This window comes from Actinomadura monticuli, assembly GCF_041463655.1.
Lineage (GTDB): Bacteria > Actinomycetota > Actinomycetes > Streptosporangiales > Streptosporangiaceae > Spirillospora > Spirillospora monticuli.
This window is the reverse complement of record NZ_JAXCEI010000017.1, coordinates 1-57,190: the sequence shown is the minus strand read 5'-3', so window position 1 is coordinate 57,190 and position 57,190 is coordinate 1. Positions and strand designations below refer to the sequence as shown.

53 protein-coding genes and 2 pseudogenes (1 of these 55 cut by a window edge) are annotated in these 57,190 nt (G+C 72.2%); 34 read left to right on the top strand and 21 right to left on the bottom strand.

Going from position 1 to position 57,190, the window contains the following annotated elements; translation table 11 throughout:
- On the top strand, window positions 1–983 hold the 3' portion of the coding sequence (locus tag SM611_RS30350; RefSeq protein ID WP_371953735.1) for a YihY/virulence factor BrkB family protein. The gene continues 22 nt to the left of window position 1, outside the view; the window shows 983 of its 1,005 coding nt (coding positions 23–1,005); its start codon lies off the left edge, out of view; its stop codon occupies window positions 981–983.
- A gap of 1 nt (window position 984) precedes the next feature.
- On the opposite strand, the gene SM611_RS30345 is transcribed toward SM611_RS30350, so the two are convergent.
- A complete protein-coding gene (locus SM611_RS30345) occupies window positions 985–2,208 on the bottom strand; it encodes a D-alanyl-D-alanine carboxypeptidase family protein (RefSeq protein WP_371953734.1) in 1,224 nt (407 codons plus the stop codon).
- A 483-nt stretch (window positions 2,209–2,691) separates the two neighbouring features.
- Here SM611_RS30345 and SM611_RS30340 point away from each other — a divergent pair, with 483 nt between their 5' ends.
- The 9 genes from SM611_RS30340 to SM611_RS30300 all read left to right on the top strand — a co-directional run bounded on the left by SM611_RS30340 (window position 2,692) and on the right by SM611_RS30300 (window position 13,437).
- Complete coding sequence (locus SM611_RS30340) at window positions 2,692–3,858, top strand: glutamate--cysteine ligase (protein WP_371953733.1); 1,167 nt, start codon at window positions 2,692–2,694, stop codon at window positions 3,856–3,858.
- A gap of 172 nt (window positions 3,859–4,030) precedes the next feature.
- Entirely contained in the window at window positions 4,031–5,428 is a 1,398-nt protein-coding gene (locus tag SM611_RS30335; protein ID WP_371953805.1) for an amidohydrolase, read from the top strand.
- A gap of 249 nt (window positions 5,429–5,677) precedes the next feature.
- Window positions 5,678–6,739 carry a BMP family lipoprotein gene (locus SM611_RS30330; protein ID WP_371953732.1) on the top strand — a complete coding sequence of 354 codons (1,062 nt, stop codon included), beginning with the start codon at window positions 5,678–5,680 and terminating at the stop codon, window positions 6,737–6,739.
- Between the two features lie 158 nt (window positions 6,740–6,897).
- The gene (locus SM611_RS30325) at window positions 6,898–8,436 is read left to right on the top strand and encodes an ABC transporter ATP-binding protein (protein ID WP_371953731.1); all 1,539 of its coding nucleotides are present in this window, start codon (window positions 6,898–6,900) and stop codon (window positions 8,434–8,436) included.
- Entirely contained in the window at window positions 8,433–9,749 is a 1,317-nt protein-coding gene (locus SM611_RS30320; RefSeq protein ID WP_371953730.1) for an ABC transporter permease, read from the top strand. Before SM611_RS30325 ends, SM611_RS30320 begins: the two co-directional genes overlap by 4 nt.
- Window positions 9,746–11,101, top strand: coding sequence for an ABC transporter permease (locus tag SM611_RS30315; RefSeq protein WP_371953729.1), 1,356 nt, complete (start codon window positions 9,746–9,748; stop codon window positions 11,099–11,101). Before SM611_RS30320 ends, SM611_RS30315 begins: the two co-directional genes overlap by 4 nt.
- Before the next feature lie 4 nt (window positions 11,102–11,105).
- On the top strand, window positions 11,106–11,510 hold the full coding sequence (locus SM611_RS30310; RefSeq protein WP_371953728.1) for a cytidine deaminase: 405 nt from the start codon (window positions 11,106–11,108) through the stop codon (window positions 11,508–11,510).
- Between the two features lie 3 nt (window positions 11,511–11,513).
- A complete protein-coding gene (locus SM611_RS30305) occupies window positions 11,514–12,788 on the top strand; it encodes a thymidine phosphorylase (protein WP_371953727.1) in 1,275 nt (424 codons plus the stop codon).
- A 115-nt stretch (window positions 12,789–12,903) separates the two neighbouring features.
- Window positions 12,904–13,437, top strand: coding sequence for a DUF6817 domain-containing protein (locus SM611_RS30300; RefSeq protein ID WP_371953726.1), 534 nt, complete (start codon window positions 12,904–12,906; stop codon window positions 13,435–13,437).
- Window positions 13,438–13,485: 48 nt separating this feature from the next.
- Here the strand turns inward: SM611_RS30300 and SM611_RS30295 are convergent, their stop codons facing one another.
- The 4 genes and pseudogenes from SM611_RS30295 to SM611_RS30280 form a co-directional block, all read right to left on the bottom strand.
- The gene (locus SM611_RS30295) at window positions 13,486–13,653 is read right to left on the bottom strand and encodes a hypothetical protein (RefSeq protein ID WP_371953725.1); all 168 of its coding nucleotides are present in this window, start codon (window positions 13,651–13,653) and stop codon (window positions 13,486–13,488) included.
- A 60-nt stretch (window positions 13,654–13,713) separates the two neighbouring features.
- Window positions 13,714–14,859: an RNA polymerase sigma factor gene (locus SM611_RS30290; RefSeq protein ID WP_371953804.1), complete on the bottom strand. Its 1,146-nt coding sequence runs from the start codon at window positions 14,857–14,859 to the stop codon at window positions 13,714–13,716.
- 8 nt (window positions 14,860–14,867) lie between these two features.
- Window positions 14,868–15,275, bottom strand: a complete 408-nt coding sequence (locus tag SM611_RS30285) for a YciI family protein (protein WP_371953724.1) — start codon at window positions 15,273–15,275, stop codon at window positions 14,868–14,870.
- A gap of 185 nt (window positions 15,276–15,460) precedes the next feature.
- Window positions 15,461–15,832 (bottom strand): annotated as a pseudogene (locus SM611_RS30280) (SRPBCC domain-containing protein); the annotation flags it as partial.
- Between the two features lie 80 nt (window positions 15,833–15,912).
- On the opposite strand from SM611_RS30280, the gene SM611_RS30275 reads away from it, so the two are divergent.
- Entirely contained in the window at window positions 15,913–16,362 is a 450-nt protein-coding gene (locus SM611_RS30275) for a TIGR03618 family F420-dependent PPOX class oxidoreductase (protein WP_371953723.1), read from the top strand.
- An 85-nt stretch (window positions 16,363–16,447) separates the two neighbouring features.
- On the opposite strand, the pseudogene SM611_RS30270 reads toward SM611_RS30275, so the two are convergent.
- Window positions 16,448–16,672: pseudogene (locus SM611_RS30270) on the bottom strand (hypothetical protein); the annotation flags it as partial.
- Between the two features lie 661 nt (window positions 16,673–17,333).
- Here SM611_RS30270 and SM611_RS30265 point away from each other — a divergent pair.
- Complete coding sequence (locus SM611_RS30265; RefSeq protein WP_371953722.1) at window positions 17,334–18,836, top strand: acyl-CoA dehydrogenase family protein; 1,503 nt, start codon at window positions 17,334–17,336, stop codon at window positions 18,834–18,836.
- Between the two features lie 39 nt (window positions 18,837–18,875).
- On the opposite strand, the gene SM611_RS30260 is transcribed toward SM611_RS30265, so the two are convergent.
- The 6 genes from SM611_RS30260 to SM611_RS30235 all read right to left on the bottom strand — a co-directional run bounded on the left by SM611_RS30260 (window position 18,876) and on the right by SM611_RS30235 (window position 23,154).
- On the bottom strand, window positions 18,876–19,457 hold the full coding sequence (locus SM611_RS30260; RefSeq protein WP_371953721.1) for a GAF domain-containing protein: 582 nt from the start codon (window positions 19,455–19,457) through the stop codon (window positions 18,876–18,878).
- Window positions 19,458–19,501: 44 nt separating this feature from the next.
- Entirely contained in the window at window positions 19,502–20,083 is a 582-nt protein-coding gene (locus tag SM611_RS30255) for a GTP-binding protein (protein WP_371953720.1), read from the bottom strand.
- Entirely contained in the window at window positions 20,064–20,429 is a 366-nt protein-coding gene (locus SM611_RS30250; RefSeq protein WP_371953719.1) for a DUF742 domain-containing protein, read from the bottom strand. The genes SM611_RS30255 and SM611_RS30250 overlap by 20 nt, the downstream gene beginning before the upstream one ends.
- Complete coding sequence (locus SM611_RS30245; RefSeq protein WP_371953718.1) at window positions 20,426–20,860, bottom strand: roadblock/LC7 domain-containing protein; 435 nt, start codon at window positions 20,858–20,860, stop codon at window positions 20,426–20,428. The genes SM611_RS30250 and SM611_RS30245 overlap by 4 nt, the downstream gene beginning before the upstream one ends.
- Window positions 20,861–20,890: 30 nt before the next feature.
- Window positions 20,891–22,453, bottom strand: a complete 1,563-nt coding sequence (locus SM611_RS30240; protein ID WP_371953717.1) for a sensor histidine kinase — start codon at window positions 22,451–22,453, stop codon at window positions 20,891–20,893.
- A gap of 176 nt (window positions 22,454–22,629) precedes the next feature.
- The gene (locus SM611_RS30235; protein ID WP_371953803.1) at window positions 22,630–23,154 is read right to left on the bottom strand and encodes an MOSC domain-containing protein; all 525 of its coding nucleotides are present in this window, start codon (window positions 23,152–23,154) and stop codon (window positions 22,630–22,632) included.
- A 277-nt stretch (window positions 23,155–23,431) separates the two neighbouring features.
- Here SM611_RS30235 and SM611_RS30230 point away from each other — a divergent pair, with 277 nt between their 5' ends.
- The 7 genes from SM611_RS30230 to SM611_RS30200 all read left to right on the top strand — a co-directional run bounded on the left by SM611_RS30230 (window position 23,432) and on the right by SM611_RS30200 (window position 29,295).
- Window positions 23,432–24,007, top strand: coding sequence for a hypothetical protein (locus SM611_RS30230; protein ID WP_371953716.1), 576 nt, complete (start codon window positions 23,432–23,434; stop codon window positions 24,005–24,007).
- Window positions 24,008–24,146: 139 nt separating this feature from the next.
- Window positions 24,147–24,761, top strand: a complete 615-nt coding sequence (locus SM611_RS30225) for a class F sortase (RefSeq protein WP_371953715.1) — start codon at window positions 24,147–24,149, stop codon at window positions 24,759–24,761.
- 12 nt (window positions 24,762–24,773) lie between these two features.
- The gene (locus tag SM611_RS30220; RefSeq protein WP_371953714.1) at window positions 24,774–26,078 is read left to right on the top strand and encodes an MFS transporter; all 1,305 of its coding nucleotides are present in this window, start codon (window positions 24,774–24,776) and stop codon (window positions 26,076–26,078) included.
- A 56-nt stretch (window positions 26,079–26,134) separates the two neighbouring features.
- A complete protein-coding gene (locus tag SM611_RS30215; RefSeq protein ID WP_371953713.1) occupies window positions 26,135–26,491 on the top strand; it encodes a cupin domain-containing protein in 357 nt (118 codons plus the stop codon).
- Between the two features lie 166 nt (window positions 26,492–26,657).
- Entirely contained in the window at window positions 26,658–27,479 is an 822-nt protein-coding gene (locus SM611_RS30210; protein ID WP_371953712.1) for an SAM-dependent methyltransferase, read from the top strand.
- A gap of 72 nt (window positions 27,480–27,551) precedes the next feature.
- A complete protein-coding gene (locus tag SM611_RS30205; RefSeq protein ID WP_371953711.1) occupies window positions 27,552–28,643 on the top strand; it encodes an adenosine deaminase in 1,092 nt (363 codons plus the stop codon).
- A 7-nt stretch (window positions 28,644–28,650) separates the two neighbouring features.
- On the top strand, window positions 28,651–29,295 hold the full coding sequence (locus tag SM611_RS30200; protein ID WP_371953710.1) for a PH domain-containing protein: 645 nt from the start codon (window positions 28,651–28,653) through the stop codon (window positions 29,293–29,295).
- Here the strand turns inward: SM611_RS30200 and SM611_RS30195 are convergent.
- The 3 genes from SM611_RS30195 to SM611_RS30185 form a co-directional block, all read right to left on the bottom strand.
- Complete coding sequence (locus SM611_RS30195; RefSeq protein WP_371953709.1) at window positions 29,288–30,955, bottom strand: phospho-sugar mutase; 1,668 nt, start codon at window positions 30,953–30,955, stop codon at window positions 29,288–29,290. The genes SM611_RS30200 and SM611_RS30195 overlap by 8 nt on opposite strands.
- Complete coding sequence (locus SM611_RS30190; protein ID WP_371953708.1) at window positions 30,952–31,752, bottom strand: purine-nucleoside phosphorylase; 801 nt, start codon at window positions 31,750–31,752, stop codon at window positions 30,952–30,954. The genes SM611_RS30195 and SM611_RS30190 overlap by 4 nt, the downstream gene beginning before the upstream one ends.
- An 82-nt stretch (window positions 31,753–31,834) precedes the next feature.
- Window positions 31,835–32,287 carry a gamma-glutamylcyclotransferase family protein gene (locus tag SM611_RS30185; RefSeq protein WP_371953707.1) on the bottom strand — a complete coding sequence of 151 codons (453 nt, stop codon included), beginning with the start codon at window positions 32,285–32,287 and terminating at the stop codon, window positions 31,835–31,837.
- Between the two features lie 169 nt (window positions 32,288–32,456).
- Between SM611_RS30185 and SM611_RS30180 the strand changes: the two genes are divergently transcribed.
- Complete coding sequence (locus SM611_RS30180; protein WP_371953706.1) at window positions 32,457–33,842, top strand: NAD(P)H-quinone dehydrogenase; 1,386 nt, start codon at window positions 32,457–32,459, stop codon at window positions 33,840–33,842.
- Window positions 33,843–33,878: 36 nt separating this feature from the next.
- Here the strand turns inward: SM611_RS30180 and SM611_RS30175 are convergent, their stop codons facing one another.
- Both SM611_RS30175 and SM611_RS30170 read right to left on the bottom strand, forming a co-directional pair.
- Window positions 33,879–35,162: an ArsB/NhaD family transporter gene (locus tag SM611_RS30175; protein WP_371953705.1), complete on the bottom strand. Its 1,284-nt coding sequence runs from the start codon at window positions 35,160–35,162 to the stop codon at window positions 33,879–33,881.
- A gap of 40 nt (window positions 35,163–35,202) precedes the next feature.
- Window positions 35,203–35,661 (bottom strand): CBS domain-containing protein, encoded by a 459-nt coding sequence (locus tag SM611_RS30170; RefSeq protein ID WP_371953704.1) that lies wholly within the window; start codon window positions 35,659–35,661, stop codon window positions 35,203–35,205.
- Between the two features lie 304 nt (window positions 35,662–35,965).
- Between SM611_RS30170 and SM611_RS30165 the strand changes: the two genes are divergently transcribed.
- Window positions 35,966–36,625: a response regulator gene (locus tag SM611_RS30165; RefSeq protein ID WP_371953703.1), complete on the top strand. Its 660-nt coding sequence runs from the start codon at window positions 35,966–35,968 to the stop codon at window positions 36,623–36,625.
- Window positions 36,626–36,799: 174 nt separating this feature from the next.
- Complete coding sequence (locus tag SM611_RS30160; protein ID WP_371953702.1) at window positions 36,800–38,335, top strand: high affinity choline transporter 1; 1,536 nt, start codon at window positions 36,800–36,802, stop codon at window positions 38,333–38,335.
- A 19-nt stretch (window positions 38,336–38,354) separates the two neighbouring features.
- Here SM611_RS30160 and SM611_RS30155 read toward each other — a convergent pair whose 3' ends face one another.
- Window positions 38,355–38,963, bottom strand: coding sequence for a TetR/AcrR family transcriptional regulator (locus tag SM611_RS30155; protein WP_371953701.1), 609 nt, complete (start codon window positions 38,961–38,963; stop codon window positions 38,355–38,357).
- A 116-nt stretch (window positions 38,964–39,079) separates the two neighbouring features.
- Here SM611_RS30155 and SM611_RS30150 point away from each other — a divergent pair, with 116 nt between their 5' ends.
- Genes SM611_RS30150 through atzF form a run of 4 tightly spaced genes read left to right on the top strand, consistent with a single transcriptional unit; the run spans window position 39,080 to window position 46,125 of the window.
- On the top strand, window positions 39,080–39,916 hold the full coding sequence (locus SM611_RS30150) for an urea amidolyase associated protein UAAP1 (RefSeq protein WP_371953700.1): 837 nt from the start codon (window positions 39,080–39,082) through the stop codon (window positions 39,914–39,916).
- Window positions 39,913–40,695, top strand: coding sequence for an urea amidolyase associated protein UAAP2 (locus tag SM611_RS30145; protein WP_371953699.1), 783 nt, complete (start codon window positions 39,913–39,915; stop codon window positions 40,693–40,695). Before SM611_RS30150 ends, SM611_RS30145 begins: the two co-directional genes overlap by 4 nt.
- Entirely contained in the window at window positions 40,688–44,323 is a 3,636-nt protein-coding gene (gene uca, locus SM611_RS30140) for an urea carboxylase (protein ID WP_371953698.1), read from the top strand. Before SM611_RS30145 ends, uca begins: the two co-directional genes overlap by 8 nt.
- On the top strand, window positions 44,320–46,125 hold the full coding sequence (atzF, locus tag SM611_RS30135) for an allophanate hydrolase (RefSeq protein ID WP_371953697.1): 1,806 nt from the start codon (window positions 44,320–44,322) through the stop codon (window positions 46,123–46,125). Before uca ends, atzF begins: the two co-directional genes overlap by 4 nt.
- Before the next feature lie 6 nt (window positions 46,126–46,131).
- Here atzF and SM611_RS30130 read toward each other — a convergent pair whose 3' ends face one another.
- The 3 genes from SM611_RS30130 to SM611_RS30120 all read right to left on the bottom strand — a co-directional run bounded on the left by SM611_RS30130 (window position 46,132) and on the right by SM611_RS30120 (window position 50,649).
- Entirely contained in the window at window positions 46,132–47,124 is a 993-nt protein-coding gene (locus SM611_RS30130; protein ID WP_371953696.1) for a HAMP domain-containing sensor histidine kinase, read from the bottom strand.
- Between the two features lie 181 nt (window positions 47,125–47,305).
- Window positions 47,306–48,757: a hypothetical protein gene (locus SM611_RS30125; protein ID WP_371953695.1), complete on the bottom strand. Its 1,452-nt coding sequence runs from the start codon at window positions 48,755–48,757 to the stop codon at window positions 47,306–47,308.
- Window positions 48,758–48,885: 128 nt separating this feature from the next.
- Window positions 48,886–50,649: an acetyl/propionyl/methylcrotonyl-CoA carboxylase subunit alpha gene (locus SM611_RS30120; RefSeq protein ID WP_371953694.1), complete on the bottom strand. Its 1,764-nt coding sequence runs from the start codon at window positions 50,647–50,649 to the stop codon at window positions 48,886–48,888.
- Window positions 50,650–50,853: 204 nt separating this feature from the next.
- Here SM611_RS30120 and SM611_RS30115 point away from each other — a divergent pair, with 204 nt between their 5' ends.
- From SM611_RS30115 to SM611_RS30080, 8 genes are all read left to right on the top strand, one after another.
- A complete protein-coding gene (locus SM611_RS30115) occupies window positions 50,854–51,897 on the top strand; it encodes an SPFH domain-containing protein (protein WP_371953693.1) in 1,044 nt (347 codons plus the stop codon).
- A gap of 15 nt (window positions 51,898–51,912) precedes the next feature.
- Entirely contained in the window at window positions 51,913–52,242 is a 330-nt protein-coding gene (locus tag SM611_RS30110; RefSeq protein ID WP_371953692.1) for a hypothetical protein, read from the top strand.
- A 139-nt stretch (window positions 52,243–52,381) separates the two neighbouring features.
- Complete coding sequence (locus SM611_RS30105; RefSeq protein WP_371953691.1) at window positions 52,382–52,924, top strand: hypothetical protein; 543 nt, start codon at window positions 52,382–52,384, stop codon at window positions 52,922–52,924.
- A 234-nt stretch (window positions 52,925–53,158) separates the two neighbouring features.
- Entirely contained in the window at window positions 53,159–53,428 is a 270-nt protein-coding gene (locus tag SM611_RS30100; protein WP_067629811.1) for a WXG100 family type VII secretion target, read from the top strand.
- Between the two features lie 104 nt (window positions 53,429–53,532).
- Window positions 53,533–53,781 carry a hypothetical protein gene (locus SM611_RS30095; protein ID WP_371953690.1) on the top strand — a complete coding sequence of 83 codons (249 nt, stop codon included), beginning with the start codon at window positions 53,533–53,535 and terminating at the stop codon, window positions 53,779–53,781.
- 1 nt (window position 53,782) lies between these two features.
- Window positions 53,783–55,948, top strand: a complete 2,166-nt coding sequence (locus tag SM611_RS30090) for a hypothetical protein (protein ID WP_371953689.1) — start codon at window positions 53,783–53,785, stop codon at window positions 55,946–55,948.
- 257 nt (window positions 55,949–56,205) lie between these two features.
- Window positions 56,206–56,523, top strand: a complete 318-nt coding sequence (locus tag SM611_RS30085) for a hypothetical protein (RefSeq protein WP_371953688.1) — start codon at window positions 56,206–56,208, stop codon at window positions 56,521–56,523.
- 62 nt (window positions 56,524–56,585) lie between these two features.
- Window positions 56,586–57,017 carry a hypothetical protein gene (locus SM611_RS30080; RefSeq protein ID WP_371953687.1) on the top strand — a complete coding sequence of 144 codons (432 nt, stop codon included), beginning with the start codon at window positions 56,586–56,588 and terminating at the stop codon, window positions 57,015–57,017.
- The last annotated feature ends 173 nt before the right edge of the window (window positions 57,018–57,190 follow it).

The window sequence follows — 57,190 nt, the reverse complement described above, 5'->3', positions numbered from 1 at the left end:
CGCAGGGGCGGATCGAGTCCCTGTTCGGGACGGGGAAGGGCCTGCTGCGCGGGGCGCGGGAGCGGTGGCGGTGGTTCGACCACCAGGTGCGCGCGTTCGAGCGGTACCAGGACCGGCGCGGGGACCGGCTCGCCGCCGCCCTCACCTGCTACGCGTTCCTGTCGTTCTTTCCGTTGCTGGCGCTCGCGTACTCGCTGCTCGGCTACCTCGTGGGCGTCAGCGCGCAGGCCCGCGACTACTTCGTCCGGGCGATCAGCTCGCAGCTCCCCGGGCTCGCCGGGCAGCTCCAGGTGGAGCAGATCGCCCAGTCGAAGACGGCCGTCGGAGTGCTCGGCCTGCTCGCGCTGCTGGTCACGGGGCTCGGCTGGGTGCAGGTGCTGCGCGAGTCGCTGCGGAGCATCTGGGGCAACGAGCCGGGCGGCGGCGGGAACTTCTTCCTGAAGAAAGTGTGGGACGCCGGCGTGCTCGCGTTCCTCGGCGTGATCCTCATCTGCGGGATGGGGGTCACGACGGTCACGACGTCCGCCACGAACACCGTGCTGAGCTGGCTTGGTCTGCAGGACGTCGCCGGTGCCGGGACGGTGCTGCGGCTGCTGTCGGTGGCGTGCGCGATCCTGTTCGACACGGTGGTGTTCCTGGTGCTGTTCAGCCGGCTGTCGGGCACCCGGGCGCCGTGGCGGCGGATCATCCGGGGCGCGCTGTTCGGCGCGGTCGGCTTCGAGGTCCTCAAGCAGGTCGCGGCGATCCTGCTGGGCCGCACGACGGCGAACCCCGTCTACGGCACGTTCGCCGTGCTGGTCGGGCTGATGGTGTGGATCAACATCGCGTCCCGGTTCGCGCTGTTCAGCGCCGCGTGGACGGCCACCCGCCGCGTCGTCCTCACGGCCGACGCCGACAATCCGGAGAACTGCGCCGATCAGGCCGAGGTGGAGGCGCTCCGGGAGCGCGCCGAGGAGCCCTCCTCGGCGCATCAGGCGCGCTGACTCACCGGTCGCGCGGGAGGGAGCGGGCCGCCTCCAGGCGGCGCCGGCGCCGCAGCACCACGAACAGCACGGCCATCGCCAGCAGCGCGCCGGCCGCGCCGCCGCCGAAGAGCAGCAGGCGGCGGGACGAGTCGTCCGAGGCGAGCGGGGCGTCGGGCAGCACGCCGCCGGAGTCGCCGTCCTTCTTGGCCTGCTTCACGTCGCCGGGCGGGACGAGCACGCCGACCGGACGCACCTTGCCGCGGGCCGCGAACCCCCAGTCCAGCAGCTTGGCGGCGTACGGGGACGGCGGCCGGTCGGCCCGCATCAGCGAGATCACGATCGTGTGCCCGCCGCGCCGCGCCTCGGCGACGAACGTCTGCTGGGCGGCGATCGTGTAGCCGTTCTTGCCGCCGAGCATGCCCTGGTAGGCCTGCCGCTCGCCCGCCAGCATGTGGTTGTGCGTGTGGATCGGGTAGCCGCCGACCTTGAGGCCCTTCTTGCGCTGCTTCTTGGTGGGCGGCGCGGGGAACTTGAAGTCGATGGCCTGCATGTACGCGCGGTACTGCGGGTTCCTCATGCCCTCGCGCAGGATCAGCGCCAGGTCGTACGCGGAGGTGTGCTGGGTCCGGACGTTCAGGCCGAGGTCGCGGTCCAGGCCGTTCGGGGACCCGGCGAGGGTGTCGTGCGCGTTGATCCGCTTGGCCTCGGCGTTCATGTCGGCGAGCGTCTTCTGCACGCCGCCGTCGGCCTCGGCGAGGGTGAACGCCGCGTCGTTGGCCGACATCATGAGCATCGCGTGGAACAGCTCGGAGACCTTGTACTTCATCTTCGGCGTCAGCCCGACCTTGGTGCCCTCGACGTCGCACGCCTTCTGGGACGGGCGGACGAGCCGGTTCGGGTCGAGCTTCGGGATGAGCGTCAGCGCGGTCAGCGTCTTGATCGTGCTGGCCGGGAGGTAGCGGCCGTGCGGGTCCTTGGCGGCGAGGACCTCGCCGGTGTCGGCGTCCGCGATCATGTACGAGGCCGCCCTGATCCTGGGCGGCGCCGGGACGCCGGGCGCCCTGTTCACGACGATGCCCCGGCCGGCGAGCTGCGGCCCGCCGACGGTCTCGGCGGGGGGCGCCGCCGTGGCCGGCGCCGCCACGAGGACGGGTGCCGCGGCTACCGCGGTCACCGTGACCGGAATGGTGATCACCGTCAGGGCGCGGCGGACGCCGGCCGGCCCTCGTCGCTCGGCTCGCAAGCTCTCGACGCTCCTCTTTCCCGTGGGAGCCCGATCGCTCCCGGCGCGCAGGCGCCCAACGCCCATGACTCCCCCGAAGACTAGGCGACGTATCCGGCGAAGGGGTACCCGGCCATGAAGGCGGCAAGCACGGGACGGAGGCGACGCAGGGTGCAGACGTGATATGACGGTACGTAAGGGACACCAAGGATTGGTTACAGTCCGTCATGGACGGTATTTTGGGACGGGCTGACTAGTTCGATCTAGTGGTGCCACCGGCAAGATCGATGACCGAAAAGTAGGACCTACGGAGGTCCGCCCCCCGCCCGCATGAGTCAATTGATCCGCAAAGGGCATGGACAACCGGCAGGGTGGCGGGCACGAGCGCCATCATGGAGCGAACACGTGACCTGGACCGGCGTTTGTCCAGGCTTAGGGACCCGCTGGCTGAATTGCGCCACGTGCCACGCAACGACCTGCAAGGATTGTGGACGGAGGTTGGCCGTGGCCATTGACTTCAACGCATCGAACGGCGCGACGCTCGGCGTCGAGTGGGAGATCCAGCTCATCGATGCGGAGACCAGGCACCTGCGGCAGGACGCACGCGAGGTGCTCGCCGCGCTGCCCGCGCTCAGCCTGGACGGCGACAACCCGCGCGTCCGGCACGAGCTCATGGAGTCGATGGTCGAGGTCGTGACCGGAATCTGCGACACCGTGGGAGAGGCCAAGGCCGACCTCTCCGGCACGCTCACCGCGCTGCGCGGCGCCGCCGCCGAACGCGGCATCACCCTGGCCTGCACGGGCACCCACCCGATCAGCGACTGGCGCGACGCGGTGACGGCCCCCATGGGCCGCTACGCCCAGCTCGTCGAGGAGATGCAGTGGCTGGCGCGGCGCATCCAGACCTTCGGCGTTCACGTGCACGTCGGCATCTCCGACGGCGCCAAGGCGATCCCGATCGTCAACGCGCTCTCGTCCTACCTTCCGCACTTCCTGGCGCTCACCGCGTCCAGCCCGTTCTGGAGCGCCGGGGACACCGGGCTCGCGTCCTGCAGGGCGATCGTCTTCGGCCAGATGCCGACGGCCGGACCTCCCCACCTGTTGGACGACTGGGCGGCCTTCGAGGATTACATGGACACGCTGATGCGTTCGGGAACCATAAGGAGCATCAAGGACGTCTGGTGGGACATCCGCCCGCATCCCGACTTCGGGACGATCGAGATCAGGATGTTCGACGGCATCCCCACCATGCGTGAGGTGGGCATGGCCGCGGCGCTGTGCCAGAGCCTGGTCACGCTGTTCGAACAGCAGCTCGACCGCGGCTACACGCTTCCGAGGCCGGCCGCCTGGGTGGTGCGCGACAACAAGTGGCGCGCGACGAGGTACGGGCTCGACGCGATCGTCATCACCGACGACAGCGGCAGCACCGCGCCGCTCCGCGACGACCTGTACGAGCTGGTCAGGGAGCTGGAGCCGGTGGCCGACCGGCTCGGCTGCGCCGAGGAGCTGAAGGTCGCCGGCGAGGTGCTGGAGCACGGGGCCCCGTACGAGCGGCAGCGGGCGATCCGCGCCGGGGGCGGGACGCTGGAGCACATCGTCGACGCGGCGATCACCGAGCTCGCGGAGGACCGGTTCGTCACACTGGGGGAGGTCGTCCATGCCGGAACCTGAGAGGCCGCAGCGGCCTGGGGACGGTCCCGGGGGCCGGTCCGGTGGCGCGCACCGGGCCGTGAACCCGAAGACGCCGAAGAGCGAACAGGTCACAGAGGCGAAGAACGTTCCCGAGAACGAGAACACCACCGGGCGGGCGCCGTTCGGCTCCGCCGTCGCGCAGGGGGCGCAGATGACACATCCGGGACCCGGGGTGATGCCCGGGCTTGAACCACTCACCGCCGCGGATCCGGTGGACGGGGCCGCGGCATCCGGCGCGACCGCGTCCCCGGGCGCGGTGCCCGCGGGGAGGACGCCCGGGGCGGGCCACCCGGCCGTCCCCGCCGTCCTCGGCGGCGCCGTCCTGCAGCCGCAGCTCGACGCGTTCCTGGCCGCCCACGAGGACGAGCTGATCGCGTTCCGCCGCGACCTGCACGCGCACCCCGAGCTGGGCTACGCCGAGCACCGGACGACCGCGAAGATCGCCGAGCGGCTGCGCGCCGCGGGCCTCGACCCGATGATCCTGCCGAAGGGCACCGGCCTGTTCTGCGACATCGGCCCCGCCGACGGCACCACGGTCGCGCTGCGCGCCGACATCGACGCCCTCCCGCTGCAGGACGAGAAGGATGGCGTCCCGTACCGGTCGACGGTCCCGGGCGTCGCGCACGCGTGCGGCCACGACGTCCACACCGCGATGGTGCTGGGCGCGGGCCTGTTCCTGGCGCAGCAGGCCGAGGCCGGGCTGCTGCCGGGCCGGGTCCGGCTGCTGTTCCAGCCCGCCGAGGAGACCCCCGGCGGGGCGCTGGACGTGATGGCCGCCGGCGGCATCGCGGGCGTCGACCGCGCGTTCGCGCTGCACTGCGACCCCCGCATCGAGGTCGGCGAGCTCGGCCTGCGCACCGGCCCGATCACCGCGGCCTGCGACAAGGTGTACGTGAAGGTCACCGGCCCCGGCGGGCACACCGCCCGGCCGCACCTGACCGCCGACCTCGTCTACGCGCTGGCCAAGATCGTCACCGAGCTGCCGTCCGCGCTGTCCCGGCGCGTCGACCCGCGCTCCAGCCTGTCGCTGGTGTGGGGGCGCGTCTCGGCCGGGTCCGTCGCCAACGCCATCCCGGACGACGGGATCGCCGAGGGCACCGTCCGCTGCCTGGACGACGAGGCGTGGCACCGCGCCCCGGAGATGATGAAGGCGCTGCTCCAGTCGGTCGCCGCCGCCTACGACGTGGAGGCGTCCCTGGAGTACGTCCGGGGCGTCCCGCCGACCGTGAACGAGGCGGCCAGCGTGCAGATGTTCCGTGACGCCGCCGCCCAGGTCATGGACGAGGAGGGCGTCGTCCCGACCCCGCAGAGCCTCGGCGGCGAGGACTTCGGCTGGTACCTGGAGTCGATCCCCGGCGCGCTGGCCAGGCTCGGCGTCCGCACCCCCGGCTCGCCCGGCGAGTACGACCTGCACCGCGGCGACTTCGACGTCGACGAGCGGTGCATCGCGGTCGGCCTGCGGGTGCTGAGCGCGACCGCGCTGACCGCGCTGTGGGAGGGCGGCCGTCCCGGCGACACCGAGTCCATCGAGGGCGCCGCGCTCGCCTAGCCTCCTTCGCGATCACCCAGCGTGATCTTTCGTTCCCCACCGGTGCCTCCGCGCCGTGGCCTGCCCGCGGACCCGTCCGCGCCGCCGATCCGCCGCTGACCTGTGGCGATATGCGTACGCATTGGTAACGGACGTATTGCGAATCGGTGCAGGCGGGAAGTTTGCCCTCATTCGCGGGGTAGCGTCCGATCGATTTCGGTGACCGGACCGGTCGCCGGACCGTGGGTGGGGAACGGAAGGAGCGCTACCTTGCGCCGTGGATTGAAGACTTCGCTCGTCGCCATGACGGGTGCGGCGCTGCTGCTCAGCGCTTCCGCATGCGGTGGCAAGAAGGCGGACAGCGACGACGGCGCCGGCGAGGGCGGCAAGAAGACCCTCAAGATCGGCCTGGCCTTCGACATCGGCGGCCGCGGTGACCAGTCCTTCAACGACTCGGCCGCAGCGGGCCTGGACAAGGCGAAGAAGGACCTGAACGTCCAGACCGAGGAGATCTCGGCCAAGCCCGACGAGCCCGACTCCGACAAGGAGTCGCGCCTGCGGCTGCTCGCCAACAAGGGCTACAACCCGATCATCGGTGTCGGCTTCGCCTACACCACCTCGATCGTCAAGGTCGCCAAGGACTTCCCGAACACCAAGTTCCTCGTCGTGGACGCCGACCAGTGCAAGGTCGAAGGCGCGAACGTCGGCGGCGCCTGCTTCGCCGAGGAGCAGGGCTCCTTCCTGGTGGGCGCGGCCGCGGCGCTGAAGTCGAAGTCCGGCACGATCGGCTTCATCGGCGGCGTCAACGTGCCGCTGATCCACAAGTTCCAGGCCGGCTACGAGGCGGGCGCCAAGGAGGCCAAGCCGGGCATCAAGATCCTCCCGGCGAAGTACCTGACGCAGCCGCCGAACTTCAACGGCTTCAAGGACACGAGCCTCGGCAACGAGGCCGCCAAGGGCCAGCTCGACCAGGGCGCGGACGTCATCTACCACGCCGCGGGCGGCGCCGGCATCGGCGTCATCAAGACCGTCGGCGCGGCCGGCAAGTGGGCCATCGGCGTCGACTCCGACCAGTACAACCAGCCCGCGGTCGCCGGGGTGAAGCAGTACATCCTCACCTCCATGGTGAAGCACGTGGACGTGTCGGTGTTCGACTTCGTCGAGAGCGTCGCCAAGGGCTCGTTCCAGGCGGGCACCAAGCAGTACAACCTGGAGAACGACGGCGTCGGCTACGCCGCGTCCGGCGGCAACGTCGACGACATCAAGACCAAGCTGGACGAGCTGAAGGCCAAGATCGTCAGCGGCGAGATCAAGGTCCCGACCAAGCCGTGACCCGGTCGGTCCGGGAACGCGGGGACGCCCCCGCACGGTGACGTGGGGCCGGCCCGCCGGCCCGGACGCCGCACCGGGGGACACCCATCCGGGTGGTCCCCGGTGCGGCGGCGCGTCCCCGCTTACACAGCACGTTCGAGGCAGGAGGAGGGGCACTCGTGCCTGACCAGGTGCCGGCCGTGCGGCTGACATCGATCACCAAGCGGTTCCCCGGAGTGGTGGCCAACCGCGACATCAACCTTGTCATCGAGCGCGGCGAGGTGCACGCGCTCTGCGGCGAGAACGGCGCCGGCAAGTCCACCCTGATGAAGATCCTCTACGGGATGCAGAAACCCGACGAGGGCAGCATCGAGGTCGGCGGCGAGCAGGTCTCCTTCCGGACCCCGGCCGACGCGATCGCCCGCGGCATCGGCATGGTCCACCAGCACTTCAAGCTGGCCGACAACCTGACCGTGCTGGAGAACGTGGTCCTCGGCGCCGAGCCCCGCGCCAAGGGCCGCCGCCGCGGCCGCATCGACTTCGCCGCCGCCCGCGCCAAGATCAAGGAGATGTCGGGGGCGTACGGGCTGCACGTGGACCCGGACACGCTGGTGGAGAACCTCGGCGTCGGCGAGCGGCAGCGCGTGGAGATCCTCAAGGTGCTCTACCGGGGCGCCCGCGTGCTGATCCTGGACGAGCCGACCGCCGTGCTCGTCCCGCACGAGGTCGACGAACTGTTCGGCAACCTGCGGGAGCTGCGCGCCGAGGGCCTCACCGTCCTGTTCATCTCGCACAAGCTGGACGAGGTGCTGACCGTCGCCGACACCATCTCGGTGATCCGGCGCGGCACCACCGTCGCGACCCGGCTCGATCCGCGGGAGGTCACGTCCCGGCGGCTGGCGGAGCTGATGGTCGGGTCCGAGCTGCCGACGCCGGAGCTGCGCGAGTCGACCGTCACCGAGGACGTCCAGCTGGAGATCAGCGGGCTGACGGTGCTCACCGGCGACGGCCGTCCCATGGTGGACGACGTGTCGCTGCGCATCCGCCGCGGCGAGATCGTCGGTCTGGCCGGGGTCGAGGGCAACGGGCAGAGCGAGCTCGTCGAGGCGATCATGGGCATCCGCAAGGCCGACGCCGGGACGATCGTCTACGGCGGCGACGACATCACCTCGTGGGCGACCCGGCGGCGCCGCGAGGCCGGCATCGCCTACATCCCCGAGGACCGGCAACGGCACGGCCTCGTCCTGGAGGGGACGCTCTGGGAGAACCGGATGCTGGGCCACCAGACCCAGAAGCCGAACGTCCGCGGCCCGTGGACCGACCGGCGCGGCGCCCGCCGCGACACGACCCGGATCGTCCGCGAGTACGACGTCCGGACGCCGGGCATCGAGGTGCCGGCCGCCGCGCTGTCGGGCGGCAACCAGCAGAAGCTCATCGTCGGGCGGGAGATGTCCGGCGACCCGAGCCTGCTGATCGCCGCGCACCCGACCCGCGGCATCGACGTCGGCGCCCAGGCCGCCATCTGGGAGCACCTGCGGCAGGCCCGCGCGGACGGGCTGGCCGTGCTGTTGATCAGCGCCGATCTTGAGGAACTCATCGGAATGTCCGACACCCTGCACGTGATCCTGCGGGGGCGGCTGGTCGCGGAGGTCGATCCGCGGACCGTCACCCCCGAGGAGCTCGGCTCCGCCATGACCGGTGCGGACGGCACCTCATGACCGATCCGAAGGACCCTGAGCAGCCGGAGCAGCCGAAGGAGCCGGAGCTGCCCGCGGAGCCGGAGGGCGCCGCGAAGGCCCCCGCCGGCCCCGGCGCACCCGGCGGCGAGGCGCCCGGCCCGGTGCCGCCGGAGACGGTGCCGCCGGAGACGGTGCCGGCGTGGAAGGCGATCCTGCGCGGGATGGGCCCGACCGGGCTCGGGCTGAAGATCGGCGCGCCGGTGCTGGCGCTGCTGATCTCGCTCGGCATCACGATGATCCTGCTGCGGATCACCGGCGCCGACCCGTTCAGCTCCATCCAGAGCATGGTCGACTACGGCACCACCGATCAGTCGCTCGTCGACATCGTCAACCGCGCGACCCGGTACTACCTGTCGGCGGTCGCGGTGGCGATCGGGTTCCGGATGGCGCTGCTGAACATCGGCGTGGACGGCCAGTACCGCCTCGCGGCGTTCCTGGCCGCGGTGCTGGGCGGCGCGGTCACGCTGCCCGCGCCGTTCGGCCAGCTCCTCGTCATCGTCGCGGCGATGGTCGTCGGCGGGCTGTGGGCCGCGATCGCGGGCGTGCTGAAGGTGACCCGCGGGGTCAGCGAGGTGCTGTCCACGATCATGCTGAACGCGATCGCGACCGGCCTGGTCGCGTACCTGCTGAACGACAAGCGGCTCGCCGAGTTCCGGCCGGGCAGCAACAACGTCGCCACCGCGAAGATCCCGGACGATGGACGGGTCGGCTCGCTCAACGGATTCCTGTCCACGATCGGGATCAATCCGCCCAACGACGTGTACGGGCTGCTGCCGCTCGCGATCCTCGTCGGGGTCGTGTTCTGGGTCGTGATCAACTACACGCGGTTCGGCTTCGACCTGAAGGTGTCGGGGCTGTCGCCGTCCGCCGCGCAGGCCAGCGGCGTCAACGCCCGCCGCATGATCGTCTACACCATGATCGCGTCCGGGGTGGTGGCCGGCCTGATCGGCATGCCGGAGCTGCTCGGCGCCTCGTACGAGTACTCGCTGAACTTCCCGCCGGGACTCGGCTTCACCGGCATCACGGTCGCGCTGCTCGGCCGCAACCATCCGGCCGGCATCGCGCTCGCCGCGCTGCTCTTCGCGTTCCTCGACCAGACCTCCGACATCCTCCAGGAGGTCGAGGTGCCGAAGGAGATCGTCGGAGTCATGCAGGGCGTGGTCGTCCTGACCGTCGTCATCGTGTACGAGCTCGTCCGGCGCTGGGAGATCCGCCTCCAGCAGCGGGCCGTCGCCGCCGAGCTGGCCACCGGCAACGACCTGGCCCGCGAGGCCGCTGGGAGCGCCTCATGAGCGCCGTGACCGAGACGGTCTCCGTCAAGAAGGCCGGGGCCGGCAAGCTCCGGCTGCGCTGGCCGCACTACCTGCTGATCGCCTCCGGGCTGCTGGTGCTGCTGTCGCTGGTCCGGGTGATCGACGACGCCGACCCGGTGACGTCCAGCGGGACGGTCAGCGCCGCGCTGCGCCTCGCCGTGCCGATCTTCCTGGCGGGCCTCGGCGGGCTCTGGTCCGAGCGGTCCGGTGTGATCAACATCGGCCTTGAGGGCATGATGATCCTCGGCACCTGGACGGGCGCCTGGGCCGGCTACCAGTGGGGCCCGTGGATCGGCGTCCTCGCCGGGATCATCGGCGGCGCGCTCGGCGGGCTGCTGCACGCCATCGCGACCGTGTCGTTCGGCGTCGACCACATCGTGTCCGGTGTCGCGATCAACATCCTGGGGCTGGGCCTGACGCAGTTCCTCGCCGGGCTGATCTTCGACACCGGGGAGGCGAAGGCGCTGGGCGGCGGTCCCCGGCAGTCGCCGCCGGTCGATCCGATCGCCACGTTGACGCTGCCGGTGCTGTCCGGCGGCACGATAGGCGGCTGGGAGAGCCCCGACTGGCTCGGCTCGCTGGAGGGCCGCCACTGGTTCCTGCTGTCGGACATCGCGGGCATCCTCCGCGGGCTGACGAGCGACATGTCGCTGCTGACGCTGGTGGCGCTGCTGCTCGTCCCGCTGAGCTTCCTGATCCTGTGGCGGACGCCGTTCGGGCTCCGGATCCGCTCCTGCGGCGAGGACCCGTACGCCGCCGAGTCGCTCGGCGTGCAGGTGTACCGGATGAAGTACGCCGCGGTGATCATCTCGGGCGCCTTCTCCGGCCTCGCCGGCGCGTTCCTGGTGACGGTCGCCGCGCCGCTCTACCAGGACGGCCAGACCAACGGCCGCGGCTTCATCGGTCTCGCCGCCATGATCTTCGGCAACTGGCGTCCGGGCGGGCTCGCCGCGGGCTCGCTGCTGTTCGGCTACACCGACGCGATGAACGTGCGCGGCGGCGGGCAGGCCGTCCACGCGCTGCTGCTGTTCGTCGCGATCCTGCTGATCGGCGTCGCGGTGTGGCAGGGGATCCGCGCGAACCGGCTGCGCTCCCAGGTGGTCACCGACCTCGGCCGCCGCGAGGTGCGCAACGCCTACCTCGGCGCCGTGCTGTCGCTCGTCTCGGCCGCCGGGCTGCTCGTCTGGTTCCAGCTGAGCGAGATCGTCCCCGGCGAGCTGGTCTCCTTCACACCGCACCTGACGACGCTGCTCGTCCTGGCCCTGGCCAGCCAGCGGCTCCGCATGCCCGCCGCCAACGGGCTCCGGTACCGCCGCGGTGAGGCACGATAACTACATGGAGATCGACTGGCCCGTCCTGCGCGACGCCGCGCGGGAGGCGATGACGCGCGCGTACTGCCCGTACTCCGGCTTCCCGGTCGGCGCCGCCGCGCTGGTGGACGACGGCCGGATCATCGCCGGATGCAACGTCGAGAACGCCTCGTACGGGCTCGGGCTCTGCGCGGAGTGCTCGCTCGTGTCGGCGCTGCACGGTCCCGGCAGGTCGTCGCGGCCGCGCCTGGTCGCCGTGTCGGTCGTCGACAAGCACGGCGACCCGGTGATGCCGTGCGGTCGCTGCCGCCAGCTCCTCTGGGAGCACGGCGGCGCGCCGATGCTGCTGGAGACCGTCCGCGGCATCCTCCCCATGTCCGACGTCCTGCCGGACGCCTTCGGCCCCGACGATCTGATCGAGAGAGCGTGATCCGTGGACGCCATTGACGTCATCCGTGCCAAGCGCGACGGCGGCGTGCTGAGCCATGAGCAGATCGACTGGGCGGTCGACGCCTACACGCGCGGTGCGATCGCCGAGGAGCAGATGTCGGCGCTGGCGATGGCGATCCTGCTGAACGGGATGACGCGTCCGGAGGTGGCGCGCTGGACGGAGGCGATGATCCGCTCCGGCGAGCGGATGGACTGGTCGTCCCTGGACCGTCCGACCACCGACAAGCACTCCACGGGCGGCGTCGGCGACAAGATCACCCTGCCGCTGGCGCCGCTGGTGGCGGCGTGCGGCGCGGCCGTCCCGCAGCTGTCGGGACGCGGCCTCGGCCACACCGGCGGGACGCTCGACAAGCTGGAGTCGATCCCCGGCTGGAAGGCGTCGCTGTCGAACGCCGAGATGCTGGACGTCCTGCGTTCGGCGGGCGCGGTGATCTGCGCGGCGGGCAGCGGCCTGGCGCCCGCCGACCGCAAGCTCTACGCGCTGCGCGACGTGACCGGGACGGTGGAGTCGATCCCGCTGATCGCGTCCTCCATCATGTCGAAGAAGATCGCCGAGGGGACGGGGGCGCTCGTCCTGGACGTCAAGGTCGGCTCGGGCGCGTTCATGAAGACCGCGGAGAACGCCCGCGAGCTGGCCGAGACGATGGTCGCGATCGGCGCCGACCACGGGCTGCGCACGGTCGCGCTGCTGACCGCCATGGACCGTCCGCTGGGCAACGCGGTCGGCAACGCCGTCGAGGTCGCCGAGTCGGTCGAGGTGCTGGCGGGCGGCGGCCCGTCCGACGTGGTCGAGTTGACGCTGACGCTGGCCCGCGAGATGCTCGCCGCCGCCGGGCTGTCGGGGAAGGACCCGGCCGACGCGCTCAAGGACGGCTCCGCGATGGACGTCTGGCGCCGCATGATCACCGCCCAGGGCGGCGACCCGGACGCGGCCCTGCCGTCCGCGCGCGAGACGCACGTGGTCACGGCCCCGTCCTCGGGCGTGCTGACGCGGCTGGACGCCTACGGGGTCGGCGTCGCGGCCTGGCGCCTCGGAGCGGGCCGCGCCCGCAAGGAGGACCCGGTGTCGTTCGGCGCGGGCGTGACCTGCCACGCCAAGCCGGGGGACACCGTCCGCGAGGGCGAGCCCCTGCTGACGCTGCACGCCGACGACGAGGCCCGCTTCGCCCGCGCCCTGGAGTCGCTGGACGGCGCCTACGCGATCGAGGAGGGCGGGACCCCGTCCCTCCACCCCTTGATCATCGACCGGATCGCCTGACGGATCTGTCGCTACTCCAAGCCGTTCCTGGGAGACCTGCAAGGAATTCCAAGAATTGACTTGCCGTCCCTCCGGGCTGAATGCTCAAAAGGGGCAGGCGAGGAGGTGCCGAGGGATGGCGACCGATGCGGAAGCGGCCGAGTTTCTCCTCGACCGGGGTGCGGACCGGGTGGAGCATCCGGGCGGCACTCTGCTCTCCCATTCGCGGCGCGTCCACGCGATGCTCGGCGCGTGGGGCGCGCGGCCCGACCTGCGTTTCGCGGGCCTGTGCCACGCCTTCTACGGCACCGACGGTTTCGGCACGGCCCTCGGCGATCCCGGGCGGCGCGGCGAGCTGGCCGAGGTCGTCGGGACGGAGGCCGAACGGCTGGTCTACATGTACGCGAGCTGCGATCGTCGACGGTCATATCCGCATCTGGCCTCCCCGGACGGACCTTTCACCGACCGCTTCACCGGGACGGTGCTGTGCCCGCCGCGGGCGGATCGCCGGGATTTCGCCGAACTCACCGTCGCCAACGAACTCGACGTGCTGACGGCGTCCGCCGAACTCCGCGCCGCGCACGGCGACGCCCTGGGCGAACTGTTCACCACATGGCGGCCGCTGCTCAGCACGTCCGCGGGCCGCGCCGTCCAGGACTTCCGCGCGTAGCCGGGCCGTCCGCGCCTTCCTGCGCGCCAGCGCTCCGCGCCCCGGAGGCTAGATCGGGTAGCGGGTCGCCTCGTCGATCTCCGAGCGGAGCGGTTCCGCGATCACCTGCGGCTTGGGGGGTACCTCCTGGCTCGCCACCGTGTCCGCCACCGAGATGTGCGGCGGGAGGGTGCGCCACCGGTCAGCCGAGTTCTCGTCCTGCCCATCGTCAGTCATACGTCCATCATGCGGTCTCGCGGGGCATTTGGGCAGTCCCGGCTTTTCAAGCGGATGCCTTCATCCGGGCCGCCGGGTGTTGAGACGGGCGGCCTGCCGGGTGAGGTGGTCGCGTTCGGCGAGGTTGGTGGCCTTGCGGGCGGCCTCGGCGTACAGGCGCGCGGCGGTCGCCAGATCGCCGTCCCGTTCGTGGAGGTAGGCCGCCGCCGCGGTGTAGCGGGGCAGCGAGTCGTCCACGGCGGCGAGGGCCTTCAGGCCGGCGCGCGGTCCGTCGGCCTCGCCCACCGCCACCGCGCGGTTGAGCCGGACGACCGGGCTGCCGGTCAGCCGCGCCAGCTCGTCGTACCACTCGACGATCTGCACCCAGTCGGTCTCCCCGGCGGTGGGGGCGTCGGCGTGCAGGGCGGCGATGGCGGCCTGGGCCTGGAACTCGCCGAGCCGGTCGCGGGCCAGGGCGGCCTGCAGGACGGCGACGCCCTCGGCGATCAACGAGGTGTCCCAGCGCGAGCGGTCCTGGTCGGCGAGGGGGATCAGGGCGCCCTCGGGGGTGGTGCGCGCGGCGCGGCGGGCGTGGTGCAGCAGCATCAGCGCCAGCAGCCCCGCCACCTCGGGATGGTCGATCGCGGCGGCCAGCACGCGGGTGAGGCGGATCGCCTCGGCGGCCAGGTCGACGTCGCCGCCGTATCCCTCGTTGAAGACCAGGTAGAGGGTGCGCAGCACGGTGGCCACGTCGCCGGGCCGGTCCAGGCGGGCGCCCGAGACGGTGCGCTTGGCGCGGCTGATGCGCTGCGCCATGGTCGCCTCGGGCACCAGGTAGGCGCGGGCGATCTGGCGGGTGGTCAGCCCGCCCACCGCGCGCAGCGTCAGCGCCACCGCCGACGACGGCGTCAGCGACGGGTGCGCGCACAGGAAGTACAGCTGGAGCGTGTCGTCCGCCGCGGACGCGGGTTCGGGCGGCGGCTCCCGGTCGGCGAGGTCCTCGCGGCGGCGGCGGGCGGCGTCGGCCCGGGTGGCGTCCAGGAACCGGCGCCAGGCCCGGGTGATCAGCCAGCCCTTGGGGTCGCGCGGCGGGTCGCCGGGCCAGACGCGGATCGCCTCCAGCAGGGCGTCCTGGACGGCGTCCTCGGCCGCCGCGAAGTCGGCTCCGCGGCGGACGAGGACGGCCAGCACGTTCGGCGTGAGGCTCCGCAGCAGGGCCTCGTCCATCGGTGCGGTCATTCGGTGATGGTGGGCGGCTCGGTCAGGAACGGCCGCAGCTCCAGCCATTCGTGGATCGGCCTGCCGCCCGCGCCCGGGGCGGCCGACAGCTCCCCGGCCAGCTCGACGGCGCGCTCGTAGGTGTCGACGTCGATCACCATCCAGCCGGCGATCAGGTCCTTGGTCTCGGCGAACGGGCCGTCGGTGACCGGCGGGCGGCCCTCGCCGTCGTAGCGGACGAACGTCCCCTCCGGCGCGAGCGCCTGCCCGTCCACGAACTCCCCGCTCTCCTGGAGCCGCGCCGCGAAGTCGTGCATGTACTGCACGTGCGCGGTGAGCTCCTCGGGCGTCCACTGTTCCATCGGCACGTCGTTGACGGCCGCCGGAGCGCCCCGGTAGTGCTTGAGCAGCAGGTACTTGGCCATCGTTCGCTCCTCGGTGCTGATGCGGCCCCTCGTCGGGCCGCGCTCACCCCGGGGACGAAGCTACCGACCGCATCTCGACATCCGCCGCCGAACTTTTTCCAGCGGTTCACGGATCGGGCCTACCCGGCTTCCGAACCCGGCATGTCTTCTCCCCGTTCGGTCGTGCGGTGTCCGGTCGTGCGGTGTCAGGCGGGCGCGCCGGCCATCTCCCACGGCGCCTGCGGCAGGACCTCGCCGGTCTCCAGCAGCGACTTGAGGTTCGCCAGGACGGCCGGCCAGCCGCGCGAGATGCCGTTGCGCATGTCCTGGTCGGGGAGGTTCTCGTGCGTCACGGTGAGACGGACGATGTCCTCGTGCGGCTCGACGAGGAAGGTGACGACGGACGGCTCCCTCGGCGTGCCGGGGCTGTCCTCGAAGGTGACGACCAGGCGCGTCGGGGGCTCGGCCTCGACCACCTGGCCGACGACGTCGACGGCGCCCGAGCCGTCGACGCGCCGGTGCTCCCAGGACGAGCCGGGCCGCCAGTCCGAGACGTTGGCGTGCCCCCAGTAGCGCGCGGTGAGGTCGGGACGATGGGCGGACGCGCCCGGAACGCCGGCGGAGGCGTCCGGGGAACTCGGACAGAAAGGCCGAACCGATGGCCAACGATCTTGCCGACTTCGCCGAGCTGGTGCGCCTCGACCACGGGTTGTGCGTGGTCAGCACGGTGCGCGGCGATGGGAGCGTCCAGTCGTCGGTGGTCAACGCGGGGGTTCTCGAGCATCCGTTCCGGGACGGTCGGGTCGTCGGGCTCGTCGCCAGGGGCGGGGCGCGGAAGCTGCACAATCTGCGGGCCGACCCGCGGGTCACGATCGTCGCGCGGGCGGGCTGGCGGTGGGCGGCCGTCGAGGGCGACGCCGAGATCATCGGACCCGACGACCCGCACCCGGAGGCCGACGGTGAAGCGCTGCGGGTGCTGCTGCGGGACGTCTTCCGCGCCGCCGGCGGCACCCACGACGACTGGGACGCCTACGACCGGGTGATGGCCGACGAGCGCCGCGCCGGGTCGTTGATCTGCGGCGTGTTGTTGTTTTCGAGCGCTCGATAACAACAACACGCCGCAGATCAACGAGGAGGTGGCGGCGGGCGGCCTGTTCGGCCGTTTCGGGGGAGTGCGCGCAGATCGCGTCGATGATGTCCAGGTGCTCGGCCAGGGAGACGTTCGGGCGGCCGGGGACCAGTGCCAGCTGGAACTGGAACCGCGGACGTTCTGCGCGCGCAGCCGCTGGAGCACCCCGGCGGCGGTCTTCTGGCCGCTGATCTCGACGATCCGGCCGTGCAGCGACTTGTTCAGCGCGGAGTACTCCAGCACGTGGCCCGCCGCGACCGCCGCGCGCCGCGGACGGTGGCCGGGCCACCGTCCGCGGCGCGTTCTCGTGCGCGCGGCATTCGCGGATCACCGGACACTTATCGACGATCGGCACTCTGTGTCAGGCATCATGTGATGGGGTCCGCTCTATCGTCGCAGGTAGAGGGTTGTAACTGATCGGGAGCGCGGCACGCGGCCCGGCGATGTTTTTCACTTGACGCGAAAATACTTCTGTGCCGCCATTGGCCGCGGCGGATGGAGTCGCCATCCGGTGCGTCATCTCAAGGCATGGCCGAAGACCGGTGTTTCGGTCGGCACTTTCTGGCTGAGCTGCATATTCTTCAACGTGGCATAACAGCCCGATCTCCGGCGCACGCGGGAGTTTCCGCAGGTACGGGAGCGTCTTCCGGGGACCTCTCCGGTCCCGGGGGCAGCAGGGCGGACATTATGCTCATCACTCCCGAACTGCCCATTTCACCCACCGAACGCCGCGGCACCATCAGCAACAGACCGGCGTGTCCTGGCTGATTACGGTCAGCCAGAGATGCCTTGCGTCTCGTGTTCGCACGTTTCAGTATGTCGTGAGAGTCTCACGCGAGCGATGGGAGAGGAGGTCCGCGAGGTCGGCTTCACGGTCGATCGGGCATCAGCGTTCTTTTCACCAGACGACTTCCCCCTGCACTGCCAGCCGACCCGTAAGAGCGGACACCATGACGAATGCTCTCCAGTCTCTACCGACGGACGAATTCATCGCCGGTATCGAGGCCATCGCCCCCCGATTCGACACCGCGACCTACCCGCAGCAGAACCTCCCCGCGGACGACTGGACGCTGCTGACCCGGGCCGGCGTCCTCCTCCCGACGCTGCCGGCGGAGTTCGGCGGGCGGGACAGCCACGTCGAGATGTGCCGTGTCGTGGAGGCCGTCTCCGAGTGGAACCTGCCGCTGGGCATGTACGTCACCGTCATCACGGGCGTGGCCTTACGCCCCATCGCGCTCTGGGCCGGAGAGGCGGCCAAGCGGGAGGTGCTGCCGCAGTACGCGGGCGGCGACCCCATGATCGCCGGTTTCGCCTCCACCGAACCCGGCTGCGGCTCGGCCATGTCCGGCATGACCACCACGTTCCAGGAGGTCGAGGACGGGTACCGGATCCGCGGCCGCAAGCACTGGCAGGCGTTCAGCTCCAGCGCGCACTGGTGGCTGGTCAGCGCGAAGAACGACGAGCACGGCCGCGAGTACGGCTACTTCATCGTCAAGCGCAGCGAGGGCTTCCGCACCCTGCGGCCCTACGAGCCGCTGGGCCTGAAGGTGATCGACTACGGGCTGAACGAGATCGACGTGGTCGTCCCCCGGCACCGGCGGATCCGGGCGGAGGGACGGAACCTGCGCCCCATGGTCGAGATGCTCATGGCGTCGCGGGCGATGATGGCGGCGATGGGCTGCGGCTTCCTGCGCCGCATCAGCCGCGAGGCGCACGCCTACGCCGACGCGCGCACGATCGGGCCCGGCCCGCAGTCGGCGATCCGGTTCGTCCGCTACCGGCTGGCGGCGATCGACACGTCCTACACGATCTGCGCGGCGCTCAACGACTACCTGCGGACGCGGCTGGACATGAAGGCCGACATGATCGGCGCGTTCCCCGCCGTCCAGGCCATCAAGACGGTCGCCACCGAGCGGATGCTCAGCGCGGCGCACCACTACCAGCAGCTCGCCGGCGGCGAGGGGTACCGCTGCGGGTCGCCGACCAACATCTCCGCCCAGGCGTTCCTGGACGCGCGGGTCTACACGATCTTCGACGGCACCAACGACCTGCTCAGCCAGCAGCTCACCGAGTACTGCCTCGCCCGGACCGACGGCCTGCCGCTCAGCAAGTTCCTGGCCGAGTGGCCGCTCACCGCGTCCGCGATCACCTCGCAGGGCCTGGACCTCGGCTTCCTCGACCGGGACCTCCGGCAGGAGCATCTCGTCCTGGCGGGCCGCGCCATCGCCTACGCGTTCGCGATCGGCCAGGTCATGCGGTGGGCGGCCCAGGCCGGCGGCGACGCCGGGCGGGCGCGCGCGGCGATCGAGTTCCTCAAGGCCGACATCGCCGGCGTCGCCACCGAGTTCGGCCTGCTCTCCTCGGGCGTGCTCGGCATCGAGGACGGCGCCGTCCCGCCCCCGGCGGACCTGCGGTTCTCGCGGTCCGTGCCCGTGCCGGCGGCCGAGGTGTGACCACCGCCCGACCGGGCGCGGCCCCGGGCGTGACGGGCGTCAGCCCAGCATGTCCTCGCGGCGGCGGATCAGCCGGACCAGGTCGGCCGCCCGCTCCTTGATGAGGTGCAGACCGGGGTGCCCCCACGGGCGCGGCTCGCGGTCGATCACGCAGATCGTGCCGAGGGCCGTGCCGGTGCGGTCGATGAGCGGCGCCCCGACATAGGTGCGGATGCCCAGCTTGTCGACGACCGGGTTGCCCGCGAAGCGCGGATAGTCGCACACGTCGTCCAGGACGAGCGCCTTGCGCCGGACGACGACGTGCGGGCAGTAGCCGTGGTCGAGCGGCACCTCCCGGCCGAGCTGGACGGCGCCGCCCGCGTCGGCGCCGGGGTCCTCGGGGGCGTACAGGCCGGCGAGGAACTGGTGGTCGGTGACGAAGTTGACCATCGCGAACGGGGGGACGCCCGTGCCGATGAGCCGCCGGGCGGTCTCGGCGAGGTCGCGGGCGAACGCGTCGAACTCCGGGTCCGCGCCCTGCCCCAGGCCGAGTTCCCGGAGCCGCGCGACGCGCTGGGGGACGTCGTTGTCGACGGGGGTCAGCAGGTGGCCGGCGGGTTCGTACAGCGGCTCGTGGTACACGAGGATCTCCAGACGCGGCAGAGGACGGATGGAACCGGGCGGGGTCAGGCGGAAGGAGCGGGGACGGCGGCGAGCAGGTGCCGGATCAGGGCCCTCAGCACCGAGGTGGCGGACCGGCCGTCCCGCGCGTCGCACAGGACGATCGGGACGCGCGGGTCGAGTTCGAGGGCGGCCCGCACCTCGTCCGGCTCGTAGCGGAACGCGCCGTCGAACTCGTTCACCGCGACGAGGAACCGGGTGCCCCGGTTCTCGAAGAAGTCGACGGCGTCGAAGCAGGCGTCCAGGCGGCGGGTGTCGGCGAGCACGACGGCGCCGAGCGCGCCGGCGCACAGCTCGTCCCACATGAACCAGAAACGCTGCTGGCCGGGCGTGCCGAACAGGTAGAGCACGATGTCGTGCTGCGCGATCGTGATCCGGCCGAAGTCGAGCGCCACGGTGGTCGTGGTCTTGCCCTCCACCCCGCCGAGGTCGTCGGTGCCGGCGCTGGCCGCGGTGATGAGCTCCTCGGTGCTGAGCGGCTCGATCTCGCTCGCCGCGCCGACGAACGTCGTCTTCCCCACACCGAAACCGCCCGCTATGAGGATCTTGACCTGAGTGGGGAACACCTCAGGCTCGTTGTAGGCCATCGAGCAGCTTCTCCAGGAGGTCTCGGTCGGTGAGGTCGGCCGCGGGACGCGGAGCCCGGGTGGTCATGGCCCGCCAGTGCACGAGATCGGCGAGAAGGACCTTGGTGACCGCCACGGGCAGCCGTAAGTGCGCCGCGACCTCGGCGACGGACGTCGGCGTGCGGCACAGCGCGAGCGCCTCCGCGTGCTCCGGGTCCAGGTTCGCCGGGACGCCGCCGGACGCCACCACCAGCGACAGCATGTCCAGCCGGACGGCCGGCCGGGTGCGCCCGGCGGTCACGGTGTACGGGCGAATCAGCGGCCCGGCGTCGTCGTCGAGCCAGACCTCGTCCTCGCCGGCCGTCATGGCGACCGGCGCGGATCGTTCGCGGCGGCCGCCGCCCGCGTCGCGGTGCCGAGGAACGGCCGCACGGACTTGATCAGCCGGGCCATCTCGAAACCGACGACGGCCGGGTCGGCCTCCGCCTTCGCCAGCACCGCCAGCACGGAGTTGTAACCGGCCCACGAAATGAACAGCTGGCTGGACTTGAGTTCCGCCACCACCTGCCGGACCTCGTTGCTGCCGTCGAATTTCGTGCCCGCGCTGCGGGCGATGGAGAAAAGGCCGGAGGCGAGCGCCGCGAACTGTTCGGCGGTGGCGCGGTCGAAGCCGTGCGCGGCCTTCAGCATGCCGTCGGAGGACAGCAGCACGCTGCCGCGGATGACCGGAACCTCCTCGCCCAGCCCCCGCAGCAGCCAAGCAAGGTCCTGAGCCTGGTTCGGGGAGACAGCACTCAATGGACGCTCCTTATCGCTGGAAATGATTCGTCAGTCCGTGCCATCGGCGGCGTCACTCTCCTCGGCGCCGCGCACCCCCCGCTGGAATGCCGCCATGAGGCCGGGATTGTGTTCGATCTCGTCCTCGTCCTGCTGCTGTGGAACGGGGGAATTGAGCAGTTCGGGCGCCATGTTCGCCTGCACCCTGCGGCGCGGCAGCGACGGCCGCTCGCCGCTCGGCCCCGCGGCGGGGCCCGGCGGCGCGGGCCGCGCCGCGGGCACGTCCGGCCGCTCGGCCCCGGTGGCGACCGGCAGCTCGGCGGAGGTGGCGGCCGGACGATCGGCGGGCATGCCGGACGGCCGCGGGGCGGGGGGCCCGAAGCCCGCGAAGGCCGCCGGGGGAGGCGGGGAGCCGGCGGCGACCGCGCCGGCGGCCACCGGAACGGGCTCGGGGTGCACCGGCTGGGCCTGCGGCAGCGCCTCGGCCTCCTCCGCCTCCTCTTCGGCGCCGACCATGTCCTTCGGCACGATGACGACGGCCTGCGTCCCGCCGTAGAGGTTGTCCTGGAGCTGGACGCGGACGCCGTGCCGCCGCGCGAGCGCGGCGACGACGAGGAGGCCGATGCGCCCCTCCTGCAGCAGCTCGGCGGTGCCCGCCCGGTCGGGGTCGGTGAGCACCTCGTTCAGCCGCCGCCGGGCGTCCTTCGGGATGCCGAGGCCGCGGTCCTCGACCTCGATGGCCAGGCCCGCGGCGACGCCGTCGACGCGGACCAGAACCTGCGTGTGCGGCGGAGCGAACCGGGTGGCGTTCTCGATGAGCTCGGCGAGCAGGTGGACGACGTCTGCGACCGCGCCGCCGTGCAGGGTCCCCTCGACGGGCGGCACCACCTTGACGCGGTTGTAGTGCTCCACCTCGGCGATGGCCGAGCGCAGCACCTCGTACACGGTCACCGGCCGGCTCCACTGGCGGCGGGAGGCGGCGCCGCCGATCACGGCGAGGCTCTCGGCCTGGCGGCGCATGCGGGTGCTGAGGTGGTCGACCCTGAACAGGCCCTTGAGGAGGTCGGGGTCCTCGACCTGGTTCTCCAGCTCGTCGAGGCCCCGGATGGCGCGGTGGGCGAGCGACTGCATCCGCCGGGCCAGGTTGACGAACACGTCGACCCGCTGGTCGGGCCCGCCGCCGGACGCGCGTTCCGCGGTGTCCAGGACGGCGTTCCACGCCTCGCCCTGCGCCTGCCGCAGCTCGTAGGCGAGCCGCGTGAACGGGTCGCCGGACTCGGTGACCGGGACGTCCTCGCTGCGCGGCGCGGTCTCGCCGGCGCCGACCCGCTCGACGAGCTCCCGCAGGCCCTGCCGGCCGCGCGCGATCGCGAACCACAGCTCGCCGAGCCGCCGCTGGACGTCCTCGTGCCCGCGGGCGGACAGCCTGGCGTGCTCCCGGTCGGTCCGGCGGGTCGCCGCGTCCGCCGCGAACAGTGCCGCGGCCAGCGTGAGGACGGTTCCCACGGCGGCCGCGGCCAGCACGGCCTGCGTCCGCGACGTCACGGCGCCGGCGTCGTAGAGCACCGCCGCGGCGGCGGCTCCGAGGCCCGCGACAACGGCCGCGGGAAGCACGGAAATGCACAGGTGAAAGGACCGCATGCTGACCTGGCGCCGCGTCCCGTGGGTCGGATTCCTGCCGTGCCGCCGGATATCCTGGCGCTCGGCATCGGCAGCAGGTTCGGAGAAAGCAGGCATCGGCGTCCTCAGTGTGGTCGACGGCAGGTCACATTACTGAGTAAGGCGTGCTCTTACGGGCACAGACCGTGTCTAGGCTGACACAGCGCCCCATCGAGCAAGCGTGGATTACCGATATTCCAGCAATACCGGGCCACTTTCCCCCGACCTGTCCCGCAGCGTCCAATTCGCCCGAAATATCGATAAGCGCGGGCCCGTAATGCGATTGCCGGGCCTATCGCCTGACGCTCCGAAAACGATCTCCACCGAAGTCGATCATTGGCGCGTTCCGGTGCGTTCGCGCGCCACGTCCCGGACGTGTCCGGAAGCGCCTCGACCGGGATCAGCCGCGGCAGCAGGCCGGGCTCGGCGGTGAGCGCGCGGAAGCACAGCGCCGCGGTCACGTCGTGTCCGGGCCGGTGCACCACGTCGACGGCGTCCCCGGCGCGGATCTCGCCGGGCTCGACCACCCGCAGGTAGGCGCCGGGCCGCGCCGCCCGCGTGAACCGCTTGATCCAGCCCGCCTCGTCCAGCCAGCCCTGGAACGTGCCGCAGGGGATCCGGGGGCAGCTCACCTCCAGGACGACGTCCCGCCCCAGCCGTCACCGCTCGCCGATCAGCGCGCCGTTGACGTCGATCCCGGCCGTGGTCAGGTTCTCGCCGAAGACGCCGTCGGGAAGCGGCCCCGGGGGCGGCCCGCAGCGATGTGACGGCCCTCACATGAACTCTCGCGCGCCAATTCTGATCTTGGCGCCAATGAAGAATCGCGAAAGCATCCCGAACAAAAAGGCTTCCCGCCTCATCGTATGAAGGCATAAGGGGGCACGGTGCCAGGGCTGAAAGTCGAGTAAGCCGCCGTGTCGTAATGGGGAGAAGATGCGACTCGGAAAGGCGACCGTTCTCGGTCTCGTTCTCGGCACCATGACGATCGGCCTGGCCGCGCCCGCGATGGCCGACGACGGGGACGTCGTCCTGCAGCCGAGCCAGGCCCGGCCCGGCCAGCAGATCACGGTCGTGGGCAAGAAGTGCCAGGTCGACGGCGAGGCCGGCTCGCTGGCCTTCGTGGGCGGGGCCGTCCCGCTGAACGGCGCCGAGGAGGTCGACGGCCGCGCGGGCCTGGCGACCGTCAAGCCGGACACCGTTCCGGGCGAGTACACGGTGCAGGTGCGCTGCGGCGCGCACCGGTCGGTCGGCCTGCTCAAGGTGCTGGACGCCAAGACGACGTCCCGGCCGACGCCGGGCAGCACCGCGCACCCCACCCCGAGCAGCACCGCGCACTCCAAGCCGATGGGCAGTGCCCACCCGACCCCGGCGGGCGGGGCCAAGACGGGCTTCGGCGGCGGGGCGGGCGGCACGAGCACCGCTCTCCTGGCCGGTGGCGGCGTGCTCCTGCTGGGCGCCTTCGGCGCCGGGACCGCGGCCGTCCGCCGGCGGGGCGAAAGCCGCCGCTGAAAGACGCCCGGCGGCCGCCCGTTCCGGCGGCCGCCGGGCGTTCTCGTCCTGGCGGGCGGCAGTGAATTCGCGCCGGACCGGTGAACGGGTCAACGGGTCAACGGGTCAACGGGTGAATGAGTTAACGGGTGAATGGGGAATGGCGAAAAAGGCGGGCCTGTGGGCATTGGCGGTCGTCCTGCTGGCGGCCGGGCTGACGCTGGTGGGGGCCGGGCTGCGGGGGCCGGGCGGTCCGCCGGAGCCGCCCGCGTGGGCGGCGGCCCCCCGGCCCGTCGACCACCGCGCGCCGGTGCTGCCCCGGTCGGCTCCGGTGCGGGTCGCCGTCCCGTCGATCGGCGTCGCGGCTCCGCTGATCCGCCTCGGCCTGGACGCCGACGGCTCCGTCCAGGTGCCGCCGGGCGACCGTCCCGGCGAGGCGGGCTGGTACGGGGACGGGCCCGCGCCGGGTGAGCGCGGCGCCGCCGTGATCCTGGGCCATGTCGACTCCGCGAAGGGCGCGGCGGTCTTCTACGACCTGGGCCGGCTGCGCCCCGGGAACCGCATCGAGGTCATCCGCGCGGACGGCAGGGTCGCCGTGTTCACCGTCGAGTCCGTCGAGCGGGTGGCGAAGGACCGGTTCCCCACCGCCCGCGTCTACGGCCCGCTCGACCACGCCGGGCTCCGTCTGGTCACCTGCGGCGGCGCCTTCGACCGGGCGGAGCGCAGCTACCGCGACAACGTCATCGTCTACGCGGCCGGGACGTCCGTCCGGTAGTAGCGTGGCGCGGTGCGGGGACGGTCGCTGGGGCGGGAGTTCGGGTGGCTGTGGGCGTCCTACGCGATCAGCGCGGCCGGGACGTGGCTCGCGCTCGACGCGTTCCCCCTGATCGCGATCCTCGTGCTGGACGCCGGGCCGGCGCAGGTGTCGATGCTGGCCTCGGCGGGGCTCGCGGTGGGCGCGGCGGTCGCGGTGCCGCTCGGGCCGTGGGTCGAGTTCCGCCGCAAGCGCCCCGTCATGATCGCGATGGACCTGGTCCGGTTCGCGGCGCTGCTGAGCGTTCCCGCCGCGTTCGCCCTGGGGCGGCTCACGTTCGTCCAGCTGCTGGTCGTGTCGGTGATCGTCGCCGCGGCCGGCATCGCGTTCCGGGCGGCGAGCGGCGCGTGCCTGAAGGCCGTCGTCCGGAAGGAGGACCTGCTCGTCGCGAACGGGCGGTTCGAGACGACCACGTGGACCACCACCATGCTCGGCCCGCCCCTCGGCGGCGCGGCGATCGGGCTGCTCGGCCCGGTCGCGACCGTGGTGGCGGACGCGGCCAGCTACCTGCTGTCGGCGGGAGCCGTCCGCGCGATCGGCGGGACGGAGCCGCCCCCGGCGCGGACCGGCGCGAAAAGGCTCCGCGCCGGGGACCTGCTCGAAGGGTGGCGGTACGTCCTGGCCCACCCCGGGCTGCGCCCGCTGTTCTTCAACACGGTGCTGGTCAAGGGGCTCATCCTGGCGACCGCGCCGCCCCTCGCCGTCCTCATGCTCGGCGACCTCGGCTTCGCGCCCTGGCAGTACGGGCTCGCGTTCGGCGTCCCCTGCATCGGGGGCCTGATCGGCTCGCGCCTCGCCCGCCCGCTGGCCGCCCGGTTCGGACGCCACCGGGTCATGCTCGCCGCCGGGACGCTCCGCGCGTGCTGGCTCCTCGGCCTGGCCTTCGTCGGACCGGGGGCGGCCGGGCTGGCCCTGGTCATCGCGGTCGAGTTCGGGCTGATCACCTGCATGGGCGTGTTCACCCCGGTCTTCGCGACCTACCGGCTCGAACAGACCGCCAACGACCGGGTCGCCCGCACCCTGGCCGCCTGGTCGGTCACCGACAACGCCGCGGTCGCCGCGCTGACCGCCGTCTGGGGCCTGCTCGCGGGGCTCGTCGGCCCGCGTCCCGCGATCGCGGCCGCGGGCGTCCTCATGCTGGCCACCCCGCTGCTGCTTCCGCGATCCCGGGGTCGATCCGCCGGCCACGTCGGCCGGCCGCGTCGCGTACGCCGGCAACGACCCGCAGGCCTCGCCCGCGCGGACCGACCGGCCCGGCCCGCCCGTCCGACGTCTTGACGCAGGTCAGGTGTGGTGCAAACGTGAGGAGTGATGGTGATTAAGGGGGACCCATCATGGTTGAGATCAAGAGCATCGAGAAGCCGGACGACAGGCGGGACTTCCCCAGGGGGCACCTGGAGGTCGTGAACCTCACCGGCCTCGTCTTCGGGAAGGCGACGTTCGAGCCCGGCTGGCGCTGGACGGAGTCCGTGAAGGACCTCACGGGCACCGACCTGTGCGAAGTGCACCACAACGGCTACTGCGTCGAGGGACGGATGCGCGTGATGACGCGCGACGGCTCCGAGAGCGAGGTCGGCCCGGGCGACGTGTTCGTCCTGGAGCCGGGCCACGACGCGTGGGTCGTCGGTGACGAGCCCTGCGTCATGTTCGACTTCGCGGGCGGCATCGGCGACTACGCGAAGGCCCGCTGACAGAAGCGCGCCCGGCGACTGATCGCGGCCGGTGGGGCGCAGGGGAACGCCCGCCGGCCGCACCCTGTCCGTCCCCGTCCGCCCCGTCCGGACAAAGCGGAATTATCACTGCATTCCGTCGGACGGCCCCTTACGATCATGGTGGATCGCGGAAAGGGGCGCCGTCATGGCCGGACAGGACGAGAACCCGGGCGGGATTCCGGACGGCGTGAACGCCGCCGTCCCGAACGGGGCCCGGATCTACGACTACATGCTGGGCGGCAAGGACAACTACGAGGCCGACCGCCGCGCCGCCGACCAGATGATCGCGGCGAACCCGGCCGCCCCGCTGACCGCCCAGGCCAACCGCGGCTTCCTCGGCCGCGCCGTCCGCCATCTGGCCGCCGACCGCGGCATCCGGCAGTTCATCGACATCGGCGCCGGGCTGCCGACGCAGCAGAACGTCCACCAGGTCGCCCAGGCCGCCGCCCCCGGCAGCCGCGTCGTCTACGCCGACTACGACCCGGTCGTGGTCGCGCACGCCGACGCCCTCCTCGCCACCACCGACCACGTGCGGGTCATCAAGGGCGACCTGCGGCGGCCCCGCGAGATCCTCGGGGACCCCGGGACCCGCGCGCTGCTCGACTTCACCGAGCCCGTCGCCGTCCTGCTCGTCGCGATCCTGCACTTCATCGGCCCGGACGAGGACCCGCACGGCATCGTCGCGAGCCTCCGCGACGCGCTCCCGTCCGGCAGCCACCTGGTCGTCTCGCACACCGTCAGCGACTCCCCGGACGAGGTGATGGCCGCCGCCCAGCGCGGCTTCCGCGCCTCGGGCGCCCCGCTGACCCCCCGGACGCGGGCCGAGATCGAGCGCTTCTTCGACGGCTTCGACCTGATCGAGCCGGGCCTCGCCGACGTCCGCACGTGGCGCGCCGACGACGCTCCCGCCGACCTCCCCGACCTCCCCTGGACGATGGTCGGCGCCGTCGGCCGCCTCCGTCCCTGATCCAGAACCGGCCGGCGACGGTTGGCGAGAGTTGACGACGTGGGACGGGGCGGCGCCGGGTAGGTTCGAATGATGAACGAGCGGCCGACTCTCGAGGACATCCGGCGGGCGCCGAAGGTGCTGCTGCACGACCATCTCGACGGCGGGGTGCGGCCCGCGACCGTCATCGATCTCGCGCGGGAGACCGGGTACGCCGACCTGCCCGCCACCGACGCGGACAGCCTGCGGGCATGGTTCGAGGAGGCGTCCAACTCGGGGTCGCTGGAGCGGTACCTGGAGACGTTCACGCACACCGTCGGCGTGATGCAGACCGTCGACGCGCTCACGCGGGTCGCCTACGAGTGCGCGGAGGACCTCGCGAACGACGGCGTCGTCTACGCGGAGGTCAGGTACGCGCCCGAGCAGCACCTCAGCAGGGGGCTGACGCTGGAGCAGGTCGTCGAGGCCGTGCTGGACGGGTTCGCGCGGGCCCGCGCGGACTTCGGCATCCGGGTCGGGACGCTCGTCACGGCGATGCGGCACCAGGCGCGCAGCATGGAGATCGCGGAACTGGCCGTCCGGTACCGCGACCTCGGGGTCGTCGGGTTCGACATCGCGGGCGCCGAGGCCGGGTACCCGCCGACCCGGCACCTGGACGCGTTCGAGTACCTCCAGCGGGAGAACGCGCACTTCACCATCCACGCCGGCGAGGGGTTCGGGCTGCCCTCGATCTGGCAGGCGATCCAGTGGTGCGGCGCCGACCGGCTCGGGCACGGGGTGCGGATCATCGACGACATCGAGGTGGAGGGCGACGACGCGCGGCTCGGCCGGCTCGCCGGCTACGTCCGGGACAAGCGGATCCCGCTGGAGATGTGCCCGACGTCCAACATCCAGACGGGGGCGGCGAAGTCGATCGCCGAGCATCCGATCGGGCTGCTGCGCCGCCTCAGCTTCCGCGTGACCGTGAACACCGACAACCGGCTGATGAGCGGGACGTCCCTGTCGGCGGAGTTCGCGAAGCTCGTCGAGGCGTTCGGCTACGGGTGGGACGACCTGCAGTGGTTCACGGTGAACGCGATGAAGTCGGCGTTCGTCCCGTTCAACGAGCGGCTCGAACTGATCAACGGTGTGATCAAGCCCGGGTTCGCGCAGCTGAAGTGGAGCGGGGCCAGGCCGCTGGCATGATCGAGCCATGACCATTCGCTCCACCGGCGGGCGCGTCGCCGCGTACGCGTGGTTCGTGTTCGCCGCGCTCAACTTCGTGGACCTGTTCGTCGGCATCACCGGTGACCCCGACTACTCGCCGGCGACGTTCGCGATCGCGTTCCTGCTGCTGTTCGGCTGCGGGGTCGCCTACACGGTCGGGCTGCGTCCCGCGATCGTCGCGGACGAGGACGGGCTCACGGTCCGCAACCCGCTCCGGGACGTCCGCGCGCCGTGGGGGGCGATCCGCGCCATCGAGGCCCGGAACGCGGTCACGGTGCGTTTCGCCGGGCCGGGCGGGACGGAACTGGCGTCCCGCGCCTGGGTGCATCAGACGTCCCCGCGCGCCCAGGCCAAGGCGGAGGCGCGGGCGCAGAAGGAGGCGCGCAAGACCCAGGGCGCGGGGCTCGACCTGCGGGGGCGGACGCCGACGGGGTTCGCCGCCCGGCAGCTCAACGAGATGCGCGACCGGCACCGTCCGAAGGCGAAGTCGGGCGCCCCCGACAAGGCCGCCGCGGCCAGGACGGAGCCGCCCGCGCAGGGCACGGTGACCTGGTGCGTCCCGGCGCTGGCCGCCCTGGTCGCGCCCCTGGCCGCCCTGATCGCGACGCTGGTCTACGCGACGCTCAGCTGAGGACGGCGGACACGGCGGCGCGGAGGGCTCGCAGGTCGTTCGCGGCGCGCGCGCGGGTTTCGGTGATGTCTCCGCCGACCGGGAGGACGACCTCCAGGTAGCACTTGAGCTTCGGTTCCGTGCCCGACGGCCGGATGACCACCCGCGAACCGCCCGCGAGGCGGAAGCGGAGGCCGTCGGTGGGAGGCAGGCTGTCCGCCGGGCGGGCGAGGTCGTCGAACGACTCGACGGGCCGTCCGGCCAGTTCGCGCGGGGGAGCGGCGCGGAGGCGGGCCATGGCGGCGGTGATCAGGGAGAGGTCGTCGACCCTGACGGAGAGCTGGGACGTGGCGTGCAGGCCGTGCTCGCGGGCCTGCGCGTCCAGGAGGTCGAGGAGCGTGCGGCCCTCGCGTTTCGCGCCGGCGGCGAGCGCGGCGACGGCGAGGGCGGCGCTGATGCCGTCCTTGTCGTTGACGAGGACGCCCCGGTCGTCGCCGACGCTGTAGCCGAGCGCCTCCTCGTAGCCGAAGACGAGGCGGTCGGGTGCCCGGTGGGGGGACGACCCCCCACGCCCCCCGGTACCGCTGGAGGAGCTCCCCGCCTTCATGATCCATTTGAAGCCGGTGAGGGACTCGGCGAAGCGGACGCCGTGCGCGGCGGCGATCGAGCGCAGCAGGGACGACGACACGATCGTGGTGACGGCCAGCCGGTCGGGGCCGGCCGTGTGCCGCAGGACGTGCTCGGCGAGCAGCCCGCCGACCTCGTCCCCGGTCAGCGTCCGCCACCCGGAAGGGGACGGGACGGCGACGGCGCAGCGGTCCGCGTCCGGGTCGTTGGCGATCACCAGGTCGGCGCCCCGGGCCTCGGCCAGCGCCAGAGCCAGGTCGAGCGCGCCCGGTTCCTCCGGGTTCGGGAAGGCGACGGTCGGGAAGTCGGGGTCGGGGTCCGCCTGCTCGGGGACGACGGCCGGGGCGGGGAACCCGGCCCGTTCGAAGGCCCGCAGCAGGACGTCGCGGCCCACGCCGTGCATCGGCGTGTAGACGATCGAGATGTCGCGGTCGCCGCCGAGGCGGAGCGACGACACGGCGTCCAGGTACAGTCCGGCGCCGTCGTGGACGGGCCAGCCGGAGCCGAGCGGCAGCTCGTCCACCCGGCCGACGGCGTCGATGGCGGCGGAGATCTCGGTGTCGGTCGGCGGGACGATCTGCGCGCCGTCCGACCAGTACACCTTGTAGCCGTTGTCGCGGGGCGGGTTGTGGCTGGCCGTCACCATGACGCCCGCGACGATGTCGTCGAACGCCCGGGTGAAGTGGGCGAGGACCGGCGTCGGGACGGGGTCGGCGAACACCTCGGGGCGCAGGCCCGCCCCGCTGAGGACGGCCGCGGTGTCGTCGGCGAAGCGCCGCGAGCCGTGCCGCGCGTCGAAGCCGATGATCACGCGGCCGCCGGGCTTCAGGCGGGCGGCGAGCCCGGCGGCGGCGCGCATGACCGTGACCCGGTTCATCCGGTTCGGGCCGGCGCCCAGCTCGCCGCGCAGCCCGGCCGTCCCGAACTCCAGCCGGGACCCGAACCGGGCGGACAGCGCCTCGTCGTCGTCCAGGATCGCCCGGAGCTCGGCGCGGGTGCCGGGGTCGGGGTCCTGCGCCAGCCATTCCTCGGCGCGCGCGCGGAGGTCGCTCACAGCTTCGCCAGGACGGTGGCGAGGAGGCCGCCCATGCGGCCGGCGGACGCGCGTCCCGCCGCGAGGACCTCCTCGTGGTCGAGCGGCTCGTCCGACAGGCCGGCGGCGATGTTCGTGACGAGGGAGATCCCGAGGACGTCGGCGCCGCCCTGCCGGGCCGCGATCGTCTCCAGCACCGTGGACATGCCGATCATGTCGGCGCCCAGCGTGCGCAGCATGCGGATCTCGGCGGGCGTCTCGTAGGTCGGGCCGCGGAACGCCGCGTACACGCCCTCCGACAGCGTCGGGTCGACCTTTTTCGCGAGGGCCCGCAGCCGTCCCGAGTACGCCTCGGTCAGGTCGAGGAACGTCGCGCCGGTGAGCGGGTTCGCGCCCGACAGGTTGAGATGGTCGGAGATGAGCACGGGGTCGCCGACGCGCTGGTGCTCGGGACGCAACCCGCCCGCCGCGTTCGTCAGCACCATCGTCGTCACCCCGGCGGCCAGCGCCGTCCGGACGGGGTGCACCACGGCGTCGACGCCGCGCCCCTCGTACAGGTGCGTCCGGCCGAGGAACACCAGCGCGCGGCGCCCGCCGGCCTCCACGACCCGGATCTTCCCGGCGTGCCCCTCCACGGCCGGGGGCGCGAAGCCGGGCAGTTCGGTGACCGTCACCTCGGCGACGGGCTCGCCCAGCCTGTCGGCCGCCGGGACCCAGCCCGAGCCCATCACGAGGGCGACGTCGAAGGAGTCGAAGGACGTGCGGTCGCGCAGCGCGTCCGCGGCGTCCCGCGCCAGTGCAAAAGCGTCGTTGCTCACATCGCCGACACTACAGGCGGGCGTTTCGTGCCTTGCCGCGCCCGGCCGGAGCCGCCCCGCCGGACGCCCCCCGGGACGCTTCTCAGTCGCCGAGCGACTTGCACGGGCGGGTGCGCAGGTCCTTGACGTAGTCGTCGGGCGCGCCGGCCTTCTCCGCCGCGTCCGCGAGGATGCCGAGGTAGCGCGCGGACGGCAGCCCGCCCTCGTAGTCGTCCAGGACGTACAGCCAGCACAGGACGTCGCCGTCCAGCGTCTGCACCCGGACCCGGATCTTGCGGTAGACGTCGAGCGCGGCCCCCTCCCAGGCGTCGAGTTCCTTCTCGTCCCAGGCGGGCACGTCGTACATGACGACGAAGACCTGCTCGGAGTCGTCCTCGACGACCGTCGCCAGGGCCCCGTCCCAGCCCTTGTCCTGACCTCCGAAGGTCAGCCGCCACCCGGCCAGCCAGCCGGTGCCGCGCATCGGGGAATGCGGAGCCCGGCTCGCCATCTGCTCGGGATCCATGTTGGAGGCGTACGCCGCGTACAGTGCCACGTTGGCCAAGGCTACGCCACGCGGGGCGGCGCGACCGCAGCGAAGCGAGGATCGCGGTGACCGCGGTTCGGGGGTGTGGGGGTTCGTCCCCCACGCGTGATCCGCCACGCTGCCACCTCGGGTGCGGGACGGGACTTTTCACTGCCTGGAGTAGGAAAGAATGGAAGATGTGACCCGCATCGTGATCATTGGAGGAGGCCCGGGCGGTTACGAGGCCGCGCTGGTCGCGGCTCAGCTGGGCGCGGACGTGACCGTCATCGAACGGGACGGTCCCGGCGGCGCCTGCGTGCTCACCGACTGCGTGCCCTCCAAGACGCTCATCGCCACCTCGACCCGGATGGCGGTCATGTCGGAGTCGACGGGCCTCGGGCTGCGCTTCAACGGCGGCCCGGACGGGATCGTCGGCGCCCTGGAGGCCGACATGGCCGAGGTCAACAAGCGCGTGAAGGACCTCGCGCGGGCGCAGTCGTTCGACGTCGCCGAACGGCTGGCCTACGAGGAGGTCAAGATCGTCCGCGGCGAGGCGCGGCTGGTGGAGCCGCACGTCGTGGCGGTCGGCGACCGGCGCATCCGGGCCGACATCGTGCTGATCGCGACGGGCGCGACGCCGCGCGTGCTGCCGGGCGCGGAGCCGGACGGCGAGCGCATCCTGAACTGGCGCCAGCTGTACGACCTGCCCGAGCTGCCGGAGGACCTGATCGTGGTCGGGTCCGGCGTGACGGGCGCGGAGCTGGCCGGGGCCTACCTGTCGCTCGGTTCCAAGGTCACGCTGGTGTCCTCGCGCGACCGCATCCTCCCGACGGAGGACGCCGACGCCGCCTCCGTCCTGCAGGAGGTCTTCCTGCGGCGCGGGATGAACGTCATGTCGCGGTCCCGCGCGGCGGGCGTGGAGCGCTCGGGCGAGGGCGTGATCGTCACGCTGGAGGACGGCACGAAGATCGAGGGCACGCACTGCCTGATGACGGTCGGGATGGTGCCGAACACCACGGGCATCGGCCTGGAGGAGATCGGCGTGCGGTGCGACGCGCGCGGTTTCGTGGAGGTCGACAAGGTGTCGCGGACGTCCGTCCCGCACATCTACGCGTCCGGCGACTGCACGGGCGTGCTGATGCTGGCGTCCGTCGCGGGCATGCAGGGACGCATCGCGATGTGGCACGCGCTGGGGGAGGCCGTGCAGCCGCTCAAGCTCGGCTGGGTCGCGTCCAACATCTTCACCGACCCCGAGGTCGCCTCGGTGGGCGTGACGCAGCAGATGGTCGACTCCGGTGACGTGAACGCCCGGACGGTCATGCTGCCCCTGTTCACCAATGCCCGCGCCAAGATGCAGGGCTTCGAGGACGGTTTCGTCAAGCTGTTCTGCCGTCCGTCCACGGGGATCGTGCTCGGCGGCGTCGTCGTGGCGCCGCGTGCGAGCGAGCTGATCCTGGGCGTGTCGATCGCCGTCCAGCAGCACCTGACCGTCGAACAGGTCGCGCACACGTTCGCGGTGTACCCGTCGCTGTCGGGCAGCATCACCGAGGCGTCCCGCCGGCTGATGGCCGAGCACGCCTACTAGCGTCCGCCAGAAGGTCGTGCCCGGCCGGTACCGGCGCTAGAAGTAGCGCAACGCCACGTACACCCACGCCATCAGCGTGCTCAGCAGCGTGACGATGATTCCGTAGCGGGTGAACTGCCAGAAGCTGATCGGGTTCCCGGTCCGGGCGGCGATCCCGATCGCGACCACGTTGGCGCTGGCCGCGACGGCGGTTCCGTTGCCGCCGAAGTCGGCGCCCAGCGCGAACGACCACCAGAGCGCCTCCGCGGTCGTCGGGTCGGGCGCGCCCGCCGCCATCCCCTCCACGATCGGCGCCATCGTCGCCGCGTAGGGGATGTTGTCGAAGAACGCGCCGAGTACCGCGGACCCGAACAGCAGGCTGGTCGCGGCGAGGAAGTAGTTGTCGCCGACGGTGTCCGCCGCCCAGGTGCCGATCGCCTCGATGACGCCCGTGTGCCCGAGGCCGGCGACCATCACGAACAGACCCATGAAGAAGACCAGCACGGGCCATTCGACCTCGGCGAGGACCTCCGAGACGTCGACGCGCGACACCAGCAGCATGACGCCCGCGCCGACGAGGGCCACGATCGACGGCTCCACGTGCACCACCGAGTGCAGCATGAACCCGACGATGACGAGGCCGAGCACGACCAGGCAGCGGACGAGCAGCCCCGGGTCCGTGATCGCCTTGCGCTCGTCCAGCGACATGACCTCGGCGACGTACCGCTCGTCGTACGTGAACGACTTGCGGAACAGGACCCGCGCCAGCAGCACGAACGCGACGAAGACGGCCACCACGATCGGCGCCATGTGGACGAGGAAGTCGTTGAACGTCAGCCCCGCCCGGCTCGCGATGATGATGTTCGGCGGGTCCCCGATGAGCGTCGACGCGCCGCCGATGTTGGACGCCAGCACCTCGGCGATCAGGTACGGGTGCGCCGGGATGCGCAGCCGGTTGCAGACCACCACCGTCACCGGCGCCACCAGCATGATCGTGGTGACGTTGTCCAGGAACGGGGACGCGACCGCGGTGATGGCCATGAGCATCACCAGCAGCCGGTACGGTCTGCCCTTCGAGCGTTTGGCCGCCCAGATCGCCAGGAAGTCGAACAGCCCGGTGCCCTTGATGATCCCGACGATGACCATCATCCCGAACAGCAGGAAGATGACGTTCCAGTCGATCCCGTCGTGCTCGGAGAAGAAGACGTCGGCGCCGGGGGCGAGGCCCAGCACCGTCATGAGTCCGCCGGCGATCAGGACGACCTTGACCTTGTCGGCCTTCTCCGTGGCGATGAAGAGGAACGCGACGACGAAGATGGCGAGCGCCGCCACCGCCGTCATCGCGCGACTCCCGGCCGGACGCCGCCCGGCGGCGCGAAGGTCAGTCGTCGGGCCTGGTCAGCGCCAGCGCCGACAGCAGCCGGTCCAGGATGACCGCTCCGGTGAGGAGCCCGGCGTCGTCCACGACGGCGACCAGGGGGCTGCGCTGCCGCGCCATGAGCGTGGCGAGTTCCAGCAGGGTCGCGGACGATTTCACGATGACCGGGCGGGGAGTGTGCGTGCCGAGGCAGTCGCCCACTCTCATGTCGCGGATCTCGTGCCAGAAGACGTCCGCGTGGGCCTCGTCCACGGTCCGGGTCAGCGCCGGATCCTCCTGGTAGGCGACGGGCACCGCCAGTCGCAGCACCTGCGTGCCCGGCAGGACGAGGCGGGGGCGCTGCTCCTCGTCCACGACGATCAGGCCGGGCAGGCGGCCGAGGGCCATGACCTGTATCGCGTGCGCGATCGAATCGTCCCGCGTCACGGTCGGCACCTTTATGGCGATGTCCCGCGCTTGCATGCTGTCCTTTCGGCTTCCGGAGAGCCTGGCCTTTCGAGTTGATAGGTTCCTCCTTCTAACGCCGGGGGTGGCCCCGTCGCAAGACGGCCTCCGCGGCGCTATCGGCGGGTGGCGATGCCCGCCGCTCGTTCGCTGTGCCATGCGTCCGCCCCTTTCTCCTGCGCTGTCCAGTCTTTGCGGCGGAGGCCCGCCCCTATATCGGGGACGACACCCATCTCGGCGCCATGGATCATGTATTCGCAGGTGGCGGAGAGTGCTTCGCGGCGGCCGCGCCTAGGATGGACGCGGAACCGGAGGTGATCGGGTGCACACGCGCGAGTCCGCCACCCGGATACTGCTGGCCGACGATCACGCGCTGGTGCGCCGCGGGCTGCGCCTCATCCTGGACGCCGAACCCGACATGACCGTGGTCGCGGAGGCGTCCGACGGGGCCGAGGCGATCGACGCGCTCGCCGCCGGCGGCGTCGACCTGGCGATCCTCGACATCGCGATGCCGCGGATGACCGGGTTGCAGGCCGCGCGGGAGATCGCCCGGCGCTTCCCCACCGTCCGGATGCTGATCCTGTCGATGTACGACAACGAGCAGTACCTGTTCGAGGCGCTGAAGGCGGGCGCGTCGGGCTACGTGCTGAAGTCCGTCGCCGACCGGGACCTGCTGCACGCCGTCCGCGCCGCGATGCGCGGCGAGCCGTTCCTGTACCCGGGGGCGGTGACCGCGCTGATCCGCGAGTACCTCGCCCGGGACCTGGACGACGACGCCCCCGGCGGCATCCTCACCCCGCGCGAGGAGGAGATCATCAAGCTGATCGCGGAGGGCTACTCGTCCAAGCGGATCGCGGAGACGCTCACGATCAGCGTGAAGACCGTCGACCGGCACCGCGCGAACATCCTCGGCAAGCTCGGCATGCGGGACCGGCTGGAGCTGACGAAGTACGCGATCAGGATCGGGCTCGTCGAGCCGTAGCGGCACGCCCCGGCCCGCCCTCTGCCGGGCGCCGGTTCCGGCCCAGGCCCGCGGCCCATGGAGAGGATCGCTTTACCCGCCTGTTTCATTGAACCTCGTCGGCCGTAACACTCGGACGTCTTACTGGACGCCTTATCTGTCGCTCGACAGAAATTTGAGCGTCCAGGAGGAACCATGATCATCGCCGGGGTGGGACTCACGGTCCTGCTCGTGCTCGTGGTCGGCATCGCGGTGGCCCGCATGGTCGACGGCGACTCGACGAACTATCTGGTCGCCGGGCGGCAGCTCGGGGTGCCGCTGGTGGCGGTCGCGCTGACCACCGCCGCGGTCGACTCCAACGCGACCATCGGCAACACCGACCTGTCGGCCGGCCTCGGCTTCTGGGCGGGCGCCTCGCTGGCCCTCGGGCTGGCGGTCTGCCTGCTGCTGGCCGGGATCTTCCTCGCCGAACCGATGAACCGGATGGGGCTGATGACCCTCGCGGACTTCTTCGCGCGCCGGTACACGCGGCGCGTCGAGATCATCGCGGGCGTCCTCATGGTCGTGTCGTTCACCGTGCTGCTCGCCGGGAACCTGGTCGCCCTCGGGTTCCTGCTGGAGCACTTCGCCGATGTCCCCTACGAGCTGGGCGTCATCGTCGCCGTCGCGCTGATCCTCGCCTACACCGTCGGCGGCGGGCTGTTCTCCGACGTGTACACCGCCGTCATCCAGGCCGTCATCACGGTCGGCGCCACCGTCGCGCTGTTCGTGTGGGTCGCCTCCGAACACGGGATCAGCGTCCCGGACGGAGCCGGGCCCTTCGACCTGGGCCAGCTGACCGATCCCGCCCAGGGCGCCGCGATCAACTGGGCGACGCTGGTCTCCCTGGGCATCGGCGACCTGGTCGCCATCGACTTCATGCAGCGGATCTTCGGCGCCCGCAGTCCCGAGGCGGCGCGCCGCGCCTGCTTCGTGGGCGCCGGCGTCACGGCCGCCGTGGGCGTGGCCTGGTCGCTGATCGCCCTGACCGGCGCCGCCGAGCTCGGCCTGACGGCCGAGGGCGGCCCCGTCGTCTACAAGCTGCTCGACGGCGGCGCGCCCGCCCTGCTCGCCGTGCTGGTGCTGTCGGGCGTGGTGGCCGCGTCCTTCTCCACCGGTTCGGGCGCGGTACTGGCCACCTCCGCGGTGACGGTGCGCAACGTCGCCGGGCTCAAGCGCGCCGTCGCGCCGGGCCACAAGGACCCGCTGCTGCGGTGGGTGCGCTTCGCGATGCTGCCGGTCGCCGTGTGCGCCGCGATCCTGGCCGTGCGGGTCTCGCAGACGGGCATCCTGCTGACGCTCGCGTTCGACCTCATGCTCGCCTGCCTCATCGCCCCGTTCGTCCTCGGCCTCTTCTGGCGGCGGTCGACGACGGCGGGCGCGCTGGTGGGCATCGGTGTGGGGCTGGTCGTCCGCCTGGCCTTCCTGGTGCTGACCCCGACCCTGTACGGCGTGCCGAACGATCTCCTGTACATCGACAACGACCTGGTGGGGGCGGGGTTCGACGGGTGGGCGACCCTGCTGGCCGGGGCGGTCGGCATCGGGGTGTTCGTCGCCGTCTCCCTCTGCAGCCGGTCGCTTGAGGAGGAGGAGCGCGATCTGCGGTTCCTGGACCACCGTGCCGAGGCCGGGGCGGCGGAGCTCGTGCCGGACCCGCTTCCCCCGGAGGGCGTCCCCGTCGGCGGGACGTGAGACGCGGCACGGGAGGCGCTCACCCGGGCCCGATGATCCGCAGCGAGGCCGCGGCGATGCGGTCCCCGGTCTCGCCCGGCAGCGGGGCGCCGCCCGCGCGCTGACGGCGCAGGATCACGCTCTCCACGAGCCCGAACACGAGGTCGGCGACGGCCCCGTGCTCGGGCTCGGCCGCGTCCGGCAGGCACTGCTCGACCAGCGCGCGGTAGGCGCCGAGGAGGCGGTCGCGCTCGGTGCGGAAGGGGGCCAGGCGCTCGTCGGCGACCTCGGGCAGCAGGTAGAGGGCGCCGAGGTTGCGGGGGGTGGTGGCCAGGAGGTCGGCGTCGTAGGCGCACAGGCGGCGCAGCCTGTCCCGAGCGGACAACCCGTCCTCGTGGACGAGCCCCTCGGCCATGACGATCGAGGGGCGGACGGTCTGGAGCAGCAGAGCGAGCAGGACCTCGTGCTTGGAGGAGAAGTAGTGGTACAGCGTGGCCTGGGAGATGCCCGCGGCCTGCGCCAGCTTGTAGGTGCTCACCGAGCCGAACCCCACCGTGCAGAAGAGATCCGCCCCGGCGTTCAGGATGTCCTGCTCCGTGCTGCCCGAGACGGAGGGGCCTTTGGTCCGGGGGCGTCCGCGTCCTGCCATCCGTGGAACGTAGCAGCCGCGCCAATTTACATGCCGTTCACGTGCCTGAGATCCGGCGCGCGACGACGGTCGGTTCAATTTCTGTTATTCGACAGAAAACGTTGCAGGAGGTAGCCGTGCCCGCAGCAACCGCCACGACGGCAGGGGCCAGGGACCATGCCCGCGCCCAGGAGGGGACGGTGGTCTACGCCGCGCCCACCGTCCCGGCCTCGTCCCAGACCGGCACTCCGGCGGGCGTCGCGCCCGAGGACGTCGTGTGGAGCGACCGCCTACCGGGGGGCGGCTACGCCCACCGGGTGCTGGCCGCCGGGACGCGCGTGCGCCTCACGGACGTCACCGGCGACGCCTGCGCGCAGATCGTCCTGTACCACGCGGACATGCCGTGGGAGCGGCTGAACACCGCGGACACCGCGAAGATCCAGTGGCAGGTGTATCCGCGCGAGGGCTACCTGCTGCTCAGCGATCAGGCCCGGGTGCTCGCGACGATCCTCGAGGACACCTCCGGCCGCCACGACACGATCTACGGCGCCTCGACCAGGGCCCGCAACGAGCGCCGCTACGGGGACGGCTCCGTGCACGGGCCCAGCCCGGCGGGCCGCGAGCTCCTGGTCAACGGCGCGCTCAAGAACGGCCTGGGCCGGCGGGACGTCCCCCCGGCGGTCTCCCTCTTCCAGGGTGTGCGCATCGACGACTGCGGCCGTCCTGTCTGGCAGGGCGCGACGGGCCCGGCCGCGCACGTCACGCTCCGCACCGAGCTGCCCGTCGTCATCCTCGTGGCCAACGCCGCCCACCCGCTGGACCCGCGCGAGCGGTACATGTGCGGCGAGCTGGAGATCCTGGCCTGGCGCGACCGCGTGACCGGCCCCGACGACCCGCAGTGGGCGGCGACTCCCGAGGGGCGCCGCGCCTTCGAGAACACCGCCGACCACCGCGCGGGACGGAGCCCTCGATGACCGCCGCCACGCCACCTGCCGCGCCCACGGCCACGTCCGGCACCGCGCCGGTCACCGGCACCACGACTTACACCGCGCCCGTCCTCGACAGGCCGGCCACCTACCTCGGCACCAAGACCCCGGGCGACCCCGCCGCCGCCGAGGCCGCCGTCGCCGCGGCCGTGGAGCGGTTCGGCGAGATCGTCCACCGCGAGACCGTCGGGCCGCGCGCCCCGTGGTCCCGCGTCCTGGCGGCGGGGGAGGTCCTCACCGTCATCGACCTGGACGGCAACCAGGCCGTCGACTTCCTCGCCTACGACGCCCACGACCACTCGCGCGCGTACAGCGTGCAGGCCACGCTCCAGGAGCAGGACTCCGTCTTCCTGACCACCGGCTCCGTCCTGCGCGACAACGAGGGCGAGGCCCTGCTGCGCGTCGTCGCCGACGCCGTGGGCCGCCACGACACGCTCGGCGGCGCCTGCTCGCGGGAGTCCAACACGCTGCGCTACGGCCACCACACCTACGCGCAGCACGCCTGCGCGGACAACTTCGCCAACGAGCTGTCCGAGCACGGCATGGGCAAGCGCGACCAGGTCTCGAACATCAACTGGTTCATGAACGTGCCGGTCGACCCGGACGGCGCGCTCGGCATCGTCGACGGCATCTCCGCGCCCGGCCTGTCCCTGTCGCTGCGCGCTGAGCGGGACACCCTCGTCGTCGTGTCGAACTGCCCGCAGATCAACAACCCGTGCAACGGCTTCGACCCGTCCCGCGTGGAGATGGTGGTCCACCGTGGCTGACCTCCCCACCGGCGGACTCGGCGTCTCCACCGTCCTGGTGGCCAACCGAGGCGAGATCGCCTGCCGTGTCATCCGCTCCGCCAAGGCCCTCGGGCTGCGCACCGTCGCCGTCTTCTCCGAGGGCGACCGCGGCGCGGCCCACGTCCTCGCCGCGGACGAGGCCGTCCTGCTCGGCCCCACGGCCCCGGGGCAGTCCTACCTGAACGCCGAGGCCGTCCTGCGCGCGGCCAAGGAGACCGGCGCCGACGCCGTCCACCCCGGCTACGGCTTCCTGTCCGAGGACGCCGACTTCGCCGAGGCGGTCGAGGGAGCCGGGATGGCGTTCGTCGGCCCGACCCCCGCGCAGTTGCGCGCCTTCGGCGACAAGCACACCGCGCGCGCCGCCGCCGTCGCGGCGGGCGTGCCCGTCTTCCCCAGCACCGGCCTGCTCGCGGACGCCGAGCACGCCGTGGCCGAGGTCGAGCGCATCGGGTACCCGGTGATGCTCAAGGCCACGAACGGCGGCGGCGGGATCGGCATGAGCGTCTGCCGGGACGCCGCCGGGCTGCGCGCGGCCTACCCCCGCGTCACGTCCCTGGCCGAGCGGTCCTTCGGCTCCGGCGGAGTGTTCGCCGAGCGGTACGTCGCCGGCGCCCGCCACGTCGAGGTGCAGGTCTTCGGCGACGGCGGCGGAAACGTCGTCACCCTCGGAGACCGCGACTGCTCCCTGCAGCGCCGCAACCAGAAGGTGATCGAGGAGGCCCCCGCCCCGGCCCTGCCGGACGAGGTGAGACGGAGGCTGCACGACTCGTCCCGGACGCTGGCCGCCGGCATCGGCTACCGCTCGGCGGGGACCGTCGAGTTCGTCTACGACCCCGAGCGGCAGGAGGCGTCGTTCCTGGAGGTCAATGCCCGCCTCCAGGTCGAGCACCCCGTGACCGAGCAGGTCACGGGCATCGACCTCGTCGCCTGGATGCTGCGCCTGGCCGGGGGCGACGCCGCCTTCCTGCGCCCGTACGCGGGGACGGGCGCCGTCCCGCTGCGCGGCCACGCCGTCGAGGCGCGCGTCTACGCCGAGGACCCGGCCAACGACTTCCGCCCGTCCGCGGGCCCCCTCACCAGGGTGGAGCTGCCCGAGGGCGACGGCGTCCGCGTCGACGGCGTCCGCGTCGACGCGTGGGTCACCACCGGAACCGACGTCACCACCGCCTACGATCCCCTGCTCGCCAAGGTCATCGCCGCCGGCGCCGACCGCGCCGGCGCGCTGGCCCGCCTCGGCGAGGCGCTCACCGCGAGCCGCGTCGACGGCATCGAGGTCAACCTGGGGATGCTGCGCGCCGCCGTCCGGCTGCCGGAGTTCGAGGCCGCGGAGCACACCACGTCCACGCTGACCGGCCTGGGAGACCCGGAACCGCGCATCACCGTCGGGCGCGCGGGACTGATGACCACCGTGCAGGACGCCGACGGACGCCTCGGGTACTGGCAGGTCGGCGTGCCGCCGTCCGGCGCCATGGACGACCGCTCCCTGCGCCTGGCCAACCTCGCGCTCGGCAACGCGGAGAACGCCGCGGGCCTGGAGTGCACCGCGGGCGGCCCCGAACTGGCCTTCACCCGGGACACCGCCGTGTGCGTGACCGGCGCCCCCGCCCCCGTCACCGTCGACGGGGCCCCGGTGCCGATGTGGGAGCCGGTGCGGGTCCCCGCCGGGTCCACCCTGGACGTCGGCGCCCCCTCGGCCGGGCTCCGCACCTACATCGCCTTCGCGGGCGGCCTGGACGTTCCCGCCTACCTGGGGTCGGCGGCGACGTTCACCCTGGGCGGGTTCGGCGGCCACGGCGGCCGTGCCCTGCGCCCGGGAGACGTGCTGCGGACGCGCGGCGCCGAGGGTTCGGACGCCGCCGGTCCGCGGCCGGTCGCCCCGTCCCGCCGCCCCGGGTTCGGCACCGACTGGGAGCTGACCGTGACCGAGGGCCCGCACGCGGCCCCGGAGTTCTTCACCCGCGAGGACATCGACCAGCTCTACGCCACCGGCTACGAGGTCCACTTCAACTCCGCGCGCACGGGGGTGCGCCTGGTGGGGCCCAAGCCCGCCTGGGCGCGGCCCGACGGGGGAGAGGCCGGCCTGCACCCGTCCAACATCCACGACACGCCCTACTCGGTGGGCGCCCTGGACTTCACCGGCGACACCCCCATCCTGCTCGGCCCGGACGGGCCCAGCCTCGGCGGCTTCGTCTGCCCGGTCACCGTCGTCTCCGCCGACCGGTGGAAGCTCGGGCAGCTCCGTCCCGGTGACACCGTGCGGTTCGTCCCGGTGCGGCAGGAGACCGCGTCCGAGCCCCGCGTCCTCGACCTCCCCGCGCCGGTCGCGGGCGGGGACGGCGACGACGGCGTGCTGTGCCGCCTGGGCGACGGCGAGACGTCGGGGCCCGCGGTGACCTACCGGCGCCAGGGCGACGACTCCGTCCTGGTGGAGTACGGCGACATGGTCCTCGACCTGCGCCTGCGCGCCCGCGTGCACGCCCTGCACACCGCCCTGGAGGAGCGCGGCGAGCGCGGCGTCCTGGACGTCACGCCGGGGATCCGCTCCCTGCAGGTGCACGTGGACCCGTCCGTCCTGCCGGTGCGCGCGCTGCTCGGGCTGCTGGTGGAGATCGAGCGGTCCCTGCCGTCGGTGTCCGAGCTCGCCGTGCCCTCGCGCACCGTGCGCATGCCGCTGAGCTGGGACGACCCCGCCACCCGTGAGGCCATCGAGCGCTACATGGCCGGGGTCCGCGACGACGCGCCGTGGTGCCCCTGGAACATCGAGTTCATCCGCCGCATCAACGGCCTGCGGTCCGTCGACGACGTCTACGCCACCGTGTTCGACGCCTCCTACCTGGTGCTCGGCCTCGGCGACGTCTACCTCGGTGCGCCCGTCGCGACCCCGCTGGACCCCCGCCACCGCCTCGTCACGACCAAGTACAACCCGGCCCGTACCTGGACCGCGGAGAACTCCGTCGGCATCGGCGGAGCCTACCTGTGCGTGTACGGCATGGAGGGCCCCGGCGGCTACCAGTTCGTCGGCCGCACCCACCAGGTCTGGCGCCGGCACCCCGAGGACGGCGAGGAGCCGTGGATGCTGAGGTTCTTCGACCGGATCTCCTGGTATCCCGTCTCCGCCGAGGAACTCCTCGACATCCGCGCCGACGTCGCCGCCGGCCGCCGCGGGCTGGAAGCCGCCGAGGGGACGTTCTCGCTGGCCGAGCACGAGCGGTTCCTCGCGGAGAACGCCGCGCCGATCGCCGCGTTCCGCGCGGCGCAGGCCGCCGCGTTCGGCGCCGAGCGCGACGCCTGGGAGGCGGCGGGCGAGTTCGAGCGCGCCGCCGCCGCCGAGGCCGCGGCGCCCGAGCCGGTGGACGTCCAGGTCCCCGAGGGCGGCACCCGCGTGGACGCCCCGTTCGTCGCCTGCGTCTGGAAGGTCGACGTCGCACCCGGCGACGTCGTCGAGGCCGGGCAGACCCTGCTCACCCTGGAGGCGATGAAGATGGAGGCCCCCGTCACCGCCCCGTGCGCGGGCGTCGTCGATGCGGTCCTCGCGGGCGCCGGCGACCAGGTGACTCCGGGCGAGGCCCTCGTCGTGCTGGCCCCGAGCGCGGAGGTGACGGCATGACGGCCGGGACCGCGTCCGGCGCGCGGCACACGACCGACGGTCAGCGGCTCGCCGCCGACGCCGGGTCCCCGCGTCCCGAGGCGTGGATCTGGCGCCGTCCGGAGGCCGAGGTCGCCGCCGCGGTCGAGGCGGCGTCCGGCCCGCTGGCCGGGCTGCGCCTGGCCGTCAAGAACAACGTCGACGTCGAGGGCGTCCCGACCACGGCCGCCTGCCCCGGGTTCTCCGCCGCGCCGGCCGAGGCGGACGCGCCCGCCGTGGCCCGGCTGCGCGCCGCCGGGGCGGCGCTGGTCGGTGCCGCCAACCTCGACCAGTTCGCCACCGGCCTGGTCGGGCAGCGCAGCCCCTACGGGCGCGTGCGCTCCGCCCACCGGGCCACCCACGTGTCCGGCGGGTCGTCCTCCGGGTCGGCCGTCGCCGTCGCCACCGGCGAGGCCGACATCGCGATCGGCACCGACACCGCGGGGTCCGGGCGCGTCCCGGCCGCGTTCAACGGGATCGTCGGCGTCAAGCCCACCCTCGGCGCCGTCTCCACCGACGGCGTCGTCCCGGCGTGCCGCTCCTACGACGCGGTGACGGTCTTCGCCCGCGACCTCGGCACCGCGTCCCTGGCGATGTCGGTGATGGCGGGCGGGCCCGGGACGCGCGCCTGGCCCGCCGACGCGCCGCTGGCGGCCCCGGCGGCGGCCCGCGTGGCCGTGCCGGACGAGCTGCCCGCCATGGCCCCCGGCTGGGCCGAGGCGTTCACCGCCGCGGCCGGCCGGCTGCGGGCGGACGGCTGCGCGGTCGAGGCGATCCCCTTCGCCCCGTTCCTGGCCGCCGCGCGCCTGCTGTACGACGGCGCCCTCGTCGCCGAACGGCACGCCGCGGTCGGGGACTTCGTGGACGCCCACCTGCACGACGGCGCCGCCCGGCTCGACCCCACGGTCGCGGCGATCATCCACCGGGCGGGTTCCGTCACGGGCTCCGAGCTGTCCCGCGACCAGGCCCGCCTGGCGGACCTGCGCCGGGAGTGCATGGCCCTCCTCGACGGGTTCGACGCCCTCCTCGTCCCCACCGCGCCCTTCCACCCGTCCATGGACGAGGTCGCCGCCGACCCGGTGGGCGCCAACGCGCGCGTCGGCACCTACACGAACTTCTGCAACCTGTTCGATCTCTGCGCCGTCGCCGTCCCGTCCGGGACCGTCGACGAGGGCGAGGCCGGCGTCGCGCAGTTCGGCGTCACCGTCGTCGCCCGCCCCTTCCACGACGCCGTCGCCCTCGACCTCGCCTCGCGGGTCATGATGCCGGCGGACGCCCCCGCCGAGACGTTCCCGGGCGCCGGCCTCGGCGCGGGCGCCCCGCCGGCGCCGTGGCCCGCCGCGATCGCCGACGCCGGGCCCCAGGCCGTGGACCTGTTCGTCGTCGGCGCGCATCTGCGCGGGCAGCCGCTGGAGAGCGAGCTGCGGGCCCTCGGCGCCCGCTGGGCGGGCGAGGCCACGACCGCCGCGGCGTACCGCCTCGCGGCGATGGACACCACGCCGCCCAAGCCGGGGATGACCCGCGTGGGGGCGGGCGGGGCGCCGATCGCCGGGGAGGTCTGGCAGCTCGCCGCCGGCGCGCTCGGCCGGTTCCTCGCCGCGCTGCCGGCCCCCATGACGCTCGGCCGGGTCGAACTCTCCGACGGACGGTGGGTCGTCGGCTTCGGCGCCGCCGCCGACGCGACCGCATCGGGCCGGGACATCACCGCCCACGGCGGCTGGAGGGCATGGCTCGCCGACCAGCGGGCCGCGCCGCGAGACGCCCGGCCGGGCCCGCACGGGTGAGCGCGTCTAGGGAATGCCCGCCCCGCCGCGGGGGCGGGCGCCCTCGGGCGGGATCTCCAGCTTCACCTCGGTGCCGCCGCCCTCGGCCGGACCCACCGTGAGCCGCGCCCCGATGAGCATCGCGCGCTCCCGCATGCCGTGGATGCCGGAGCCGTCCTCGGCGGGCGGTCCGCACCCGTCGTCGGCGACGCGCAGGACGACGGAGCCGTCCTCGTCCTGCGCGAGCGACAGTTCCGCGTTCCGCGCGCCCGCATGCCGCCACACGTTGGTGAGGCCCTCCTGCGCGATCCGGTAGATCACCAGCTCGGCGTCCGGGCCGAGGCCCTCCAGCCCGGTCTGGACGCGGCGGGTCACGCGCGGCCCGCCCGTCGCGGAGAAGTCCGCGGCGAGCGCGGTGAGCGCGCTGGTCAGGCCCAGGTCGTCGAGGACGCCCGGACGCAGCCGGCGCGCGACGCGGCGCACCTCGTCCAGGCTGGACCGGACGACCTCCTGGACGCCCCGAAGCTCCTCCGCGACCTGCGCGGGCGCCCGGTCCACCACCGACTTCAGCTCCAGCAGCACCACGGTCAGCGACTGCCCGATCTCGTCGTGCAGCTCCTGCGCGATGCGGCGCCGCTCGGCCTCCTGCGCGTCCAGCACCACGGCGGTGCTGATGCTGCGGTCGGCCTCCAGCCGGTCGAGCATCGCGTTGAACTGGTCGACGAGGTGGAACAGGTCGCCGTTGCCGGTGCTGGAGAGCCGGTCGCGGGAGCGCAGCGAGTCGAGCCGCGCCATCAGCGCGGTGAGCCGCTCCAGCGGCGACAGGCTGGCGCGCAGCAGGAACGCGTTCGCCGCCATCATCACCGCCAGCCCGATCACCAGCACGGGCAGCTCCCGCAGCAGGATCGGCGACGATATGGTGACGGGCGCGACGGCCAGCAGCGCGGTGCCGATCGCGAAGATCAGCCCGTTGATGCCGAGGATGCGCCAGTAGAGCGCCGAGGCGGGTGTCCTGCTCATGGCACCACAGCACCGCATCGGGCCGCCTCTTGTCCATGCGGGACGCGCCGCGGCGCGCCTGCATGACGCGACCCCTCCCTTATGGGCACTGGGCCCGATGGCGACGCCCCGCCCCTTCGCCGACCGTGGAGGGTGAGAACAGGCAGGGGAGGGCAGATGGCCGGGACGGCTGACCGGCCGGTCAGAAGCCGCCGAAGTCGCCGCCCCCGCCGAAGTCGCCGCCGCCGAAGTCCCAGCCTCCGCCCATGTCGCCGCCGCCGTCGCCGAACCCGCCGTCCATGCCGCCCCAGCCGAGGCCCGGGCCCATCATCGAGCCGAGCGCGGTGCCGATCAGCAGGCCGCCGAGCAGGTCGAACCCTCCGTAGCCGTAGTAGTAGCCGCCCGCGTAGGGCCCGTAGGCGGGGCCCGCGTTCCAGTACGGCCGCCGGGCGCCGTGGTACGGGACCATCCGGATGTCCGGGTCCGTGCCGCGCATGACGGCCTCCGCGTCGGCCGCGCACGCCGGGACGGAACGTGCGCTGCCGCCGGGCGGAGCCCACACGACGTCCTGGACGGACGGCCCGTGCTGCGGGTTGAAGAAGCACGGCGGGCGCCGCTCGGGCACGGGGTCGCCGGCGAGCCGGGCGCGGGTGGCGGTCATGTAGTAGCGGCCGTCCTCCAGCGCGGTCGTCACGGACTGCATGTCCTGCGGCCTGGCGGCCCGTTCCGTCGACCGCTTGGCCTGGTCGTAGGAGTTCAGCGCGCGCTCGTAGTCGGCGCGGATGACGGGGTCGAGGCCGGTGTCCATGACGTCGAGGTCGAGGCGGGCGATGTCCTCGCCGAGGAGGGTGACGTCCTCCTGCACGCCTTCCTTGAGGTCCTCCATCTCCTTGGCCTCGCGGGCCTGCCGCCGCTTGCGCGCGGAAAGGAACACGACCATGACGGCCGCCGCGATCAGCACGACCAGGCCGATCACGACGTAGCCGACGACCGCGCTCGACTCGGCGTTCTGGTCGACCTTCTTCTCGGCCCGGTCCCCGAAGTCGATCAGCCGCTGCTTCAGCGGCTGGCCGTTGGTGCGGGTGACGATCTGGTTGATCTCGCCGCGATCGAGCGCCTTGGAGATCGCCGCCATGCGGCTGCCGTCGGCGGTCACGGCGACGAACGTCTCGCCCTTGCCGACCCGCTCCGCGACGGCCGGGAGCAGCTGCCTGACCTGCGCCCCCGTGACGGAGTCGCTGACCACCACGGCCCGGATGTCGGCGTCCGCGTCGCCCGCGAAGGACTGCTTGATCTGGTTCTGGTCGGCGGCGGACAGCACGTTCCCCGCCTCGCTCGTCACATAGAGCCGCGAGTCGATGAGCGCGTTCGCGATCTGCCCCACCGTGTCGGCGGCCGAGGCGGGGGCGGCGCGCGCGGCGGGGGCGGCCGGGCCGGCGGGCGCGGCCCGCACCCTCGCGGCCGGACCGCCCTGATCGACGCCGGGCTGCCGCGCCGAAGCCGCGGAGAGCGCGCCGGCCTGGGCGGTGGCGGGCTCTGCCGGGGCGGCGTGCGCGGGGGCGCCGAAGGCGAACGCCGGCACGGCGACGGCGCCGATGATCGCCGAGACGGCGCCCCGGCGTGCCGCCCGGATGGCCCTGCTCTCGGTGCACATACCTACTATCTGCCCACGTTGACGCCCTGATTCCTCGTTCCCGGGAAGGAATTGCGGTCGTCCTGAATGAGGGCCGGCACCCATGCGGTGGCACCGCCCCGCCCGTCGTCCGGACGGGGCGGCCCCGGTCAGCTGTCCTTGATCTCGCAGATGACGGCGCCCGCGGAGACGGTCTGCCCGACCTCGGCGGACAGGCCGGTGATCGCCCCGGCCTTGTGCGCGGTCAGCGGCTGCTCCATCTTCATGGCCTCCAGGACCACGATGGTGTCGCCCGCCGCCACGGTCGCGCCGTCCTCGACGACGATCTTGACGATGGTGCCCTGCATCGGGCTGACCAGCGAGTCGCCGGATGCCTGCGCGCCGCCGCCCTTCTTGCCGCCGCGCCGCTTGGCGGGCTGCGCCTTCCCGGCGGGGGCCGCGGCGGCCCCGAAGCCGGCGGGCAGGACCACCTCGACGCGCCGGCCGCCGACCTCGACGGTGACGCGCTCGCGCTCGCCCTCCTCCGCCTCGTCGGCCGGGACGGTCTCGAACGGCGGGATCTGGTTGTCGAACTCCGTCTCGATCCAGCGGGTGTGGACGGAGAACGGCGTCTCGTCGTCCGCCGGGACGAACGCCGGGTCGTCCAGCACCGCCTGGTGGAACGGCAGCACCGTCGGCATCCCGTCGATCACGAACTCGGCGAGCGCGCGGCGGGACCGCTCGACCGCCTGCCGCCGCGTCGCGCCCGTCACGATCAGCTTGGCGATCAGCGAGTCGAACGCCTGCGGGACGGTCTGCCCCGCCTCGTAACCCGAGTCCAGCCGGACGCCCGGCCCGGTCGGCGGCTGCCACGCGGTCAGCGTCCCGACCGCCGGCAGGAACCCGCGGCCCGCGTCCTCGGCGTTCAGCCGGAACTCGATCGAGTGGCCGCGCAGTTCGGGGTCGCCGTAGCCGAGCTCCTCGCCGTCGGCGATCCGGAACATCTCGCGGACGAGGTCGACCCCGGCGACCTCCTCGGTGACCGGGTGCTCGACCTGGAGGCGGGTGTTGACCTCCAGGAAGGAGATCGTCCCGTCCTGGCCGACGAGGAACTCGCACGTCCCCGCGCCGACGTACCCGGCCTCCTTCAGGATGGCCTTGGACGAGCTGTACAGAAGGTCGAGCTGCTCGTCCGACAGGTAGGGGGCCGGGGCCTCCTCGACGAGCTTCTGGTGCCGGCGCTGCAGCGAGCAGTCGCGGGTGGACACCACGACCACGTTGCCGTGCTTGTCGGCCAGGCACTGGGTCTCCACGTGCCGCGGCCTGTCCAGGTACCGCTCGACGAAGCACTCGCCGCGGCCGAACGCGCCCACGGCCTCACGGACGGCGGACTCGTACAGCTCGGCGACCTCGCCCAGCTCCCGGGCGACCTTCAGGCCGCGCCCGCCGCCGCCGAACGCGGCCTTGATCGCGATGGGCAGGCCGTGCTCCTCGGCGAACGCGACGACCTCGTCCGCGCCCGACACCGGATCTTTGGTGCCCGCCACGAGCGGCGCGCCGACCTTCTGCGCGATGTGCCGGGCCTGCACCTTGTCGCCCAGCGCGGTGATCGCCGCGGGCGGCGGGCCGATCCAGGTCAGCCCGGCGTTCTCCACCGCGGCGGCGAAGTCGGCGTTCTCGGCCAGGAAGCCGTACCCGGGGTGGACGGCGTCGGCGCCCGCGTCCGCCGCGATCCGCAGCAGCTTCTCGATGTTCAGGTAGCTCTCGGCCGCCGTCTGCCCGCCCAGGGCGAACGCCTCGTCGGCGACCCGAACGTGCAGCGCCTCCAGATCCGGCTCGGCGTACACGGCCACACTGGCCAGACCGGCGTCCCGGCAGGCACGGGCTATACGGACCGCGATCTCACCGCGGTTGGCGATCAGGACCTTGCGCACGTGGGTCTCCTCCTTCAACCTCGCAGGCAGTCTAGATAACGGACGATTCAGGATTTCGTAAGCCCCTCCTTATTGGGCTCCGGGTCCCAGGTAGCGGGAGCTTTCGCCTGATAACGGTCTGGTGACCGGCGGAGCCCGGCCGCGCCGCCCCCCGTCTCATCCACGACCCGCGAGCCGAGTGGCGCGGGTGGGAGAGGAGTGGTCGTGGCCAACAAGGATTCGTCCGCCGGCAGGGACCGGGCAGCGGTCGGGGACCGGCTCTCGGGGCTGAGCAGGCCCCGCCGGCGCACCGCCGTCATCACGGCCGTCCTGCTGGTCGTCGTCGGCTGGCCGGTGCTCAGCGCCCTGTTCGGCGGGTTCGAGCGGACGACCGGCGGCGAGATCGCGGTCGTCCGCAACGGCGGGTTCTTCGACAACAACCGGATCCGGCAGGTCATCGACCCGGGCTCCGGCCGCGTCTGGATCGGGCTCTACTCGCAGGTCCACAAGTACCCCGCCCAGCAGCGCTTCTACACGATCACCTCGGACGCCCGGAAGGGCGACGAGACCGGCGTGGACGTCGTCACCGTGCCGAGCTCCGACGGCGTCAACATGGGCATCGAGGGGACGCTGTACTTCACCCTCAACCAGGACCACACGTCGCTCCGCGAGTTCGACGACAAGTACGGCACCCGCAAGTTCCGCAGCGCGGGCGGCGAGATGTACAACGTCTACGACGGCGACAAGGGCTGGTCCGCGTTCCTCGACCAGATCGTCCGGCCGGTGATCGACAACGACCTGCGCAGCCAGATCAACAGCTTCCGCTGCGCCGAGCTGGTCTCGTCCTGCGCGCTCGTCCAGAACGCCTCCGCGCAGCCGAGGACCGCCCCGGCCGCCGGGCAGCAGGCGCAGAGCAACAACGCCAACATCGCCAAGGTGCAGAACGCGATCAACACGAGCCTCGCCGCGGACCTGGAGCAGACGCTCGGCGGCAAGTTCGTCACCAACATCCACTTCAACCTCGTCCGGGTCACCCTGCCGTCCAAGGTGCAGGACGCGGTGGATCGCGCGCAGGCCGCGTTCGCGCAGGTCAGCGAGGCGCAGGCGAAGGTCGCCACGGCCAAGGCCGAGGCCGCCGCCAACAAGGCCCGGCAGAACGGCTACAACAAGTGCCCGACCTGCGCCAGGATCGAGGAACTGAAGGCTCTCCCGCAGGGCATCACCGTCTACGCGCCGGGCAACCCGAACGGCTCGCTGCTGCGTGACTGACCGACGGAGGCGGACATGCGGTTCGTGATCATCCTCGTGGCGCTGGCGGTGGCCGCCGTCGTGGTCGTCCTGCTCATGTACGCGTTCGCCGACCGCTCGTCCGGCGGCCGGGCGGCCCTGGAGCGCGGCGCCCGCTGGGAGGCGCACACCGAGTCGTCGGGCGGCGTCACCACGGTCGTCGTCCGGCAGGTCTCCCGCGGCGACGACGGCGACCTGCTCGCCGAGATCGGACGGCAGACGGTCGCGTCCATCCCGGACGGCGACCCGGAATGGGAGGAGCGCTATCACGAGGCGATGGCGCAGGCCCGTTCCCGCGTGGCCGCGCTGCAGAGCGAAGAGCGCTGACCGGCCATTTCCCGAAAGGCCCGCGCCCCACTTCCGGAGGGGCGCGGGCCTTTCGGGAAAGCGGGCCGTCCGCGCCGTCCCGGCCGGTGTACTCTCGGGGCTCGGATCTGCTCGCCCCCATGATCAGCGGGAGACGCCGATGGTGCGCCCGTGGCCCCGGGCCGGCCTGGCGGTCGTTCTGGCGGCCTGCCTGGCGGCGCCCTCGTCCGCCGTCCGGCGGGAGGACCCCGCCGTTGAGGACTACGTCACCGAGCAGCTGACCGTCGCCGCCAGCACCTTCCTGCGGCGCCGCTCCCAGGCCCTCGTCCCGAGGCACGACCGGGACCCGCGCACCCTGCCGACCGAGGTGCAGGGCGTCCGGATATCCCCGGCCCTGGTGCGCTCGCAGGAGCGGGCCCTCCGGGAACTGGAGACCCGCAACCGCGCCCCCGTCGAGGGCGGCCCCGCCTACACCGGCGCCCGCACCCGCCTCGACGGGAGCCGCGCCGTCCGCAGCGGCGACCGCATCACCCTGGAGGCGGTCGAGCACACCGAGGTCCGGTACGGCGGCGGCAAGGTCACGCAGTCGGTCCGCCGCCGGTTCGTGTTCCGGACGCGCGGCGAGCAGATCATCCTGGTCGCCGAGCACGTCCTCGACCCGGACGCCCGCCCGGTCAACGACCCGGTCAGCCCCGACCGCTGACCGCGCTTTCCACCGCCGAGCCGCTCTGAAATTCCCTTGACGGACAGTAAGTAAGGTCGTCACAACGTGTCTGTGGCCACATCTGGACATCCCGAGATGGCGGTATTATGGCCGTTTCGGCGGGCGATGTCCGGGGCGCGACTGGATTCCCGTGATCGGTGGGGCGTAGGCTGGTGCCATTCTTTACGGACTACGGCAAAACGTTCGGCGATCAGCGACGAAAGGGCCGGAGCGATGGGCGACAAGCGCGGAGCCAACCTCGGCGAACTCGAGGAACTGTCCCGGATCTTCAGCAAGCACTCGCGCAACCTCGACGCCCTGATCAAGGACCTCAACGGCCGCACGGTGAGCAGCAGCGCCGCCTGGTGGGGCCCGGGCGCCGACCGCTTCCGCTCCGCCTGGGCCGAGGCCAAGACCGCCTTCGACAAGATGGCGCTCGCGCTGGAGCAGGGCAGCCAGGACATCCGCAAGTCGCAGCAGAACATCGAGGCCGCCACCCGCTGACCTCCCGTGAGCCGCGGGTCCCGGCCCATCCCCCCGAGGTCGGGACCCGCATCAGCTTCCATCCCCGGCGTCCCCGCAGCCGGCTCCACGCCAGAGGGATCCCCGTGAGCAAGCCGTCGCCGCTGCAACTGCAATTCCTGCTCGGCCACGTCCAGGTGCTGTCCGACCAGCACTGGCACCTCTTCACCGCCTCCCGCCAGGCCATGGACGACCACGCCTGGGTCGGCGGCACCGCCTCCCGGAGCTTCGCCCGCGAACTCGACCAGAGCGACGCCGCCCTCCACGCCGAACTGCGCAAGGCCCTCCAGCTCCTCCGCGACGAACTGGACCGCGGCCCGTTCCGGACGAGCTGACATGGGCGACACCTGGCTCGACCCGAACACCTGCGGCGTGAAGCTCGCCGAGTTCGAGCACATGACCCGGCAGATGACGCGGGCCGCCCCGAAGCTCGCCGAACTCGCCGACAAGCTGTGGCAGGCTCTCAACACCGCCCAGGTGAGCACGGCGCCCGCCATGGAGATCAAACGCATCGCCGCCTGGGCCGACCGTGCCGCGTCCGACCTGCGCCGCCGCGACCAGCTCGCGCACGACCTCGACCGGCAGAAGCTCGCCTTCGTCGTCTGCCGCCAGGACGGCGACTACCTGAAGCTCCCTGACCGCTACACCGACCAGGTCGGCTACGCCGCCGGCCGCCGCAGCGCCGACCTGTTCCGCCGCGCCGCGTCCGGCGACCCCGAGGCGAAGGCCGCCCTGCGCCGCCTCCGCGCCGAGGACGTCACTCCGATGTTCGCCAAGGGCCTGTTGGAAGCCCTGGGCCCCGAGGCCCTCCTCAAACTCCCGATGGACCTGACGCTCCCGCTCGCCGCCGACGTCCGCCAGCACCGCGAGGGCGTGGACGCCCACGCCGCCGAAACCCGCGCGACCCTGGCCCTCCTGGGCCGCAGCCTCGCCCTGGCGACCCGTCCCGACACGAGGGCCTACCTGGGCGACGACTATCTGCGCGCCCTCACCGCGGCCGGCCGGAAGAACTTCCCGCCCCTCAGCGCCCCGCCGAACGGCACGTCCGGCTACCAGTCCCTGACGACCCTCCTCACGGCCGCCGGCGACACCCGCTTCTCCACCCACTTCATCGAGGTCGTCGGCAGCGACATGATCGCCTACGACAGCCGCCTCCGGAAGACCCTCGGCCAGGAACCCCTCCCGACCCTCGCCGGCAAGACCGGCCTCGGCAACGCCCTCGACCCGCCGACCACCAAGGTCGTCCCGAGCGAGCGCAAGACGGACTTCCTGGCGCCCCTCTTCTTGGCCGCCGCCCAATCCGGCAAGGAAGCCTCACAAGCCCTCCTGACCCACGTCTACATGGGCCCCTTCGAACAGGGCACGGAGCCCGAATTCACGGGCTCGACCCTCCGGTACCTCCTCCACGATCGCCGCCCCACCTGGGGCCTGACCGACCACGGCACCGCCCTGGGCCAGACGGTTCAGGCAGCCGCCACCGGCCAGGACGAGGAATCCACCCGCCTTGCCTTCGACGCGGCCAAGATCCTCGTAGCCGACGCCCGCAAGAACTTCGTGGTCAAGGACGGCATCCTCCAGATTCCCGAACGAGGACCATTCGACGCCCTGGCGCACGGCGAGCCGGGAGACGCACTCGCCCGGCCGAAGCACTACGACGAACTGTCCGGCCTGCGCCCGGCCATGGCGACCGTCCTCGTCGCCCACCTGGAGAAGCTGCACGACATCGTCCGGCTGTCCAACTACACCAAGAATTCGGGGTCTGCGGGACTGACCGGCCAGGATCTCGACTACCTCCTCTTGGACGTGACCCGGGACGCCGATGCCTACGAACACCTCCTCAGGGGGCAGATCGCCCACGCGAAGCTCGTCATCGACTGGGCGGCGGCGAAGAACGGCGATCCGTCCGCCGCCATCGACGAGGAAGGTTGGATGTTCGGTCACCTCTTGGAAGCCCGTCACCAGGCGCTCGGGGCCGAAGAAGGGCGACTTGCCGAAGACCTCAACCGCATGCGCAAGTACGTCGGCTTCTCCGTCGGACTGGTCCCACTTGCCCCGACTCTGATAGCCGAGAGAATTCCCGGCGGCGGAAAAGCAGCCGAGGCAGCCATGCTCCAGTTGACCGGGAAGATGACCGATGTTGCGGCGAAGAGGCTGGCGGACAAGGCAAACCAGGAGATCCTGGCCTCGACTACAGAGACAGAGGCCGTCGAGCAGCTGTTCAATCAAATGATTCTCTCCTCGATGGTGGGCCATGGGCGTTTCGGCGGGCCGGGACTGGAGGGAAAGTCATTCGCCACGACGGGGCCTCACCCCAGGGTGCGGCCTATCGAATCGATGACCGATGACGAGTTGGATGAGTTTCTGCGCTGGGCCAAGAACAGGTCGAATCTGAGCGATATCAGCAATGACTTGCGCAACTCGGTTAGAAATGGGCAAGAGAAGACCGCTGGGCATTATAAGGACTCGGATGGTAAGAGCGTGACCCCGAGTCCTAGGCGATGACCACGATGCGAAGGTTCCTGGGTGTTCTTGCGACGACGATGATCCTCGCCGGATGTGATGGCGGAGGTAAGCGCAGCACTGAGCCGCCACCAGACGTGCAACCTGTGGCGGATAGCGCCCCCTACCTGTGCGATCTCGTTCCGGAGCCGGCTTTTCGGCGAGTTACGGGAGTGACCGGGCCACTAAAGAGCGATTGGGCTGGGCCGCAGACAGACAACGGACTCTGTCTGGCCCGCCTCCCTGAAGGGCATGCCCCGATGGGGGTCGAGTGGTCATACGCCGAAGGTGAGAAGATCTTGCAAATTCAGCGGAAGAACTGGGCGCATGAATCGTCTCATCAGCTCCCCTCGGACCTAGGGCGGGGGCTGGCCGGATATCAGCCATCAGGTGGAATCGACGGGCTTCCCTACTATTCGATCGCGTTGTTCAGGTGCGGGAAGAAGAAGCCGTGGATCAGTATCGATTTCGTCCGGGTGGTGCGGGGGCGGGATGCGGTGCAGGACATGTTCGACTTCATGCGGATCGCGGAGAAGCGGTTCGGGGAGATTCACAAGTGTGAGCCGAGGCCGTCGTGAGTAGAGGTCCTGCGTTAGGGGTTGCCGAGTTCGAGCGGCGGATCCGGTGTGCGGTGTGGGGGATGGCCGCCACCATGGCGCTGACCGGGTGGACGATGGCGCCGTGGGTCGACGTCAGCGACACGTCCTACGTTCTCTGGGAGTTGGCCGCGGTGCCCGAGGTGGACGGGCAGGGGAGGGCGCTGCCCTTGCTGATGATGGTCACGCTGCTTCTCGGGGTGGCGGCGAGCGCTGCGGCGACTCGCGTGCTCTCGTGCACGGCGTGGTTGATCGGTTGCGTCACCGTTGTCTCGACCTTCGTGTTCTCTTTCGACCCGGGTGACAAGTACGACCTCGGATACGGCGCCCACTATGCGGTGACGCTCTCGTTCGCCTATGTGGTGGTGTTCTTCTGCGTCTGGCGGTCGGCGAAGGGGAAGCCTCCGCCGGAGAAGGTGGCCCGGTGGATGGACCCGTCATTCGGGACGGTCGACGAGCGCGGGCGGCGCGGGTGATCAGCCGGTAAGGGTGATCCGGCGGGGTCCTCCTGGGTCACGGGGCGGGAGATGCTCCTATGGATGTCAAGCGGCTAGATCGTGATCGTTTGGTGTGGTGATGAGCTGGTAGAGCTCGCGGGCGATGTAGCGTTTGAGGCAGCGGATGATCTCTTTCTTGGAGAGTCCGTCTT

Bases quoted from the DNA above. Each gene is read 5' to 3' on its own strand.
- SM611_RS30335 (WP_371953805.1), top strand. From the start codon at position 4,031: ATGACACATCCGGGACCCGGGGTGATGCCCGGGCTTGAACCACTCACC.
- SM611_RS30100 (WP_067629811.1), top strand. From the start codon at position 53,159: ATGGGCGACAAGCGCGGAGCCAACCTCGGCGAACTCGAGGAACTGTCC.
- SM611_RS30285 (WP_371953724.1), bottom strand. From the start codon at position 15,275: ATGGCCAAGTACCTGCTGCTCAAGCACTACCGGGGCGCTCCGGCGGCC.
- SM611_RS30105 (WP_371953691.1), top strand. From the start codon at position 52,382: ATGGTGCGCCCGTGGCCCCGGGCCGGCCTGGCGGTCGTTCTGGCGGCC.
- SM611_RS30085 (WP_371953688.1), top strand. From the start codon at position 56,206: ATGGGGGTCGAGTGGTCATACGCCGAAGGTGAGAAGATCTTGCAAATT.
- SM611_RS30230 (WP_371953716.1), top strand. From the start codon at position 23,432: ATGCGACTCGGAAAGGCGACCGTTCTCGGTCTCGTTCTCGGCACCATG.
- SM611_RS30215 (WP_371953713.1), top strand. From the start codon at position 26,135: ATGGTTGAGATCAAGAGCATCGAGAAGCCGGACGACAGGCGGGACTTC.
- SM611_RS30210 (WP_371953712.1), top strand. From the start codon at position 26,658: ATGGCCGGACAGGACGAGAACCCGGGCGGGATTCCGGACGGCGTGAAC.
- SM611_RS30200 (WP_371953710.1), top strand. From the start codon at position 28,651: ATGACCATTCGCTCCACCGGCGGGCGCGTCGCCGCGTACGCGTGGTTC.
- SM611_RS30145 (WP_371953699.1), top strand. From the start codon at position 39,913: ATGACCGCCGCCACGCCACCTGCCGCGCCCACGGCCACGTCCGGCACC.
- SM611_RS30255 (WP_371953720.1), bottom strand. From the start codon at position 20,083: ATGGCCTACAACGAGCCTGAGGTGTTCCCCACTCAGGTCAAGATCCTC.
- SM611_RS30130 (WP_371953696.1), bottom strand. From the start codon at position 47,124: ATGAGCAGGACACCCGCCTCGGCGCTCTACTGGCGCATCCTCGGCATC.
- SM611_RS30125 (WP_371953695.1), bottom strand. From the start codon at position 48,757: ATGTGCACCGAGAGCAGGGCCATCCGGGCGGCACGCCGGGGCGCCGTC.
- SM611_RS30160 (WP_371953702.1), top strand. From the start codon at position 36,800: ATGATCATCGCCGGGGTGGGACTCACGGTCCTGCTCGTGCTCGTGGTC.
- SM611_RS30225 (WP_371953715.1), top strand. From the start codon at position 24,147: ATGGCGAAAAAGGCGGGCCTGTGGGCATTGGCGGTCGTCCTGCTGGCG.
- SM611_RS30320 (WP_371953730.1), top strand. From the start codon at position 8,433: ATGACCGATCCGAAGGACCCTGAGCAGCCGGAGCAGCCGAAGGAGCCG.
- atzF (WP_371953697.1), top strand. From the start codon at position 44,320: ATGACGGCCGGGACCGCGTCCGGCGCGCGGCACACGACCGACGGTCAG.
- SM611_RS30250 (WP_371953719.1), bottom strand. From the start codon at position 20,429: ATGACGGCCGGCGAGGACGAGGTCTGGCTCGACGACGACGCCGGGCCG.
- SM611_RS30080 (WP_371953687.1), top strand. From the start codon at position 56,586: ATGGCCGCCACCATGGCGCTGACCGGGTGGACGATGGCGCCGTGGGTC.
- SM611_RS30090 (WP_371953689.1), top strand. From the start codon at position 53,783: ATGGGCGACACCTGGCTCGACCCGAACACCTGCGGCGTGAAGCTCGCC.
- SM611_RS30155 (WP_371953701.1), bottom strand. From the start codon at position 38,963: ATGGCAGGACGCGGACGCCCCCGGACCAAAGGCCCCTCCGTCTCGGGC.
- SM611_RS30205 (WP_371953711.1), top strand. From the start codon at position 27,552: ATGAACGAGCGGCCGACTCTCGAGGACATCCGGCGGGCGCCGAAGGTG.
- SM611_RS30295 (WP_371953725.1), bottom strand. From the start codon at position 13,653: ATGACTGACGATGGGCAGGACGAGAACTCGGCTGACCGGTGGCGCACC.
- SM611_RS30175 (WP_371953705.1), bottom strand. From the start codon at position 35,162: ATGACGGCGGTGGCGGCGCTCGCCATCTTCGTCGTCGCGTTCCTCTTC.
- SM611_RS30315 (WP_371953729.1), top strand. From the start codon at position 9,746: ATGAGCGCCGTGACCGAGACGGTCTCCGTCAAGAAGGCCGGGGCCGGC.
- SM611_RS30290 (WP_371953804.1), bottom strand. From the start codon at position 14,859: ATGGACGAGGCCCTGCTGCGGAGCCTCACGCCGAACGTGCTGGCCGTC.
- SM611_RS30170 (WP_371953704.1), bottom strand. From the start codon at position 35,661: ATGCAAGCGCGGGACATCGCCATAAAGGTGCCGACCGTGACGCGGGAC.
- SM611_RS30110 (WP_371953692.1), top strand. From the start codon at position 51,913: ATGCGGTTCGTGATCATCCTCGTGGCGCTGGCGGTGGCCGCCGTCGTG.
- SM611_RS30265 (WP_371953722.1), top strand. From the start codon at position 17,334: ATGACGAATGCTCTCCAGTCTCTACCGACGGACGAATTCATCGCCGGT.
- SM611_RS30275 (WP_371953723.1), top strand. From the start codon at position 15,913: ATGGCCAACGATCTTGCCGACTTCGCCGAGCTGGTGCGCCTCGACCAC.
- SM611_RS30310 (WP_371953728.1), top strand. From the start codon at position 11,106: ATGGAGATCGACTGGCCCGTCCTGCGCGACGCCGCGCGGGAGGCGATG.
- SM611_RS30300 (WP_371953726.1), top strand. From the start codon at position 12,904: ATGGCGACCGATGCGGAAGCGGCCGAGTTTCTCCTCGACCGGGGTGCG.